Source organism: Lentimicrobiaceae bacterium (genome assembly GCA_020636745.1).
Lineage (GTDB): Bacteria > Bacteroidota > Bacteroidia > Bacteroidales > Lentimicrobiaceae > Lentimicrobium.
Genome location: JACJXH010000010.1, coordinates 1 through 57,671 on the forward strand (window position 1 = coordinate 1; position 57,671 = coordinate 57,671).

Annotated in this window: 50 protein-coding genes (1 of these 50 running past the window's edge); 8 read left to right on the forward strand and 42 right to left on the reverse strand. The window is 42.7% G+C overall.

The window, feature by feature from the left end:
- The 8 genes from H6541_13360 to H6541_13395 form a co-directional block, all read right to left on the reverse strand.
- On the reverse strand, positions 1-223 hold a 223-nt coding region (locus H6541_13360), incomplete at its 3' end, for a hypothetical protein (GenBank protein ID MCB9016770.1).
- 90 nt (positions 224-313) lie between these two features.
- The gene (locus H6541_13365; GenBank protein ID MCB9016771.1) at positions 314-928 is read right to left on the reverse strand and encodes a hypothetical protein; all 615 of its coding nucleotides are present in this window, start codon (positions 926-928) and stop codon (positions 314-316) included.
- 18 nt (positions 929-946) lie between these two features.
- Positions 947-1,603 carry a CRISPR-associated endoribonuclease Cas6 gene (gene cas6 / locus H6541_13370; protein MCB9016772.1) on the reverse strand — a complete coding sequence of 219 codons (657 nt, stop codon included), beginning with the start codon at positions 1,601-1,603 and terminating at the stop codon, positions 947-949.
- Positions 1,604-1,614: 11 nt separating this feature from the next.
- Positions 1,615-1,944, reverse strand: a complete 330-nt coding sequence (locus H6541_13375) for an HIRAN domain-containing protein (GenBank protein MCB9016773.1) — start codon at positions 1,942-1,944, stop codon at positions 1,615-1,617.
- Positions 1,945-2,174: 230 nt separating this feature from the next.
- Positions 2,175-3,116, reverse strand: coding sequence for a WYL domain-containing protein (locus tag H6541_13380; protein ID MCB9016774.1), 942 nt, complete (start codon positions 3,114-3,116; stop codon positions 2,175-2,177).
- Between the two features lie 35 nt (positions 3,117-3,151).
- Positions 3,152-3,967, reverse strand: coding sequence for a CRISPR-associated endoribonuclease Cas6 (cas6, locus tag H6541_13385; protein ID MCB9016775.1), 816 nt, complete (start codon positions 3,965-3,967; stop codon positions 3,152-3,154).
- 247 nt (positions 3,968-4,214) lie between these two features.
- Positions 4,215-5,369, reverse strand: a complete 1,155-nt coding sequence (locus H6541_13390; protein MCB9016776.1) for a hypothetical protein — start codon at positions 5,367-5,369, stop codon at positions 4,215-4,217.
- Between the two features lie 323 nt (positions 5,370-5,692).
- A complete protein-coding gene (locus H6541_13395; GenBank protein ID MCB9016777.1) occupies positions 5,693-6,646 on the reverse strand; it encodes a T9SS type A sorting domain-containing protein in 954 nt (317 codons plus the stop codon).
- A gap of 1,089 nt (positions 6,647-7,735) precedes the next feature.
- Here H6541_13395 and H6541_13400 point away from each other — a divergent pair.
- Positions 7,736-8,401, forward strand: a complete 666-nt coding sequence (locus H6541_13400) for a hypothetical protein (protein ID MCB9016778.1) — start codon at positions 7,736-7,738, stop codon at positions 8,399-8,401.
- Between the two features lie 660 nt (positions 8,402-9,061).
- Here the strand turns inward: H6541_13400 and H6541_13405 are convergent.
- The 14 genes from H6541_13405 to H6541_13470 all read right to left on the reverse strand — a co-directional run bounded on the left by H6541_13405 (position 9,062) and on the right by H6541_13470 (position 24,388).
- Positions 9,062-9,826 carry a class I SAM-dependent methyltransferase gene (locus tag H6541_13405; GenBank protein MCB9016779.1) on the reverse strand — a complete coding sequence of 255 codons (765 nt, stop codon included), beginning with the start codon at positions 9,824-9,826 and terminating at the stop codon, positions 9,062-9,064.
- 649 nt (positions 9,827-10,475) lie between these two features.
- Positions 10,476-10,913 (reverse strand): IS200/IS605 family transposase, encoded by a 438-nt coding sequence (gene tnpA, locus H6541_13410; protein ID MCB9016780.1) that lies wholly within the window; start codon positions 10,911-10,913, stop codon positions 10,476-10,478.
- Between the two features lie 472 nt (positions 10,914-11,385).
- Positions 11,386-13,560: a catalase/peroxidase HPI gene (gene katG, locus H6541_13415; protein MCB9016781.1), complete on the reverse strand. Its 2,175-nt coding sequence runs from the start codon at positions 13,558-13,560 to the stop codon at positions 11,386-11,388.
- 302 nt (positions 13,561-13,862) lie between these two features.
- The gene (locus tag H6541_13420) at positions 13,863-15,383 is read right to left on the reverse strand and encodes an AbgT family transporter (GenBank protein MCB9016782.1); all 1,521 of its coding nucleotides are present in this window, start codon (positions 15,381-15,383) and stop codon (positions 13,863-13,865) included.
- Between the two features lie 139 nt (positions 15,384-15,522).
- On the reverse strand, positions 15,523-15,783 hold the full coding sequence (locus H6541_13425; GenBank protein MCB9016783.1) for a DUF3781 domain-containing protein: 261 nt from the start codon (positions 15,781-15,783) through the stop codon (positions 15,523-15,525).
- Complete coding sequence (locus H6541_13430) at positions 15,780-16,361, reverse strand: hypothetical protein (GenBank protein ID MCB9016784.1); 582 nt, start codon at positions 16,359-16,361, stop codon at positions 15,780-15,782. The genes H6541_13425 and H6541_13430 overlap by 4 nt, the downstream gene beginning before the upstream one ends.
- 24 nt (positions 16,362-16,385) lie before the next feature.
- Complete coding sequence (locus H6541_13435; protein MCB9016785.1) at positions 16,386-17,153, reverse strand: response regulator transcription factor; 768 nt, start codon at positions 17,151-17,153, stop codon at positions 16,386-16,388.
- Positions 17,150-18,160, reverse strand: coding sequence for a histidine kinase (locus tag H6541_13440; GenBank protein MCB9016786.1), 1,011 nt, complete (start codon positions 18,158-18,160; stop codon positions 17,150-17,152). Before H6541_13440 ends, H6541_13435 begins: the two co-directional genes overlap by 4 nt.
- A gap of 46 nt (positions 18,161-18,206) precedes the next feature.
- Positions 18,207-19,139 carry an alpha/beta hydrolase gene (locus tag H6541_13445; GenBank protein ID MCB9016787.1) on the reverse strand — a complete coding sequence of 311 codons (933 nt, stop codon included), beginning with the start codon at positions 19,137-19,139 and terminating at the stop codon, positions 18,207-18,209.
- A gap of 278 nt (positions 19,140-19,417) precedes the next feature.
- Positions 19,418-20,389, reverse strand: a complete 972-nt coding sequence (locus tag H6541_13450; protein MCB9016788.1) for a DUF2059 domain-containing protein — start codon at positions 20,387-20,389, stop codon at positions 19,418-19,420.
- A 210-nt stretch (positions 20,390-20,599) separates the two neighbouring features.
- Positions 20,600-21,520, reverse strand: a complete 921-nt coding sequence (locus tag H6541_13455) for a T9SS type A sorting domain-containing protein (GenBank protein MCB9016789.1) — start codon at positions 21,518-21,520, stop codon at positions 20,600-20,602.
- A 144-nt stretch (positions 21,521-21,664) separates the two neighbouring features.
- The gene (locus tag H6541_13460) at positions 21,665-22,060 is read right to left on the reverse strand and encodes an STAS/SEC14 domain-containing protein (GenBank protein ID MCB9016790.1); all 396 of its coding nucleotides are present in this window, start codon (positions 22,058-22,060) and stop codon (positions 21,665-21,667) included.
- A gap of 406 nt (positions 22,061-22,466) precedes the next feature.
- Entirely contained in the window at positions 22,467-23,300 is an 834-nt protein-coding gene (locus H6541_13465; protein MCB9016791.1) for a hypothetical protein, read from the reverse strand.
- Between the two features lie 2 nt (positions 23,301-23,302).
- Positions 23,303-24,388, reverse strand: coding sequence for an OmpA family protein (locus H6541_13470; GenBank protein MCB9016792.1), 1,086 nt, complete (start codon positions 24,386-24,388; stop codon positions 23,303-23,305).
- Between the two features lie 620 nt (positions 24,389-25,008).
- On the opposite strand from H6541_13470, the gene H6541_13475 reads away from it, so the two are divergent.
- The 3 genes from H6541_13475 (at position 25,009) to H6541_13485 (ending at position 28,865) form a co-directional block, all read left to right on the forward strand.
- Positions 25,009-27,081: a response regulator gene (locus tag H6541_13475; GenBank protein MCB9016793.1), complete on the forward strand. Its 2,073-nt coding sequence runs from the start codon at positions 25,009-25,011 to the stop codon at positions 27,079-27,081.
- 406 nt (positions 27,082-27,487) lie between these two features.
- A complete protein-coding gene (locus tag H6541_13480; GenBank protein MCB9016794.1) occupies positions 27,488-28,093 on the forward strand; it encodes a hypothetical protein in 606 nt (201 codons plus the stop codon).
- 130 nt (positions 28,094-28,223) lie between these two features.
- Positions 28,224-28,865, forward strand: coding sequence for a lactate utilization protein (locus tag H6541_13485; protein ID MCB9016795.1), 642 nt, complete (start codon positions 28,224-28,226; stop codon positions 28,863-28,865).
- Positions 28,866-28,899: 34 nt separating this feature from the next.
- Here the strand turns inward: H6541_13485 and H6541_13490 are convergent, their stop codons facing one another.
- Together H6541_13490 and H6541_13495 are read right to left on the reverse strand one after the other, a co-directional pair.
- Positions 28,900-29,772 carry an NAD(P)-dependent oxidoreductase gene (locus H6541_13490; protein ID MCB9016796.1) on the reverse strand — a complete coding sequence of 291 codons (873 nt, stop codon included), beginning with the start codon at positions 29,770-29,772 and terminating at the stop codon, positions 28,900-28,902.
- Between the two features lie 345 nt (positions 29,773-30,117).
- On the reverse strand, positions 30,118-30,498 hold the full coding sequence (locus H6541_13495; GenBank protein MCB9016797.1) for a hypothetical protein: 381 nt from the start codon (positions 30,496-30,498) through the stop codon (positions 30,118-30,120).
- A gap of 443 nt (positions 30,499-30,941) precedes the next feature.
- Here H6541_13495 and H6541_13500 point away from each other — a divergent pair, with 443 nt between their 5' ends.
- Positions 30,942-32,948, forward strand: a complete 2,007-nt coding sequence (locus H6541_13500; protein ID MCB9016798.1) for a cation:proton antiporter — start codon at positions 30,942-30,944, stop codon at positions 32,946-32,948.
- A gap of 7 nt (positions 32,949-32,955) precedes the next feature.
- Here H6541_13500 and H6541_13505 read toward each other — a convergent pair whose 3' ends face one another.
- The 18 genes from H6541_13505 to H6541_13590 form a co-directional block, all read right to left on the reverse strand.
- Positions 32,956-33,093: a hypothetical protein gene (locus tag H6541_13505; GenBank protein MCB9016799.1), complete on the reverse strand. Its 138-nt coding sequence runs from the start codon at positions 33,091-33,093 to the stop codon at positions 32,956-32,958.
- Between the two features lie 30 nt (positions 33,094-33,123).
- The gene (locus tag H6541_13510) at positions 33,124-33,786 is read right to left on the reverse strand and encodes a DUF4159 domain-containing protein (GenBank protein MCB9016800.1); all 663 of its coding nucleotides are present in this window, start codon (positions 33,784-33,786) and stop codon (positions 33,124-33,126) included.
- Positions 33,787-33,827: 41 nt separating this feature from the next.
- On the reverse strand, positions 33,828-34,565 hold the full coding sequence (locus H6541_13515) for a 16S rRNA (uracil(1498)-N(3))-methyltransferase (protein MCB9016801.1): 738 nt from the start codon (positions 34,563-34,565) through the stop codon (positions 33,828-33,830).
- A gap of 76 nt (positions 34,566-34,641) precedes the next feature.
- Positions 34,642-38,316 (reverse strand): PKD domain-containing protein, encoded by a 3,675-nt coding sequence (locus tag H6541_13520; GenBank protein ID MCB9016802.1) that lies wholly within the window; start codon positions 38,314-38,316, stop codon positions 34,642-34,644.
- A 205-nt stretch (positions 38,317-38,521) separates the two neighbouring features.
- Positions 38,522-38,659, reverse strand: a complete 138-nt coding sequence (locus H6541_13525) for a hypothetical protein (GenBank protein ID MCB9016803.1) — start codon at positions 38,657-38,659, stop codon at positions 38,522-38,524.
- Between the two features lie 26 nt (positions 38,660-38,685).
- A complete protein-coding gene (cydB, locus tag H6541_13530) occupies positions 38,686-39,843 on the reverse strand; it encodes a cytochrome d ubiquinol oxidase subunit II (GenBank protein MCB9016804.1) in 1,158 nt (385 codons plus the stop codon).
- 1 nt (position 39,844) lies between these two features.
- Positions 39,845-41,395, reverse strand: a complete 1,551-nt coding sequence (locus tag H6541_13535) for a cytochrome ubiquinol oxidase subunit I (GenBank protein ID MCB9016805.1) — start codon at positions 41,393-41,395, stop codon at positions 39,845-39,847.
- A 7-nt stretch (positions 41,396-41,402) separates the two neighbouring features.
- Complete coding sequence (locus H6541_13540) at positions 41,403-41,624, reverse strand: DUF4492 domain-containing protein (GenBank protein ID MCB9016806.1); 222 nt, start codon at positions 41,622-41,624, stop codon at positions 41,403-41,405.
- A gap of 381 nt (positions 41,625-42,005) precedes the next feature.
- Positions 42,006-42,323 carry a heavy-metal-associated domain-containing protein gene (locus tag H6541_13545; GenBank protein MCB9016807.1) on the reverse strand — a complete coding sequence of 106 codons (318 nt, stop codon included), beginning with the start codon at positions 42,321-42,323 and terminating at the stop codon, positions 42,006-42,008.
- Between the two features lie 212 nt (positions 42,324-42,535).
- Positions 42,536-42,913 carry a monovalent cation/H(+) antiporter subunit G gene (locus tag H6541_13550; GenBank protein ID MCB9016808.1) on the reverse strand — a complete coding sequence of 126 codons (378 nt, stop codon included), beginning with the start codon at positions 42,911-42,913 and terminating at the stop codon, positions 42,536-42,538.
- Positions 42,906-43,190, reverse strand: a complete 285-nt coding sequence (locus H6541_13555; GenBank protein ID MCB9016809.1) for a hypothetical protein — start codon at positions 43,188-43,190, stop codon at positions 42,906-42,908. The genes H6541_13550 and H6541_13555 overlap by 8 nt, the downstream gene beginning before the upstream one ends.
- Positions 43,187-43,522: a Na+/H+ antiporter subunit E gene (locus tag H6541_13560; GenBank protein ID MCB9016810.1), complete on the reverse strand. Its 336-nt coding sequence runs from the start codon at positions 43,520-43,522 to the stop codon at positions 43,187-43,189. Before H6541_13560 ends, H6541_13555 begins: the two co-directional genes overlap by 4 nt.
- Before the next feature lie 13 nt (positions 43,523-43,535).
- Positions 43,536-45,044 carry a Na+/H+ antiporter subunit D gene (locus tag H6541_13565; protein MCB9016811.1) on the reverse strand — a complete coding sequence of 503 codons (1,509 nt, stop codon included), beginning with the start codon at positions 45,042-45,044 and terminating at the stop codon, positions 43,536-43,538.
- Positions 45,041-45,391, reverse strand: coding sequence for a Na+/H+ antiporter subunit C (locus tag H6541_13570; GenBank protein ID MCB9016812.1), 351 nt, complete (start codon positions 45,389-45,391; stop codon positions 45,041-45,043). Before H6541_13570 ends, H6541_13565 begins: the two co-directional genes overlap by 4 nt.
- A 3-nt stretch (positions 45,392-45,394) precedes the next feature.
- The gene (locus tag H6541_13575; protein MCB9016813.1) at positions 45,395-45,808 is read right to left on the reverse strand and encodes a Na+/H+ antiporter subunit B; all 414 of its coding nucleotides are present in this window, start codon (positions 45,806-45,808) and stop codon (positions 45,395-45,397) included.
- Positions 45,805-48,114, reverse strand: a complete 2,310-nt coding sequence (locus H6541_13580; GenBank protein MCB9016814.1) for a DUF4040 domain-containing protein — start codon at positions 48,112-48,114, stop codon at positions 45,805-45,807. Before H6541_13580 ends, H6541_13575 begins: the two co-directional genes overlap by 4 nt.
- Before the next feature lie 133 nt (positions 48,115-48,247).
- A complete protein-coding gene (gene acs / locus H6541_13585) occupies positions 48,248-50,149 on the reverse strand; it encodes an acetate--CoA ligase (protein MCB9016815.1) in 1,902 nt (633 codons plus the stop codon).
- 314 nt (positions 50,150-50,463) lie between these two features.
- Positions 50,464-53,958 (reverse strand): hypothetical protein, encoded by a 3,495-nt coding sequence (locus H6541_13590; GenBank protein ID MCB9016816.1) that lies wholly within the window; start codon positions 53,956-53,958, stop codon positions 50,464-50,466.
- Between the two features lie 331 nt (positions 53,959-54,289).
- Between H6541_13590 and H6541_13595 the strand changes: the two genes are divergently transcribed.
- The 3 genes in view from H6541_13595 to H6541_13605 are tightly spaced (at most 14 nt apart) and all read left to right on the forward strand, a layout consistent with a single transcriptional unit that may run on beyond the window.
- Complete coding sequence (locus H6541_13595; GenBank protein ID MCB9016817.1) at positions 54,290-55,171, forward strand: hypothetical protein; 882 nt, start codon at positions 54,290-54,292, stop codon at positions 55,169-55,171.
- A 3-nt stretch (positions 55,172-55,174) separates the two neighbouring features.
- The gene (locus tag H6541_13600; protein MCB9016818.1) at positions 55,175-56,116 is read left to right on the forward strand and encodes a hypothetical protein; all 942 of its coding nucleotides are present in this window, start codon (positions 55,175-55,177) and stop codon (positions 56,114-56,116) included.
- A 14-nt stretch (positions 56,117-56,130) separates the two neighbouring features.
- A protein-coding gene (locus H6541_13605) for a TonB-dependent receptor (GenBank protein ID MCB9016819.1) crosses the window boundary here: on the forward strand, positions 56,131-57,671 show its 5' portion. 802 nt of this gene lie beyond the right edge of the window; 1,541 of the gene's 2,343 nt are visible here — the first part of the coding sequence; the start codon lies at positions 56,131-56,133; its stop codon lies off the right edge, out of view.

Sequence of the window (57,671 nt, forward strand, 5' to 3'; positions counted from 1 at the left end):
AGGTACGTTCTTGCTGAACATCAATTCCGCAGTAATTAACCCTGTGCCTGAGAATTTTCTGAATCTTTCCTGGCTGTTCAAGCAATTCGGGGAATAGCTTTTTTTCAATACCTTCAACAATAGAAGGTGTCAGGAACTGCTGGCTGTATGTTTCGCTGTCCCTCACAGCTGTCCAGGGTTTGATAAACCCGAAGGGGCCTGCGTATTTTACGATGTATAACATGGTTTTATGTTTTGTTTTTCTACACCTGACAGGTTTTTAAAACCTGTCAGGTGTAGATGTGTAGTTTTGTTGTTTTATTTGATTTGAAATTTACATTTCCAACCAATTTTCTGTTTCTTTTATTTCCATTTTACTGCTATGCATGTATTTAAAATTTGCTTCATCGTCGAACCAGCCTATGACCTCTGTACGGCGCAAATTTGTTGGCTTAATTGAAATGCAAGTTAAATAACTGCTCCAGGGGTATTCTATTGGGTGTTCACAAAAACCATGGTGTACCGGGTTTTTATGGATGTAAAGGATTACCTTTTTCAAATAACTTTCATCGTTGATTATTTTCCGTTTAAATGGTCTTTCAAAAAGGGTGCCGTTGGTTTCGTAACGTTTGTTAAATGCTTTGGTGTAAGCGTTAAATAAATTTGAAAAGTACTGGTGTAGTGGTTTTATATTTTCTACACCTGACAGGTTTTTAAAACCTGTCAGGTGTAAACAATCTGTCATTTCTTCTTTGGCTTTCATCCTTACCAGCAAATGAAAATGATTCTTCATTAAAACCCATGCATACGTGTCGGCTATCGGTAAAATGTATTTGTCATACAATCCCAGAAAATACTGGTAATTGGCCGGCTCGTAAAACAAATCGCGGTTACCAACAGCATGATTGTATATGTGATAATAATTACCGTATTCCAGGGGTTCCATCAGATATTTTTATTGTCATTTTTACTTTATTGCACCAAATCCAATTCCGGTTGAATTTCCCAATCCGACATTCCATGCAAAAAGTTTTGTCTCTGCATTCCCTTCAATGATCGCCGGGCACCAACTTGCTCTGTTTTCAATGCCGTTGTAGGTAACCTTTTTTGTGCCTGCTTTTGCATAGGAGCTCTCAAAACGTATATTGAAAGTTTCGTCTTTTATACCTGCAATCTGCATTTTTGTTTCCATTGTTTCTTTAAGGAAGCTATTAGCTCTGGAATCTGTATACAGGATATGCTCAACATTGCCTTTAAATTGCCTCTTGATAAACACCGGACTTGCAACATAAAAAAGTGTTCTGTCTGAAAGATCAGGGTTTTGTTGAATGATTATTTCAGATACCTGGAGGTGATTAAACATTGTAGGTGAAGATTGTATACCGGTAATCATTCGCTTTATCAGTTCATCACTGTGTGAACTAAAGAAAAAGGATGAATCGTTTTCAAACTTTAACCCTGCTTTAACAGCTTTAGCGCCTTCAAGCCTTGAGAATGAGTATAATGATATCTCTCCATGCTCATTGTTCCAGCCAAGCCATTTATGAATACATCCTGTGAGCAAGGCCTGATGATCAAATGGTATGGTGCTTTTTTCTGTTTTGATTTTAATATGAAGTCTCATTTTATGATAAATTAAGTTCTCTTCTTTCCTTCCCTTATCCTTACCACAACGCCTATTTGTTTTTCGGGGTAGGTTTCGGGTGATATGCGGTTGATTCTTACTTCAAATAGCTCCGTATGTCCCAGGTTCAGAAACTGACTGATGTGCTTGTTCTCTTCGCGCGGGATGTATCCCAGTTTCCTGTCTTTGTAATAAAGCGCAACTGCATACGGGTCAAACTGATTGTCGGGTTCGGCTGTCATCTTCAGGCTGATGCCTATTTTTAATTCCTCAAAAACTTCTACGCCATCGTAATAGGTGAAGCCTGCCAGATTAAAATGTGCATAATGTTTGTCAATCATTTTGTATCCTGTTTTATGGTTAAACTTCTGTTCTCTTCATTTCAGCATACAAAAAAACATCCTGTTTGTGACAACTTTTGTCATAGTTGAAAAAAGTGAATTTTTATTTTTTAATTCTGCTATGTTGGTTTTAATTGTTTAAAGTGACAGGCAGCATACATTGATAGTAAACCGTTACTGCTTTAGATTAGTGGCTTTTGAGTGAAGACAGCTCCGCTTAATTAATTTATTTACATGGTTTTAATTTCAGCAGTATCGGTTTGGAATGAGGGTTCTTTGGCTTTGCAGGTATCCATCCGTTTGTTGATAAAGTCTATAAAGTCCTCCGATTCAATTATCTCAATTTCATTCAGCAATCCCATTACAAATCGTCCCACCCCTTCATAGCTGCACACATCGGTTTCGAGTATCCATTCATTGTCGTTTACCATATTCAGGTCTTTTTCCGAAAGCGGATATTCTTCCATCAGCAGGCGGGCGGCCCGTAATCCAAGTTTTAGTTTGACAGGCAGCAGCTGATAGCTGCTGATTCTGAAAATATCTATATGTCCGGCTTGATGATGTTCTTCGCATTCCCAGTCATGGTTGGTTATTTCCACATCGCTGATGCGCGAGAGCTTAAACAGTTTGTTTTTGCCGCTTTCAGGCTCGTACGCCCATATTTGTATATAGTTGGTGGTAAAGCCAAAAGGTTCAACAAAGCGGTCGCTCACCATTTTACTGTTGGCTGAGCTGTAATTTTTCAGCACCACTTTCTTTTTCTGTTCTATGGCTTCACCCAGGCGATCCACAATTTGCGCGTTTTTCCCCTTTACCACCGTTTCAGCCAGTATTTTGTAATTGTAAACCGTGTACAGTTTTTTCTTCAGGTTTTGCTTTATCAGGTTATTTTCATCAATGTTTTCGATGGCGCTTTTCAGAATCCAGGCTTCCTCTTCGGTAAAATGAATCAGGCTGCTGATGTCTTTAAAGTATTTCGATGATTTATCAATCCGGTGAATATTGCCTTCTCTCTTCATTACAAAACCGGCTGCTCTGAATGTGTCGATATAGCGATAAACGCTGCGGGTGGTCATATTAAGTTTGCCGGCAATGTCCTGAACGGTGTAGCGGCGATTGCCGGTAAGCATTAGCATCAGCCTTAGTAATCGCTCAATTTTGGGTTGGTCCATTGGTTTATATGATTAAGATATATGGTGACAGAAGGTTATTTTGCCCTGCTGCCGGTTATTTCTTCTACACAGCCCATTCCCAGTGCGTTTTTTTCGCCAAAGCCACATAAATATCCTGTTTTTATAAGCTCAGCAGGAGCGGTCAGGCTGAAATCGTAGGTGTATCCTATGATTTTTGTTTGGGCAGGCGTGTGGGCCTTAATGATTATTCCCCACTTGCGGGGCGTGTTCAATATTTCGGTTTTTACTGTTGGAATGCTGCTGACCAGTTCAGGCCTCGATGAAATAAGACCCGCCTGCAGCAGGGTGGTATATTTTCTGATAAGGTTATCGGTTAAAATCTGGCAATAATCCGGGTGATCCGGTGCCAAATATTCGGCAGTGGGGCAATGCTCAACCTGCTTGCCTATAACTAAGGGTGAAACCAGCCTGAGTTTTATATGTTCGCAAAATTCAGGTTCGGGGAGCACTTCAACAGCACTCACCTGAAATGGAGTTTGACTGATGTGATCGCCTAATGTAAAGTGTTGATGGGTAAATATACCGGCAACAAAATGTTCAATGGCAGCAGGGACCATAAATGAAATAACAAAACTGCACTGCTGACTGATTATCCGCAGCCGATCCTGTTCAACCTTAAAACCCCGTGATGGAAAGCTAAGTTGCGAAAATGTAAACAACTTGTATTTTTTGGTTCCATTAATAAAGCCGGTGTCGTGCAAAAAACGGGCAAAGGCATGGTTTCCTTCACCAATGGTGTGATATATCCAGGCCGAGAGCGGGTACTGATAATTAACAGGGATTGTTCTGTGGATGGGATCGGTAGCTGTTAGTGTAATGCTTAATCTCATTTTGATGGACTTAAAGATAAATATAGGTTTAAGTAAATATGATGCTAATAATAGCAAACTTATAAAATAAATATTCAGCTTTAGATGTTATGGTAAAATAAATTCTAATTTTATTTTATCGGCGCTATTTTTGGTAAAAACTGTAGAAAGTGCATTTATTTATGGCATTGGTTTTAAGGTATTTTATTGAAAATCCCAAAGCAGGCAGTGTGCATGAGGTGTAATGTTTGTTCCGGCAAGGTGTTCTTTACCATCCGTTTTTGTTTTTCTCAAGGTTGATGGCCTGCAGTAACTCCTGCTGTTCGGGCAAATCTGTTTCCAAAGTTGTGAGCAGCTCATCCGCTTTGTTTAAATGTGCTCTTGCCTTTTCGCTGCTGATGGGAAGGTAAAGCTCATATAAAGCCAGGTGAAACTCGTAATAGGAGGGGAAATACTGGATGCCTTTTTCGTAAACAGCAATGGCATAGTCATTTAATCCGCTGCCGGCATAGCGCGATGCCAGCCCGTTGATTTCCGGAATTTCGGGTGGAAAGAAGTAGTGCCCCAACCGCGATGCCTCTTCTGTTTTTTGCAACTCATCGTCTACAGTGATAGGTAATGTTTTGAGCTTGTATTCACTGTTTACTTCGGCAATTGGGGTATAGCGGCAGCTGAAATCAGCGAATATTTGTGTGAGCAGATAAGGAGTGGCCACTATCGGTACGGCTGTGTGACCGGCATAGTCGGCCTCAAATGTATGAACTGATGTGAAAAAGGCCGGATATTTTGATTTTAGCCGTTCATATTCGCTGCGGTGGTAAAAGTCCTTATCCTGTGCTTTTCCGCCTGTTGAGATGGATATCCGGCTGTAATCAACAGCTTCGGTGCTTTCCATGCGAAGTATCAGCTTTTCAAAAGCATCAAGTGGGGTGTGTGCTATAACGGCTGAGTAATAATCAGGGGCCAGAAGGCAGGAATAGAGGGCAAATGAAGCCGAAAATGAATGTCCAATCAGAGTCTTAAATCTGTTCGGATGGTAAGGCTTTATCTGTTCATCCACTTCAGTGGTGATAAACCGGTGCAGGGGAGTGGGCTCCCGGGTTTCGCTGTTGAAGCTGCATTCAGCATTGCGGTTGCGCAGCGGAATAATTACCACGATTGACTGTGGTATCTGGTGGGTGTACTGCAGGTATTTTATGGTGCTGCTCAACGGGTTGACCAGCCATTCATGCTGCCCGTCAAGCAGATAGATAACCGGTAAGCGTACTTCCTCCGACTGGTATTTGTAAAACTCAGGCTTGATAACATAAACAGTGCGAGGCTCGTTGAATGCCTTTGAAAAGAAGGAAAGGGTATCGGCGGTTTGTGCCCAAAGTTCAGTTGCGCCCAGCAGGGCAAGCATGAGAGTCAGCGTTTTTTTCATGTCCGGGATGATGCTCGTTGGTTTGATAAGGGTATCAACACCTGCTTTCACCAGAATGTTGCATGTGGCCTTTAATTTTACACCGCTTGCGCTGCCTGCTGAATTGGTTAAAGGCCTCAGAATTTCACACTTACTTAGCTTTCACTGGCCTGTTTGTTTGTTGGCTTGAATGATCGTTTATGGATGATGACCGAAACAGGTGGCCGGTGTGGTGTTAAACAGGGTAGTAAAATCATTTGTTATCATTCCGATGGAGGCTAAAAAGCAACTCCCCGCCGGTATATTGCCGGCAGGGAGTGATGTCCGGTGAAAGAAAACTTTCACTATTCTGTAATCACGATCTTTTTGGTGGCGATTGTCCGGTTGTTTTCGCTCAGCATCAGGTAATAAATGCCTGATGGCAAATTGTTTTTATGCAGCATAAATGACTGGCCTTCCAGGTTTGATTGCTGATAAACAACTTCGCCCATCAGATTGTATAATTTAACAACGGCCTTGTTGAGGGGGAAACTTGTTTTGATGGTCGTTTCCGATGAAAAGGGATTGGGGTAAACCGCAAAGTTTTTATCGGCAGATAAATCATCTACTCCGCTGCAAAGCTGCCACTGCGCCGAAGAGGTCAAAATGTCGTCAATCATCCAGCCTTCTCTGTTGGTTTCAACGGCATCCGACATAAATGTAAATTTAATCATCAGGCTGTCAACCGGATAAATAATGGTGTCGGCTTTAACCGGAATCCACCATTCCCAGTTGAATCGTGACAATACCCAACCGTCAGATTTCCCGGTTGTAGTTAACGGATGATTGGTATATGTGCCATTTGTCGCATGAAAGTCATCGTCCCACCAGAAATTGGACCCCCACAGGATACCGTTGGTGTCACTTACCATAACCCAGGAGTTGCCCCCGTCATACGAGGCTGTTATGATTCCTTTGTCGGTCAAGGTATCCATATCATACTTATGCCAAAATTGCATGCTGGTGTAACAGGTGACGGTATATGGATTTCTGATAACATAAATAAACGATGAGGTGTTATTGGCCGGGTAGCTGTTGGTGGTATCAGTTAGCATGGCCCTGTTTCCTTCATGTGCCGCATCAAAAAAGGTCTTGCCGGGTGTACCTGTTTGCCAGATATTGTTCTCGGTGGGTTCAATAATAATCTTTGAAGTGGGCGTTTCAAAAGTGACAGAATCATATGTGTATTGCGGGTAAGCTTTGCCTGCCATCATCAATAAGAAAAACAGCATCATCAGATTTGTAAATTTCTTTTTCATGTTATCTTCGGTTGGGTTATTATTATTGTCCTTGCTTAACAGGTGGCATGATAAAAAGTTGCCACTAAAGCACTTTTTATGCAGGATTCCAATGCGAAGCCCCTGTTTGTTATCTAAACAATTTGTAAAGATAAGGATTTGAGGATAATATTTAATAATGAGGGTCATTTGTGAATACTTGAGAGGTTGGGGGTTTACACCGGATAAATCTAAAGGCGTGATATTGCTCCCTGGCTTGCGCGTGTCCCCGGCTTGTGTGCGTCCCCCGACGCGTGCCCCGGCACCTGAAAAGCTTTTCTCAAAGTTGCTCGAATGTTTGTTAGCGCGCTGACGGTTTAGGGTGACGCGCTGACGGTTTGGGGTGACGCGCTGACACATTCGGGTAACGCGCTGATAACCAGCTTGCGCTCGTCCCCGACGCATGCCACGCCATCTCAAAAGGCGTCCCGCAAAGCTAAACGTACGTCTGCAAACGTGAATCGAGCCTCTGCAAACGTGAATCGAACGTCTGCAAACGTGAATCAGACTCATGCAAAACTGAACGAACGTCTGCATGCTTGAATGTAATCAGACCATAGCTTGCCCGGCTTGCGCGCGTCCCCCGACGCGTGCCCCGGTATCTGAAAAGCTTTTCTCAAAGCTGCACAAATGTTTGCTGAGTACCTGGCTTTGTTAATGGTAACAACTTCAAAAGAAACAGGCTTCACCTGCGTTACATCCAAATGTTGATGGGGTATTCAGGCAATATAACAACAGAAAAAATTATCCATGACACAATAAAAGTTTTAATAACATTAAAAATCCGATGGATAATTTGGATATTTAATAAAATATTATATTTGTAATGAAAGGCCGATTTGAATAAGTGATTTTGATGGTTGTGGACAAGTCGGATATAGGCGCAATGCTTCGGGTATACACTCGTTATGGGCTATTATAAGAACGACATGCTGGTCATTACTGGGCTGACCACCCAAAGTCGAAAATGTGAAAGCGAAAAACGACATTAAAAATAAAGTAGCCGAGCCCATAAAAAGCTGAAAATCGAAAGAGTAAGCATTATTTAAAAACATTCTAAATTTTGAAATCATGGAAAAAAAATTGTTTATTATTGTTGGCCTTTTAATAATTGCAACAATAGCATCAATTGTTTTATTTTCAGGCGGTTGTTCGAAAGAGAACAAATCATCCACTGAAGCAGAAGTTGTTCAGGATATTTCGTCCTTAAAAGCAGCAAATGCAAATTCCGCCACGATTCATATAGAATGTGCTGGTACATGTGAAAACAATGAAAATTGTGGGGCTCGCTGGAATATCCCCTCAGGCATAATTGAATGTACTTGTAGTGGTTGTGTGATGTCAATTACCAAAGACAATCCTTCTGATCGAAGTACTGCATCCAGATCAGATATGGGAAAAATTGCAGCACACTTTGTTGACTATCTTTATAGAGAACATGGCACTCAAAATTACTTAATCACAAACTACAAACAGACATTCTATGATCTGGCGGAGTACATTGAGATTAATTATATTTTGAATGACGATCCGTCAGAAACTTTCAGCTTAACTTTTCTATCAAAATTTGAATCAACTGATTTAAAGGCACCTCCTCATACAGTCTTGGTTGATTGCCATGGCTCATGTGATACATCGGCTGAAAAATGTGTCGAAGTTTATAACACTAACACTGGTGAAGTTTATTGTAAATGTCAAAGTGATAATTGCAAAATGAAAATTGAAGAAGTGAAGTAAACTACTGATATTTAACAAATAACAGCCCATAACAAAAGCAAAATGCAAGCGGGCAGATAGTGCTGATTTAAAGCTAATTACATTTATTAAACATCTTGGTTTATTGGATGTTTATTGCTTTGAACTGCCCGCCTGAACTTAGCTTTACCCGTTACACACTCAATCTTTCCGGGATTAAACATATTTCATTGCTGAAAAGAATTACCCCGGAGGGGTGAAATGTTTATAGAAAATGTGATGTCAATCCAGGAATCCGACCCCGTTTGGGGTCGTACCTTTTTATCGAAAGATGCATGCTATAAATATGCAATTCCTGCAGAATTCGGTTCGGGTCGAACATCCTTGTTTATGTTCTTTTCTTTACACACTCAATCTTTCCGGGATTAAACATATTTCATTGCCGAAAAGAATTACCCAGGAGGGGTGAAATGTTTATAGAAAATGGGATGACAATCCAGGAATCCGACCCCGTTTGGGGTCGTACCTTTTTATCGAAAGATGCATGCTATAAATATGCAATTCCTGCAGAATTCATCCAGGCGGTAAGTTGTAGCAATATACGCGGTTATTTATTTCGATTTTACCTTAAAAATACGCAAGCTATAGCCCCAACACCGTTATAAAATATTGAGGTGATAGAAGTGCTTCTCAGCTCAGCTGTTACTTTCCCTGTTTTTTGCTGTAGCTAAGTGTAATAAACGATTTGTTGGGGGTGAGTTCTATTTCTTCCCGGTGGGTGCGGCGCATCGCTTCTGATTGTATATATGCATCAATTTCTTCTTCTTTTACCTGGTGCGAGATGGCGGCCAGCTTTTCGAGCGACTTGTATTTTGTTTTTGTAACAAAGGAGGTTTGCTGGTTTCGCTGAATCACAATGAACAATGTGCCTTTTTCGCTTAATGTTCTAATAATTTTTTTTAACGCCATGATGGGTTGCGTGTATTCAAGCACAAGCCCGATAAAAAACAGGTCAACATTGCCGATGTTTAATTCGTCGTGCAGTATATCAGCTTTTATAATTTCAAGACCTTTCATTTGGTTTCCAAATTTTTCATGGGTCTTTTTCAGGTATTCAGGGTTGATGTCGATGGCATAAACACGTTGGGTCAGGTCAGATTTTACATGTTCCAGCCCGTTGCCGGTTGAACAGCCCAGCAATGCAAAGCTTCGGGGCAAATACCTGTCAAGGGCATCGTGTATCAGTTTATTTAATACCTGGGCCTGTCCAATTTCAGTCATATGGTTTTCATAATCGTCGGGCAATATTTCTAACCAGGGATTGTCCATTATTTTTAGTTGGGTTTTATTATAACTGATAAGTGCACCACAGATACGGGTAAGGCTGGTGACCGGGTCAGCAAAGTTAAATGATAAGTTTATACTTTTACATGGTTTCATATAATTCGCCATAGGCCTGGAAGTCATGGGCTTTGTTAAAATTTATTATGTTGAGTTTGTTCTTCAGGAAAAGTATCCGGTACAGCTGCTCAATGCGGTGTGCATCGTTTCTCAGTCCGGCGTCTTGCCCGTTTATTTGTAGAATGTTTTTAAATGCCTCCTGTGTTGCTCGTTTTTTGTATTTGTTTGGCTAAAGCCACTGTGTGTTACTTTTATTTAATAAATGGGCTGAAGCCCATTCCAAATCATTTGAATTTAATTTATGGAATGGACTCCTCCCACTTTTAATCATTTGAACATTATCGGGTAGTGGCATCCGATTCTTTGTGCTCCACACAAAATGAATATACACTTTTACAAAAGACATGTTATCTGTTTTTTTGGCTAAAGCCACTGTGTGCTAATTTTATTTAATAAATGGGCTGAAGCCCATTCCAAATCATTTGAATTGATTTTATTGAATGGGGAAACCCAATTTTTAATCATTTGATATTTATTTATTGAATTCGAATCGCCCATTTCCAAATCATTTGAATTGATTTTATGGAACAGGGAATCTCCCTTTTTTAATTATTTGAATTGATTTATGGAAGGGGGCATTTTTATTCAATGAAATGCCTCCAGCTTTAGCTGGAGGACTATTAATTTCAAAAAGAATCTGGCTTTAGCCAAACCCTTAATCTTTGAATTTCTGAAAATTATATTTGTTTATAAAATCATCATATTCTTGCTGAAATGTTTTTTGTTTGTGGTGCTCTTCCTGATTTTTAATATAATTCCTTACCTTATCCAACACTGATTCCGAAACCGAAATAGCAAAATATTCATCCTGCCATTCAAATTTCTGTTTCGTTAAGTTATGTTTGTTAATCCAAAAAGAAGACTCACCCTTAATTAATTGCATGATTTTTTGAATAGTCTGGTCTGCACCGAGAGAAACAAGACAATGGCAATGGTTGTTGTGTCCGTTAATGAAATCAATATAAATGCCCTTTTCTTTTGCATTTTCCCTGATATGTTTCCAAACATTAATACGCAAGTCAACATTATCGAGTAATGGCACCCGATTCTTTGTGCTCCACACAAAATGAATATACACTTTTACAAAAGACATGTTATCTGTTTTTTTGGGCTAAAGCCACTGTGTGCTACTTTTATTTAATAAATGGGCTGAAGCCCATTCCAAATCATTTGAATTGATTTTATGCAATGGGAGCCTCTCATTTCCAATTCATTTGAATTGATTTCATGGAATGGGGAAACCCAATTTTTAATCATTTGAACATTATCGGGTAATGGCACCCGATTCTTTGTGCTCCACACAAAATGAATATACACTTTTACAAAAGACATGTTATCTGTTTTGTTTGGCTAAAGCCACTGTGTGTTACTTTTATTTAATAAATGGGCTGAAGCCCATTCCAAATCATTTGAATTTTAATTTATGGAATGGACTCCTCCCACTTTTAATCATTTGAACATTATCGGGTAACGGCACCCGATTCTTTGTGTTCCACACAAAATGAATATACTCTTTTACAATAGCTCCCAGCCCCGTCTTTACCTGTATTCTTATCAAGTGGTTATTAGTGCAAATCAAACCGGTCGGCATTCATCACTTTTACCCAGGCTTTTACGAAGTCGTGCACGAATTTTTCCTGATTGTCGTCCTGTGCATAAACCTCGGTATACGATCGCAGAATGGAATTGGAGCCCAAAACCAGGTCAACCCTGGTGGCTGTCCATCTGGTTTTTCCGGTTTTTCTTTCCACAATATGGTAAAGATTTTCGGAAACCGGTTTCCATGCGTAATTCATATCGGTAAGGTTTACAAAAAAGTCGTTGCTTAAAATGCCTTCTCTGTCGGTAAAAACGCCATGTTTGCTGCCGCCGTGGTTTGTGCCCAAAACGCGCATTCCGCCAATCAGAACCACCATTTCAGGTGCTGTAAGCCCCATTAGCTGGGTTCTGTCGAGGAGCATTTCTTCAGGGCTAACGGCATAATGTTTCTTTTGCCAGTTTCTGTATCCGTCGTGCAAAGGTTCAAGTACATCAAATGATTCGGCGTCGGTCATGCCGGCAGTGGCATCTCCTCTGCCCGGGGTGAAAGGTACCTCGATATGAAAGCCAGCATCATGAGCCGCTTCTTCGATGGCGGCGCTTCCGCCTAAAACAATTAAATCGGCGAGGCTGACTTTTTTGGGCAGTTTCGCCTGAATTTCAGAAAGTTTGTCAAGAACCCTGTCCAGACGTTGAGGTTCATTGCCTTCCCAGTCTTTTTGCGGAGTCAGCCGTATTCTGGCGCCATTGGCCCCGCCTCTGAAATCGGAGCATCTGAAAGTGCGGGCACTGTCCCAGGCTGTATTGATTAGTTCGGCCCGAGTAAGGCCGCAATTGAGCAGCTGAACTTTTAAATCTTTTATTTCCTTGTCGGAAAGGATGTAGTTGACAGAAGGCACAGGGTCTTGCCAGATTAAATCCACGTCAGGGACATCAGCTCCGAGATAACGGCTTTTGGGGCCTAAATCGCGATGGGTGAGTTTGAACCAGGCTTTGGCAAAAACCTCAGAGAACAGGGCAGGGTCATGATAAAAGCGTTCAGATATTTTTCTGTATGCAGGGTCTGTCTTCAAGGCCATATCTGCATCGGTCATGATGGGGTTTCTGCGCACACCCGGCACGTGAGCGTCAAAAGGCATGTCTTCTTCCCTGATGTTGATGGGTTCCCATTGCCATGCTCCTGCGGGGCTCTTTTTCAATTCCCAGTCGTAAGTGAACAATAGATAAAAATAAGAATGATCCCATTTGTCGGGGTGGGTAGTCCAGGCACCTTCAATGCCACTGGTGACTGTGTCTTCGGCATTGCCTTTCCCTTTTGGATTTTTCCAGCCGAATCCCTGTTCATGCGGTTCAGCAGCTTCGGGGTTTGGCCCCAGTAGCGAAGCATCGCCGTTACCGTGGGTTTTGCCCACAGTGTGGCCGCCGGCAGTGAGGGCAACGGTTTCTTCGTCGTTCATGGCCATTCTTTTGAAAGTAACCCGCATGGCCCGGGCTGTTTTCAGGGGGTCGGGCTGACCGTCAACTCCTTCAGGATTTACATAAATCAGTCCCATCTGAACAGCGGCCAAAGGGCTTTCAAGGGATTCTTCATCTGCTGAATCGGCATACCTGTCTTTGCCGAGCCATTCTTTTTCGGCACCCCAGAAAATGTCTTTTTCAGGATGCCAGATATCTTCGCGTCCACCGCCAAATCCAAATGTTTTAAACCCCATGGATTCATAAGCCATATTTCCGGCAAGAATCATCAAATCGGCCCACGAAATGCTTTTGCCGTATTTCTTCTTAATGGGCCATAACAGGCGGCGGGCCTTGTCGAGGTTTACATTGTCGGGCCAGCTGTTGAGCGGGGCAAAGCGCTGATTGCCGGTGTTGCTGCCACCGCGGCCATCTGCTATGCGGTATGTGCCGGCGCTGTGCCAGGCCATTCTGATCATTAATCCGCCATAATGGCCACTGTCTGCCGGCCACCATTCCTGACTGTCCGTCATTAATTTTTTGAGATCATTTTTTAATGCTTCCAAATCCAGCTTTTTAAATGCTTCGCGATAATTAAAATCTTCGCCATATGGATTTGTTTTGTTGTCGTGCTGATGCAGGATGTCAGTATTGAGCGCATGGGGCCACCAGCTCATCACGGAGCTGTTGAGGTTGGTATGGGCGCCGTGCATCACCGGGCATTTGCCTTTTTCTGAAGGGTTCATTTTGTTTGCTTTTACAAGGTGAACGCTAAAGTTAGTGTTTTTTTTGACATAATCCTTATTGCTAAGGGTTTCAGATTCAATGAGGTGGCAGACTTGCCGGTGCAGCTGTAGGGTAGTGGTTGTAAGCTGCTGATAGCCCTGCGCTTTGGGCCATATGGCAAAGGCAGGCCGTAGCCATTTGTGCTGTAAATGATATTTGTGTAAGCAACATCCTGCGGAAACAAGGCCGCTTGTTCAATGTCTTTGCGCTGGGTTTGCCTCAGGAGGTGTTGCGGAATACACCGGGCGGTATTTCAGACTTTTTATTTTACATAATAAAGACCGGCATCGGGGCCTAAGGGCAATCCTGCTAAAATCCACCCAATCAATAATATGGTCCACGCTATAAAAAACATAACGGAATACGGCAACATGGTTGCGATTAAGGTACCGAGCCCTGCTTTGGCATCGTATTTTTGGTAATACACAATGATGAGGGCGAAGAAACTCATCATGGGCGAAATAACATTGGTTATGCTGTCGCCGATGCGGAAAACAGCCTGCGACAATTCGGGAGAATAGCCCAGCAACATAAACATCGGAATAAAAACAGGGCCCATAATTGCCCATTTGGCTGAGGCACTTCCCATAAACAGGTTGATGATGCCGCTGAAAACCACAAAAAGAATAACCAGTGGAATAAGCCCTATATCAGTGGTTTGAAGGAAACCGGCTCCTTTTATAGCTAAAATAAGCCCCAGGTTGCTCCATTTGAACCAGGCTACAAACTGTGCGGCAAAGAAAACCAGCACCAGGAATGAAACCAGACTTTTAAAACTGCTGCTCATTCCGTTAATTACATCCTCATGTTTTTGGAAGGTTTTGGTGATGTAGCCAAAAACAATACCACAACTGGCTGCCACTATAAAAAGCACGGCAATAAAACCTTTGAGCAGGGGAGAGTGCAATACCGAATTGTCTGCGCCCCTTAAGAAACCGTGGTCAGGAATTAAACCTGCCGCAAATATGGCCATCCAGCCCAAAAAAACAACCAATACCCAACGCAGGCCTTTTTTCTCAACCGGTGATATTGGGTTAACAGGCTCTGATACAACGTTTCCGCTGTACTTTCCCAGGTGGGGCTCAACCCATGCATGGGTAACCCACGTGCCTGCAATGGTCACAACAAAGGTAGAGACTGCCATAAAATAGTAGTTGGAGGTTGGCATGACATAATACTCCGGATCAATAATCCGCGCAGCCTCGGTTGAAAGACCTGCCAGCAATGGATCGATGGTGCCGATGATCAGATTGGCACTGAATCCGCCGCTAACACCGGCAAAGGCAGCTGACATGCCCGCAACAGGATGACGGCCCAACGAATGAAAAATAACCCCTGCCATTGGAATGATGAGCAGATAACCGAGGTCGGATGCCGCGTTAGACATAATGCCTGCGAACACCACAATAAATGTTACCCACTTTCCGGGAGCCTTCAGCAGTAAGGCATTGATGGCTGTTTTGATTAATCCGCTGCTCTCCGAAATGCCAATTCCCAACAATGCCACCATCACAATGCCGAGTGGCGCAAAACCGGTGTAATTGTCAACCATTTCGAGCAGGATGCGGTGCAAGCCTTCAACCGACAGGAGATTGATTACCCTGATGGTTTCTCCCGTGGCAGGATTTGCTCCCTGCCAACCCAGCCAATGGCCGATAGCTGAAACCACCAGCGTGATGATGGCGAAAATGCCAAATAATGCGGCCGGATGCGGAAGTGCATTGCCCCCTTTTTCAACAATGGTGATAAATCTGTTTAGTGCCTTTTTAAAAAATTGTTTCATTAATGAGAAATGCTGTTTAGTTACATGTTAGTGAACAGCATTCAGGCCTGTTTTGTTTTCATTTTCTATGAGGCAGCCATATATTTCATGTTTTCACCACAGCCATTGCCATGGTCTTTATTGTCGTTTACAGCCGGTGTTATTTTTTCAGTTTGTCAGCTGTGATTACCCTAAAGGTGTTTGAATTGATGGTTAATCTGATGTTACGCTCTGCATTCGAAATGTAATAATTCTTGCCTTTTCTGAGAATGAGCTTTTCGTCGGTCTCTTTCAAAATATCAGCAATCAGGTTTTCTATCTGTTCATTCGAGCCATGTAAGCCCAGCTTTTTGTTTATCCTGTTATAAACAAGCGCAGTGTAACACACCCGTGCTGTCATGATTTGTTTAAGTGTGGTCATCGCTGATCTTTTCCTGAATATGTATGGTTGCCCGGCTCCGATTTTTTGATTTTCCAGCATCGGATGGCTTCAGCCAAAGTGCTGTTGCGATTGTCTTTCATAAAGTCGCGGATAAAAGTGTTGTACTCAAACTGTGGGGCAATCTCGCGGGGCGATGTGTCTGAACGCCTTTCTGCTTCCATCTCTTTCCATTTTTCAAAAGCCTCACCCAGCGTTTTTCCCTGTGCTGATTTCATCCAGTTCATAAACCTTACATGAAATTTGAATTTGCGGGCTGTTTTTTGCTGAAAAAAACTCCTCACATTTTCAGTGTTTCGGTAATTGTCAGTAATAATGGTGTTGTCGCTCAGGGGGGCAAGGTTCCAGTTAAACCGCGAGGTTGTCTGATATTCAGGCTGATGTGTCTCTTTTTGACCGGTTGTGAGGTATGTTTCAATGCGGGAGGCAAGCGCGGTTTTCCCTCCTCTTTTGTCGAGATTTTCAAGCCGGCAAAATTCAACCAAATCCTTTTTATACCAGTAAGAGTTCCTGAAATCGTGGATGTTTATCTGCCTGTCTAATATGGGTTTGTGTTCCATAGGATGGATGGGTTGCTGTGGCGCTTATTCCTGAAGCCAGTCTTTGAACGATTTGGCATTGTCTTTACTTATAAGTATTTCAGGGTGATCGACGGTTAAAATGAGTTTCAAACGTCCGCCAAAATAATTCTCAATTTCTTTAAGATACTTTTTGTGAATGATAAACTGCCGGTTGGCCCTGAAAAAATGCCTGGCTGGAAGCTTTTCCTGAATCTGATTTAAACTTTCGTTCAGCAGCCACCTGTTGCGGTCGTCATGTGCAAAAACCGACTGGTAATCAAGGCTGAAATAGGCGATATCCTCGCTTTTTATTAGGCGAATCTTCTCTTTAAAGTAAGTTAAAAAGGTGGGAAAACTTACCTGTTGGTGGAGATTTTGTATGATTTGAGCATAAATATTCGGGGGCATTGACAATGCGCTGTTTTGAAAAATCTGTTTGTATTTGCGCACTGCATTTTCTAAATCCTGTAAAGCAAAAGGTTTTAAAATGTAATCAATGCCATAACTTTTAAAAGCTTTCATTAAATATTCATCAAAAGCCGTTATAAAAATTACAGGTTTTTGAGGCTCTGTTTGCTCAAATATTTCGAAAGCGATGCCGTCAAGTAACTGGATATCTGAAAATATCAAATCGTAGGCCGATGAAGAATTCGATGAAAACCAGTCTGTGGCTTGTTTTACGCTGTTTAATTCTGATATCACCTCAACAGAATCAGTCAATTCGCTCAAAAGACGTTTCAACCGTTTAATGGCCAGAGGCTCATCTTCAATAATTACGACTTTCAGTATCATGCCTGGTCCGATTTGCTTAAAGGTATGGCTACTTCAAAAACGGTGTCACTTTGGTTAACCGTGATGCTTTTCTGAAGCAGAAGTTCACACTTTTTATTGATATTTTCCAGCCCGTAGCCGAGTTTGTTTACTTCAAAACTTTTCTTCCTGTTTATTTTGTTGCTGAATTTCAGGTAATTGTCATCATCAGTAACCGAAACATTGATTTCCATTTCGCTGATGTTGTTATGCTTTACGATGTTTTCCAAAACAATAAGTGAGCAAAGCGAAGGAACTAAAAAAGGAAGGTTGCGGTCAAAATGATAGGTGATGGTGATGGCATTTTCAAACCTGATTTTCAACAGATAGATGTATGTATTGATAAACTGAATTTCATCCTTGAGCGACACAAAATGATTTTGCTGGTTTGAAAGCACATATCTAAAAAATTGTGACAACTGCTGGATGTATTCATCACTTTTTTTGAGGTCTGATTGAATGAGCTCAGATAATACATTCAGACTATTAAAGAAAAAATGAGGCTGAAGTTGTGCCGTTAATCCTTTCAACTGCAATTGCAGACTTTCGTTTTCAAGATCCTTTATTTTTAAAATATTGTTGTAATGGAGCTTGTTTTTTGCCAGAAACGCTACAATGAAATAGGTTGCAATGATGATAATGAGGCTGCGGACTATATCAATGGACAATTTGATGAAAATGGGGGGGCCGTCAGGCTGAATATAGGTCCAGAAAGGGATTCTTATCAATAAATTTAACCCAAACAAAAGCAGGTTCATAAGAATTACATAACAGGCAAACTTGAGTGATGAAAACGATTTTTCGTGAAATTGGTTCTGAAACTTAAGATTGACAGATGTAATGATAAATGTGGTGAAGATCAGTAAGCATTTATCCACAATATCAGGCCATTGATGGTGGTCTATCAATAGCAAAACAGGAGACAGGGACAACAGAAATGTGATGACTCCTGAGAAAATGAGGTTGTATGTAAGGTTTTGCCTGGACATAAAAAAAACTGCAAGATAATGAAATCTTGCAGTTATGTTAAGGTGATTACTTTAAATTTGAGTTGAAGAAAGCAATGGCTTTATTCAGGTTTTCAGTTGTGCTGAACTGGGCGCCTCCGTGGCCTGCACCGTTCAAAAGTTCGTAGCTTACTTTGCTGTCGCCCAGCACACTTCTCAGAGAATTGTAAAAATTGAGGCTTTGCGTGTAAGGGATTAGCGGATCGGCGCTGCCAACCTGAATCCAGAATGGAGGGTCGTTTTCATCAATATATGTGGCCGGATTGGCTTTGCTCACAATGGCAATATTGGCGGGGTCGTTGGCATCAACGCCCACATACTGCGATTCATTATCGACATTGTAAGTAGACGAAAAACCAAGGGCTAAGCCTTCTGAAACCATAGATGCAAAGTTAATGGGGCCAAACCAGTCAATGGTTGCCTGTACCCTTGATGAGGTGCTTAAATAATCACCCTGGGTTCCTTCCAGGTAGGTGTCGTCGCCCGAAGTGCCAAGCATTGCTGACAGATTTCCGCCTGAAGATGCGCCCCACGAACCAATTTTGTCGGGGTTAATACGGTAGGTGGCTGCATTGGCACGTACAAACCTTACAGCAGCTTTACAATCATGAACAGCCGCCGGAAAAATGGCTTCGCCGCTCAAACGGTAGTTGATGGTGATGGCCACATAGCCATTGGCTGTTAACAACGCTGCATTGGCCGCATCCATGGCTTTGTCGCCCGCTCTGAATGCTCCGCCGTGAATCAAAACAACAGCAGGAAAGGGGCCTTCACCGGCTGGAATATAAATGTCCATTTTTTGTGCGCTGGAAGTAGTGGCATAAGCAACATCCTTGAGGGTTTGTGCTTCGGTAGTGGAGGGCGTTGCTGGTGTATCATCACTATTGTCATCATTTGAGCAAGACACTAAACTCATAAGAGTTAATGTAACCAACAAAGTTGCAAATCTTAGTTTTTTCATTTTTAGTAAAACTGTTTGTTAATAATGCAGCAAAGGTATAGCCGCCACACAGGAGCTGTTGTGTAAAAATGAACGAAACGGAATTTTAGGCCATAAAGCCGAATGGTGCGGATTAAAAGTACAGGATGCTTGCTGACTTATGGCTGCATCAGCGGGATACATCTGTCGGCAGTGCCTTTTCAGCTCGCTAAGCTTCTGTGCGTCAGAAAATCAATGAAGAATCAAAAGGGCTTTACGGGTTGTGGAAGGCGTTTTCAACAGGTTTATCAGAAACAGTATTATTCCACAAATATTCCTGATAATAAATCCTCCATGTCCTTCAGGTTGTTGTCGTAGTTTTCAGGGGTGGTCATGACAATGAATTGCAAAATACCCCAATCGCCCGCATAGTAGTAGTTATAATACTTATATGTATCTCCGTCTATTTTGCAGGAAATTTTCATGCATAGCATTTCTTTCCCGTTTACATTTCTTAATCCGGTTGATTCTGTTCTTGTTTCTTTAGACGCTTTAGACATATTGTAAATGGCGGCTGCTTTTAATTGCTGAATAGTAAAAATTTCGGTTTCAGCTATCAGCACGGCATAAACCTCCTGGTTTTTACTCGAAAATGTCAGGTCAGCTATCGGATTTACAGTTTCATTCGGTACGATATCCCATTTTTGGGCATCGTAATGAACCGAGTATTTGTATTCAGGGCTTCCCTGGGTCATGGTTCTGTTTGATTTTGCGCACAAAATTTTCTTTTTCGTGTCGTAATCGTATTTTTCGTCAGGGTTGTAAAAGTCGTCGTATGTTAATTCCTTTCCGGAGTATTTTTCAATCAGGGGGGCTATTCTTGCCTGTATTTTTTCAATATTCCCCGTGGCCCAGTTTTGCCCGGCTTTCATGCTTAATTCAGTCAACACCGGCATGGTTTCAATTATTTTCTTTCCTGCAGGAGACTGGTAAATTTCAATGATGGATTTTATCTCTTCATGGGTGTATAATTTGTCATAAATATGCGCAATGCTATCGATTAAATCGCCCATGCCTTCATTGATAACAACTTGCAGTGTATCCCATACCCCCGGAATATCATCGCTATTGTCAGCTTTATAAATGGAGATGATTTGGCTGGCGATCTGATTTCCGGTCTTGTCTGCTCCGGTCAAATCCAGTAACATCCTGATGTCATCCATTTTTGAATTCTGTCCATTTGAAATGGAAATCAGCGCAAATGCGAATAATAAAAGGGCAATTTTTTTCATTTTTTGGGTATAAGTTAATTAAAGTAAGAGGCTGATGTTTTATTTTATGATTGTGTGTTATATCAGGTAAATCAACGGGGGCAAGGTTTATAAATGACAGATGCTTTTTAAAATATCATGACTATCCGGGCAATTACTTATGAAATGTCCCATGATTCTTCAGGCAACCTTAGGCTCTCGCAGTGTTCAGGTATTGCTGGCAAATATAAATCATTGTTTTATAAATTTTCTGTATAGTTTTTTATCTGCAAAGGCAATTTCAACCATATAAATGCCGGCAATAAGTTTTTCGATATTAAATTCAGTTTCGGGATGGAGAAATTCTCTTCTGAGAACTGCTTGTCCTTGTGAGTTATATATAGTTACCAGGCCATTATGAGCTTGAGTATTTGTTTTTAATTGAATGGTTGTTGAAGCAGGATTGGGAAACAAGCTAAAATCGTTTCCCAAAGTTTCGTTAAGTCCGACCGGGAGCATATAATGACAAGAGTCTTCACCATTGGGTGAGTTTATAAAGCAGGTAAGGGTGTCGGTAAAACAGAGGGTATAGTATGTCCATTCAAATTCGTAAGTATACGGAATAAATAAATCCTTGATACTTCCAATTCCCTCAATCCAATAATCGTAAGAAAACAATCCACTTTGCTCAATCTGGTATCTTTTACGATAATGATTTCCCAATAGAACAGAGTCAATCCCTGTGACAGTTATTTGGTTAAAGTCAGGATTAATGGGAAGCTGCATGCCAACAGTGAGGTTATGAAAGGTGTAAAGTAAATGTTCTGAAGTGTCATTCGGAAAACTAACCGGTCCCGGCAAATTCAGGGATGTGGCCACAGGGAAAAAATAAATTTCCTTGTTGTCGTTTTCTCTTAGTCCGCCTAAATATTCAGGCTGATAACCCGGGAAGTCCACATTGTTAAAATAAACTTTTTTGTATGATATCCCTTTTAAGGTGGTGTCGCCTTCGAGCATGTAACTGGAGTTAAACAGGTAAAAGTCATTGGCTGACCATTGATGCCAGAACAGGCAATTCCATTCAGCGGTATCCGTTGGAAAGGGAGCATAGGTCTGACTGTTCAGGTGGCTCATCATGAAAAGTGCCAGTATAAAAGTCAATGTCTTTTTCATGGGATAGGGATGAAAGTGTAACTTTTAAACTTATAAAGATATAAAAAGATGATTGATAAGTAAATGCCGAATAGCTGTAATGTTATTGCTTTCGACAACTTTCTGTATAAAAGCAGGTAAAATGTTTATTTTAAACCTTATTCGCTACCCGATAAGCCACCGAATGGCTGCATGTTCTGTGGAAAAAGCTTTGATTTCAAAGCCTGTTTGGGCATACAATTTATCCTCAAACAGGATGGCCACAACAGTTGTAAAGGGATTGTCAACAATCAGTGCTTCTTTTTTGCCCTTCAACAATGCTTTGTGCGCAATCAGAAATTGGTCAATGGCCTTTGTTTCATCAATGCTGAAGTTAAACGTTGCACCCCGGTAATCGGCAAGCAGGTGGAATTCCTGTTGAGTAAATTCGTCAATGTTTAATATTTCTGTCCATGCTTCTCCCAGTTCTTTTCTGGGGATATTGCCGGTGTGCCGGTAACGGATAATTTTAAGTTTGTCGTCGACACTTATTGTGTAGTTTTTCATGCCATCCTGCGCCATAAACTCTTTTTATTGAAAAATGCACACTATGTATTCTGTAAAATGATATTTACTGTTCCAAGGTTAAAGGAAAAATATTTTTTAGCGAATGTAATTAGTTTAGGCTATCGAAAAGCAGATATGAAAAAAAATTTATGATAGTGTCGCAGAGTGGAAAAATATTTTACTTGCAATTGAAATGGGCACATGATTCAAATCAGCTGATGAGTTCAGCCTTTCACAGGGGAATTGTTTTTAATAGCAGGCATCTATCCGCCAGATAATCACTGATGGCTTCGGCGCTTTAACTGATAAATTCTGAAAAGATGGCAATTTTGCTTTTTTTTGGGGGAAGGATGTTTGTATGGTAAAATTTCAAAGTGTCAGACACTGAATCAATCAGAGTACATGCCCTGGCATCGGTTATTTAATTGTCGGCTTCTCCGGGCAAAACATCGTATAACTCCAGATAGTCAGTTAAAAATTCACTGAGTATTACCAGCCCGGATTGATAAATCAAGGGAGCATTTTGTTGACAAATCTCCTCTTTGGAAAGAAGTGAGCTTTCCATTAGCTCAAAAACGGTAAGCCTTTCATGGATAAAGACGATATCTCTCAGATTGTTGTATTGAAATGTGAGTTTTTGAAGCATTGCAGAAGAAACTACTTCACAGTATTCACGCTTGATTTTTTCAAGCTGTTGGCGGCCTTCATCTGTAAGGTTGTGATTGCTGTTACAGCAGGTGATATAAACATCCTGACGCTTGTCAGACTTTATTTTCAGCGCTTTATACTTTACCTCGCTGAATTTTTCTGTCAGTTCAAGCAGTTGTTGGTGGTAACTGTCAAGCTGTAGCGAAAGCCTGAGCTTTTCATCTTTTATTCTTAAGTGGTTTTGTGCAATAGCATGGTCTGTTTGCGATTGCCTGGCCTCTACATCAGCCCAAAAGGCTTGCTGTTCGGCATCTGTAAGCTTTTCTGTTTTTTTGAGTTCGTCATCAGAAGGAAAGGTGGCCTGTAACTTCAGGTATGCTTTTTCACGGACCAACTTCCCTTCTTCTTTCGATGTGTTTATCTCTTCTGCCAGCTTATCAAGCATGGCATGGATGATGTTTCTGCTATCTGCAAAAGCTTCAGGCTGATTACACAGCAAGACTTCAGGAAGCACAGGTATTTGCCCGTACATGGAATCAGTCAGGCTTTGCTGAGCAAAAAGCGCAGGTGCCGCCATCAGCAGCACAGGAAGCAGAGCATGTTTCATTATCAGAGTTTTATAAACTCAACTCTTCTGTTTTTGGCTTTGTTTTCAACTGAGTTATTGGCTGCCACAGGTTCGGTTTCGCCTTTGCCATTGGTTTCAATTCTACCGGCATCAATATTAAACTCTTTTACCAGGTATTGTTTCACACTGGCAGCTCTTCTTTTCGACAGGTCGAGGTTTGAATCGTCGTTTCCGTCGCTATCGGTGTGGCCGGTAATTTGAATACGCACAGTGGGATTTTCGTTGAGCACAGTGGCAATGTCTTTGATGGTGGCATAGGATTCCGGTTTAACTATGTCTTTGCCGGAATCGAAATAAATGCCATAAGAAACCAGTTTGCCTTCGGTGAGCAGTTTGCTGCGGGTGTCTGGGGCTGCTGAGGTAATTCTAATATTGCTGATGTAAGGCAGGCTGGCCCTGTCCCAGCCCGAAAAGCGGAAGCGGTTGAATTTTGTATCCTTGTGAATATTGGTATTCATATCCAAAACTTTCTGGCCCATATGATAGATGCGTAACCTGCGGTTTTGAACCCAGAAAATAACATGATTGACTTTTTCAAGTTGAACAGTGGCTTTGGAAGCCTGTCCGGTAAGGCTATTCGCGTCTTCGGTAATATTGTCGTAACCATTGGTTTCCCACATTTCGGGGCCGAGGGTAATGTGAATTCCTTTTTCACCGGGATAAAGGTCGTCAGTAAGTTCCAGGTTCTCAGAGTCCTGATATAATGTTAGGATAATTCCACTGTAATAGTCAGCATCAGGAATGATGTCAAACTCCATGATGAAGTTGGTTGGTAATTGAATGGGTTGGGTGTAGCAGTACACGGCGTTGTCACCATTCAGATGCAGCCATTTGCCCCCGGCAATGCTAACGGTTTTGATTTCACCGCTGCCATTGCTGGTCCATAAAGCCGGAAAATCGCCAATGTTATCCTGCGAAAAATCTTCAAAAAACAGCAGTTGATCGCCTGGTATAAAATCATAATTGGTAAAAGACTCAAACCTGGCATTGTTACTATCTTGAGCGAAAACAGGGACTGATAGCCATAGAATGCCAATCAATGCCAGGTTTAGAAATCTGATTTTCATAAGGACCTCCGTTTTTTTTGATGATGAGTGTTTGTTTGAATGAAGACTGCCGCAATGATTATAGCATGCTGATTTTTGTCTATCAATTGAATAAATATGCTAAATCCGGCTTTTGGATGTGCTAATATAAGAATAATCTAAATATTCATATGGTAAGGTAATGTTAAAATAATCAAAAGTATGTGATTTTAATATCGCTCCGATATTTATAAATATATATATTAATGCATGTGATAATGGGGGGATTATGAATGGCCTGCCCGTGTTAGTACATGTAAAAGTGCTGTTTTCCCCTTGAACATTTGATTATCGGGGGTGATTGAGTAGTCGTTATAATATGGCGATATACGCATATAATTGATAAGATTTGATTTACTGTTGATAATAAAATTTTTTATTTGCGATAATTGTAAATACTTTTACAGTTTGGTTCAGTTATCTGGTTATTGAACAGCTTATTGATTTTAAGTTTGAATGAGGTCTAATGATGGCTGATTCCCGTGGAAACGGAAGGAAGTATATTGCACACACAACAGGTTGTAACTGACAGATGTTGTTTTTTGGCTTAACAATTTAAATTTATTGTACTCTCTCTTCAGGGTATAAAAAGGCAGAACAAAATGACCCGGACACAGAATTCTGAGAATCCATCACTGGCTGAAAATATGATTTTCTCAGGCAAATTAAAGTTGTACAGAATTTTAATGGTTTTTTGTGCCATACTCTTTGTTGTATCAGGTATATTTATCAACAAGTTTGCTACAGAGGTTAATGACCCGCTTATTTTAAGATTAATTATCGCTTCCTTGTTTATGGGCTTGTATATAGCCACCTATGTACATGCATTTTTCAGCAAAAATTTTCATTTATTTTTCAGTGCTTTGCTGATTCTGATGCTGGTATGGTCGGTATACATTGCCTATGCAAATGATTATGCTTTTTATGCCACTGTTATTTACCTGGTCATGGTTTCGTCCATTTCTTGGGCATTTAAGTCTCACAAAACCATTGCCATTTATGGTGTAAGTGCCGTGCTGTTTAATATGGTTTTTATGTATTTTTCTGATATTCCGCCCATTAATCAGATGGTTATCAGTTTGGCTGTTGTGGTGCTTTTGTTCCTTTCATTTATCATCATAAAATCGAAAAATCAATCTTATATGGCCCTTTATGAAAGTGAGCGTAAATTCAGGCTGTTGTTGCAATCACTTGGCGAAGGGGTGGTAATTTTCGATTATCAGTACAATTTCTTATATAGCAATCCGGCTGCCGCACTCATATTTGAAATGGAAACCAGTCAGCTGACAGGGAAGTCGCTGAACAGTTTCCTGGTTAGTGCCGGTTTTATAAGTCTGAAAGATGAACATGAAATGCAAAAACCCGACTTTACTGTTCATCACGAAATTGAAGTTGTTACCGCAAAAAAGAGTAAAAAGCATTTGCTGATTACCGAAACGCCTTACCACTACGGACAGGAAAATTTCAAAGGGATACTCGGGGTTATCAGGGATGTAACCAGCAGGAACATGGTGCAGGCTGAGTTGCGGCAAGCCAAAGAAAAAGCAGAAGAGAATGACCGCCTCAAATCGGCATTTCTGGCCAACATGAGTCACGAAATCCGTACACCGATGAATGGCATACTGGGCTTTGCCGATTTGCTGAAAAACCCCGATCTTACCGGGCAACAGCAGGCGCAGTTTATTTCCATTATTGAACAAAGCGGGCATCGTATGCTCAACATCATCAACGACCTGATTTCTATCTCTAAGATTGAGTCGGGGCAGATGGAAGTTACCAATTCAGAAACCAATCTGAATGAAAGAATTGAGTTTCTGTATCACTTCTTTTATGCTGAAGCTTCTAAAAAAGGGCTTTCACTCTATTTTACCTGTGCCTTTCCTCCCTTGGAAGCCTATGTCATTACTGATAAGGAAAAGCTGGATTCAGTGTTGATAAACCTTATCAAAAATGCTATCAAATATACCGATCATGGCAGCATTACCTTTGGTTACAGGGTTTGGGAAAAGGAAATTGAGTTTTTTGTCAGAGATACAGGCAAAGGTATTCCTCCTGACAAACTGGATATGGTTTTTGAGCGCTTTATGCAGGTTGATTCAAGCGTAAACAGCGGGTATGAGGGAGCCGGCCTCGGACTGTCTATCTCCAAAGGATTGGTTGAGCTGATGGGAGGCCAGATTAAAGTGAAATCAGAAGATGCCGCTGGCTCTGAATTTAGTTTTACTATCCCCAGGAAGTTCGCACCTAAACGTCATCATGTGGCTGCTGATAAACCGGTAGCCGGTAAGAAAATGCTGGACGAAGACCGGAATATATTTGTACTGGTGGCTGAAGATGATGATACTTCTGCCAACTACCTGAAAACTATTCTGAGAATGAATAATTGCCGCTTTGTTTTGGTCAGAACCGGGAAAGAGGCAGTTGAAATGTGCCGACAGCAGAAATTTGATCTTGTACTGATGGATATTAAAATGCCTGAAATGGATGGATATTCGGCAGCCCGGATTATCAGGGAATTTTGTCCCGATATGCTGATTGTAGCGCAAACGGCTTACGCTCTGGAAACTGAAAAACTTAAATATAGCGATGTTTTTGACGAATATCTGACCAAGCCGGTAAAAGCCGAAGAATTAATAGCCATTCTTGATAAGCAGTTCAAGAATGAGAACTATTGATGGTTTTACAGTTTTAAACAAATCTGTTTCCTAAAGCTGCTTTTTATATTCCCATACTGCCTCCAAATCTCCTCAGGCCTGCTATTGCCATTCAAAATGTAAAATCCTTTATTCCTCTAAAGAAGGCCTGCTCATCCTGACTGGCTGATTTTGTTCCCGGGGCTGTTTTTTTGCTTTGTTTTTTACTGCCTGTTTCTGCTAACCAGGCTTTTTGCGACTAATATTTGTGCTATTTTGCATAGAAACAAACTTAATTTTTTTGGTTGAATGGAAGTCGTTTGTTTGTAATGCACAGATATATAATGTGTAATGGCATTATAAATGCGGATAATGATTCTTTTTTGGAGAAAAATATTTTCTGGTTATTTTAGCAGAATTATAATTGAATAATCATTAACTAATGACAATGAAACAAACCCGTATTTTAGCTTTTCTTGCATGCATGGCTTTTTTGGCAGCATGTGGTACTCACAACAAAGCATTGAAACATGCATCCACACCGCCCGAAGGGATAACATTTACCAGGATTGAAAATTTTAAGGGATTTTCAGTGATTCAACTTCCATATGCAGGTTTTGGATTTGATAAAAATATGGATGTGAATGTGCGTAAAAACCAAACAGATGCAGGTGTTTTTGTTCCGGGTGTCAGGTTTTACAACAATACCCTTATTCTGAAGTCGGATGTGGGCAAGGCCGAAAGTAGTCTGGATGATTATTGTGAATTGGTAAAAAAAATGTATCTCAACCATTTGATAAAGAGCACCTCTGAGCTTGAAGTGCAAAAAATACAACTGGATGGCCTTGAGGTGGCTCAAATTAGACTCGTTACACCGGTTAACAAAGATTTGGTTAAGTATTCTTTCGGGTATATTCTGCCTCACCACAACAAGGCTGCTCTGTTTTTTATCAATGACGCCCTGGTTTCACCTTTAGAGGTTGCTGATTATAATACACGTCTTGAACAGGCTTTCAGGTATATGATACATACGGCTGACTTCCAGGATATCTGATTTTATTTTTCTGATAAGATCTTTCATTTCCCTGTGTTTCCTCTCATTTATGTGCCTTTTCAGGTATTGAGTTGCCGGCAATTGGTTAATTTTGTCATCGGACAAATTATAATTTTTAAAGCCTGGTGTTATGGAAACAGCCAATGAAGCATTACTGAAAGTTAAAAAGCAGCTTGAGCTGAATAATTTTGAAGTTTTTATAGCTGCTGACGCTGCTGAAGCCAGGGAAGTGTTTGAAAATAAAATACTTTCGAATCTGGAAATCTCAAGTGCATCATTTGCCGATTCAATGACCATGCTCTCCACCGGAGCACTGGAAGTGTTAAAGCACAAGGCCCCGGTAGAGTTTATTGATCCATTTGATGCAAACGAAGGGATGGAGGGCAAAATCCGACAGCGGAAAAGGGCGCTCACAGTAGATTTGTTTCTTACAGGCACCAACGCCATCACCGAAAAAGGGCAGTTGGTCAATCTTGACATGATTGGAAACAGGGTAGGAGCCATTACATTCGGGCCAACTTATGTAGTGTTGTTTGTTGGTAAAAATAAGCTGGTAAAAGATCTCGATGCAGCATTTCATCGCATCAGAACTGTGGCAGCTCCGCTCAATGTAAAACGTCATGATAAATTTAAAACACCGTGTCAGATAACCGGCATTTGCGATGATTGCCGGAGCCCGCACCGGATATGCAACACATGGACCATTACAGAAAAATCCTATCCACCCAAAAGAATTAAGATTATTCTGATTGATCAGGAAATGGGATTGTAAGCCGAAGGTGCCAGCGAGATCTGTGCTTTGCTGGTTATTTCTTCTGTTCCAGTTGGCTTATAATAGCCATTACATCCTGTTCGCCCAGTCCGTTGCTATATGCCAGGTTGTACTGGTCGAACAATGGCTGCATCAGCGGCGCATTGAGTCCGGCTTCGCGGGCCAGTCTTAAATCCTTAACCAGATGTTTCAGTGCAAAAGCGGCCGGATAGGATTTGGCGAGAATAGCAGGCGTTTTAATCTTGGTGATGCCATTTCCACAGGCACCTTCATTCACAATGGTGAGCATATCTTCTGTACGAACGCCATTCTTTTCGGCAAACAAAACCGTCTCGGCCAGTCCCTGTAAGTTAAGTCCCAGTAAGTAGTTAATGGCCAGTTTGGCCGAGCTGCCAACCCCGACAGGGCCCAGGAGCAAGGCGAGTTTGCCCAGTACATCAAAAAAAGGCAGGGCTTTGTTGTAATCCTCAGCAGTGCCACCAACTAAAATAATGAGGGCTCCGTCCTGGGCAGGCTTTACACTGCCCGAAACAGGCGCTTCAAGAAAATGTAACTGATGCCGGCTGCAGGCAGCTGACAAATAGCGGGAAGTGTCAGGCGAAACCGTACTCATGTTCACAATCAGTTTCCCTTCGCCTTGAGCAGAAAGCAGGCCATTTTCATATTCAAAAATATGCTTCACTGCCGCATCATCAGATAACATGGTAAAGATAATATCGCAGGTCTCCATCAATTGGCGGGGACTTGAAGCTGAAGTAGCTCCCAAAGCCAGCAACTCATCTTCTTTTGAGCGGTTGCGATTAAATACAGAAACTTCAAATCCTGCCTTCAACAGGTTTTTTACCATAGGATTTCCCATATTTCCCAGGCCAATCCATCCTGCTTTTAATTTATTGATTGCAGTCATATTTAAAACGTTGTTTGGTTTTTAATGCATGTTTAAATCATGTTTAAATCATGTTTAAACACCATTTAAACTGTTTAAATTCAGAGTTAAGCGCTTTAATTTCCGATGAGGCGCCCATCAGCTTGCAAATATCTGCACTTTTATTCAAACGAACCAGGTTGATTTTTCAAACCCTGGGGTCTGGTAAAATGAACCGTAACGTTTACAGCCTCCTTGAATGATTAAAAGGGCAGGTAATCAATGCTTAATCAGGCTGAGGAAGGATGTATGGTAGCCTTTTGTACTGCAATCCGAATGATCATTGTACGAAGATGATACTGGTTTGCGATGGTTCATGAGCGGGATTTACTGAATGGAATCAAAATAAGCTTTGGCATCTTCTCCAAACAGTTCGATATTTTTGCCAATAATTTTATAGGTTGCGTGCTGGCCCGATACCCGCGAAAAATGTATTTCATAATCTACACCATCTTCACACATCAGGATTTTTGCCAGATTCACATTTCTTTCTGATGTCAGTTGCTTATTGCAATATATACAACTAAATTCAAGTATCTGCCCTTTCAGTACTTCAAAATCGGGGTGTTTGATGACTTTGTAATTGCCCAAACCCGGATGTAATAAAATAATCCCTTCCTTGTTCCAAAGGTTGCGGGTTGAGAATACGATGTTTTCACCCACATTGAGCAGGTTTAAGCAATGCGGACATTTAAAATCTGCAGCCATGACTTTTTGTTTCTGTTGACTAAAGTTACAAAAAAACCGGCTCAGATACAAGTTTTCCAGCTTTTACAGAGGTGTGCTTTGCCGAAAGAACTTGGTTGCTATGAATTTAACAGGTAATTATGGGAAAAGTACGTGCCATAGAACGATTTTGTATACAGGCTGTATGAACCAAAGGCAAGCCATTTACTGTGACCATTTAATTCTGTATCCCATATTAAATTGAAGAAACTTAGCCGGCATAAAGTTTATGGTTCTGACATTTATTCATGCAAACTCATTTATCCCGGAATTAAATCAATGATTGAATGGCTTGCAAACGGCATCGGGCAGGCTTCGGGTAAAAGGAGTGGCATAAGTTTGCGCTTAACTGAATATTTATGCTTAATTTTGAAGGAAGCCGTAAGCAGGCGGCAGTATATCACTGGTGAGGCAAATGTAATTTTATGGAAATACCTATACTTAAAGAAGTTGTAATTATTCTCGGGCTATCAGTTCTTATCATTCTGGCGTTTCAGCGGCTAAAAATGCCCTCTATTCTGGGTTTTCTTATTACCGGAATGATTGCCGGACCCAATGGCTTGAGTCTAATAAGCGCGTCGCATGAGGTGGAGATTCTCTCCGAAACGGGTGTTATTTTCCTTCTGTTTATTATTGGAATTGAGTTTTCGATTAAAGGGCTTGCCCGGGTAAAGCATACTGTATTGCTGGGTGGTTTGCTTCAGGTGGGTGGTACTATTTTGCTTACATTTCTTTTGGCATATTTGTTGGGTCTTACTGCGCCTCAGGCTGTTTTTATGGGATTTCTTATCTCGTTAAGCAGTACCGCTATTGTGTTGAAAATGCTGGCCGAAAAAGGGCAGATGACCTCTCCCCAGGGGCGTATTGCATTGGCTATCCTTATCTTTCAGGATATTATTGTAGTGCCGATGATTCTGGTAACTCCCTTACTTGCAGGCAATGGGGGTAATTTGTGGATAACCGTATTGGGGCTGATAGCCAAATTTGCGCTGGTAGTGGGTTTGCTGATTGTACTTGCCCGGTATGTGGTGCCTGAGCTGCTGCACCGGGTAGTGAAAACACGAAGCCGTGAGCTATTTATACTCACCATTGTTGTGCTGTGTTTTGCCACAGCCTGGCTCACCTCCTCAGTCGGACTTTCACTGGCGCTGGGCGCTTTCTTTGCCGGTCTTATTATTTCTGAGTCGGATTACAGCCACCAGGCCACAGCCAATATTCTCCCTTTTCGCGAAATATTTATCAGTTTCTTTTTCGTGTCTATTGGCATGTTGCTCGATCTGCGGTATTTTCTTGACCACTTCCTTATTCTGATTCTTTTTACCATTGGTGTTGTTTTGCTAAAAATGGTGGTGGTGGCACTCACGGTCTTGCTTATGCGCTTTCCGCTGCGTACGGCATTGATTTCAGCCTTTACCCTGTTTCAGGTAGGAGAGTTTGCCTTTTTGCTTTCTACCATCGGTATTCGCAATAACCTGCTGACAGAAGATGTTTACCAGAACTTTCTGGCCATTTCAATCCTCACAATGGGATTGACCCCCTTTATTGCAGCTTATGCTGACCAAATGGCTGATTGGCTTATCAGGGCATGGCTTCCGGGGAATGTACGTCAGCGATTGATCAAATACCATAATCGCAAGAAATCCCATGAAGAAGAAATGACCTCTCAGTTGCATGATCATCTGATTATTATCGGATTTGGGATTAATGGACATAATGTGGCGCGTACTGCCAATAAAGCAAATATTCCTTATGTTGCCGTTGAGCTTGATCCTGATATTTTCAGGGAAGCCAGAGCCGAAGGATATCCTGTTATTTATGGCGATGCTGCCGATGAGTTGATTTTGCATCATATGCATGCCCACGAAGCAAGGGTTGTGGTGATTGCCATTTCTGATCCTGAAGCCACCAAAAAGATTATTACTATCCTTCGTCAGATTACTGAAACGGCTCATGTGATTGTGCGTACCCGCCACGTGAATGAAATTGATGAAATTCTGAAACTGGGCGCCGATGAGGTGATTCCTGAGGAATTTGAAACTTCTATTCAGATATTTACGCGGGTACTGAACCGCTACCTGATTCCTTACGACAAAATTCAATCATTTGTGAGTCATGTCAGAGCGCATAATTACGAGCTTCTCAGCGCTTCAGGCACCGATGAGCAAAATCCGCCTCATATGCAGTTGCATATTCCTGATATGGTGATTGCTACTCTTCCGGTGCAGGGAGGCGTCAATAAAATTGTGGGAAAAACGATTGTCGAAAGTGGACTTAAGAGTCAGTTCAATGTGACAGTTCTTGCTATTCGCAGACAAAACCGCTACCTGACCAAAATTTCGCCACAAATGACCATCGAAACTGACGATATGCTCTACCTGTTTGGAAGTCCCGAAAAAATTGCAGAGGTCAACAGGTTTTTAGTTTTAAGATAAAAGGAGTTTATTCTTTATCTGAAAATGTGCCATATGCCTGATTGTTGCAGGGTTTTGCGCGTTTTTCATTCTTCAGGCTAAGGGCAATACCTGTTTTCAGCGGATTATTAGGAAAAATGACTATGCTGTCTGGTTGACTTAGCAAAAAAGTATGGTTTACTATACTGTCGCCGGCTTATTTTGAAAAAACATATTGTATCATGTTGGCTCCCATTCGCAGGGCTTTTTGCCTGTTTTCCTCGGGGTCGTTATGTACAGCCCGGTCTTCCCAGCCGTCACCCAAATCGCACTCGTAGGAGTAAAAGCAAACCAGCCTTCCTTCCCAGATTAGACCAAAGCCCTGTGCGGGTTTATTGTCGTGTTCATGAATTTTGGGGAGCCCGTTGGGAAACTGAAATTTCTGATGGTAAATAGGGTGATTAAAGGGCAGCTCAATAAAATCAAGTTCAGGAAACACCTTTTTCATCATGGGCCTGATGTATTGATCAAGCCCGTAATTGTCATCAATATGCAGAAATCCTCCGGCCATCAGGTAATTACGCAAATTTCCGGCCTCCTGCTCGTCAAATACAACATTGCCATGCCCGGTCATATGCACAAAAGGATAATTGAAAATGTCGGTGCTGCCGGCATCAACAGTAGCGTAATCCTTGTCAATATTGGTTTTTAGATTGCGATTGCAGAAGTCAATCAGGTTGGTAAGCGAGGTAGGATTGGCGTACCAGTCGCCTCCTCCTCTGTATTTTAGCAAGGCAATCTGATATGAAGCCGGTGGAGCCCATGCAACAATGCCGGTCAACACAAAAAGAAAGATGATGGCTTTTATTTTCAGTTTCATAAGATGATGCTTGTTAAATAAACAGGTGCAATGGGGCGTTGTTACAGGTCAGTAGAAGGTTCGTTGAGCAAATTTACAATAAAACAGGATGCCAGTGCTGCAGTTTCGGTACGCAACCTGGCTTTGCCCAGACTTACAGGCTTAAATTCATGGTCGAGCGCCAGTTTTATTTCGCGTTGACTAAAGTCACCTTCAGGGCCAATCAAAACAAGGACATCCGTACCGGGCTTACAGGCGTCTTTCAGGTGCGGACGTGGTAAGTCGTCAACCCAGGCAATAAAACGCTTGCTGATGGCCGGGCCGGTAATGACTTTATCGAGTGCCACGGGCTCATTCAGTTTCGGAAGCCGGCTTTTCAGCGATTGTTTCATGGCCGATACCAAAACCTTCATCAGGCGGTCAGTCCGCAGTTTCTCACGCTCTGAATGGTCGCAGTAAACAGGTGTAATTTCTGCCAGTCCGAACTCTGTTGCTTTTTCAAGAAACCACTCAAAACGAGCTATATTTTTAGTAGGAGCAACTGCCAGGTGCAGCCTGAATTTCGGTTCTTCGCTAAATTCAGCTTCAATCAGCCTGATGGTACACGATTTTGGGTTGTTGTCTTCCAGCAGAGCTTTGGCTATACTTCCGATACCATCGGTAAGTGTAAGGGTATCACCTGGCTTTAGTCGCAACACTTTTGCTGCATGAATGGCTTCATCTGCCGGTAACTGGTGATATACATCGCCGCTTTTAAAGGCATTAAACAAATTCTTTCCGGGTAAATAAAATAATTGCATGAAGGAGTGGTTGATGTAGTGCAAAATTAAAAAAAAAGGCCGGTTAGAGCCGGCCTTAGTTGTGGTTTAATTTGTCTTACTCAACAATCAGTTTAAGTTGTTTCGACTGATTGTTGGTATTTATCCTGAGGATATAAATACCGCGTGCAAGGTCTGATTTGTTGACAGTCCATTGTTTTCCGGCAGAAAGCCTGCTTTCGAGCATTAGCCGGCCATCAGCTGCAAGGAGTTGAATGTGTGCTCCGGAAAGCCATTCATTCGAAGCAATTACAAACGTTCCGTTACCCGGGTTTGGATAAATGCGGATTCCATTTTCAGAAACTGGCTGCAAATCTGCGCCAACCAGGCTGTTTTCTGTAACCGCAATATTGTCGAGAAAGAGACTGTTGCCCCTGCGGTGAACCGATTCAAACATAATTTTTACATCGCTCTTGTTAACCCAGTCAGAAATATCAATCGAGATACAATCAGGATTTCCGGGAGCACCGCACCAGTCATCAGCTGAAGCCGGGGTAAAACTGGTGATGGAAACCGGGTGGGTTTCAAAGTTTCCGCTGCCATCTTCACCCGTTGCAAATACTCTGGTCCAACTGGCGCCACAATCATCTGATAAAAGTACTATCAATGAGTCGGTTATCTGTTCGTAGCGTCTGGTGTATGAGTGCTGGAATGAAAGAAATGCCGAATTGTATCCGATAAGATTAAATGGCGGGCTAATGAGCTGGTCGCGTGGGCCCGGGGCTACGTTATAATTGAAAAAGTCCATTTTAATGGCCGTGTTGCCCGGTGCAGTTCCCTGAACAGGACTAAGTTCCCATGTTTTTTTATTGTCAGGATTTACTACTTCCCATCCGTTGGCCGACAAGGATGCACTTTCCCAGTCTTCGCCGAAAGGCAATAAGGCTCCGCTCAGTTGAATGTAATTCTCAAGCGTGAGACTCGACGAGCCATTGACATTGGAGGCCATCAGGGTGACATCATAATTACCGGAGCCATTGAAGCTGACTACAGGGTTTTGCGAAGTGGCCGAAGTGCCATCGAGATAAGTGACATCATCAGGTGAAAAAGACCAGAGCCAGCTGTTCGGGCAAAAATCTGAATTGTCAGTAAACTGAACTGTAGCTTCGCCGGTGCAGAAGATTCGTTTGTCTGTTTCAAAGGCTACTTCAGGAAGCAGGGTACTGCTTACAACGATGTAGGCTGATTTGGTTTCAGTATCATTTCCTGCCGGATTAATGGCCGTAAGTGAAACTGAATATTCGCCGGGCGCATTCCACACAATGCCGCCGGGGTTTTGTAAGTTTGAGGTAGCAGTTTCAGCTCCTTCAAATGTCCATTCCCAACTGTAAGGGATGCCGGTTGATTTGTCGGTAAAATTAACCGGACACCCAATGGGCACAATGGTTTTGTCGGCTATAAAATCAGCAGCAGGAGTGGTGAAATGTAAAGGAGATTCCCAGAGGCCACGTCCATAAGTTCCGGCTCTGATTACGTCGCCTTGCTGCCCTGCAGGGTCATAATATATTTCAAGCTCAGTAACTTTTGAGGATGCCGGCAGGCCGTTTGAAAATAACATCCAGTCGTCCATTGAGCTGTCGCGGTAAAATACACCGATATCAGTTCCCAAATAAAGTCCTTCGGGGCTGAATTTGTAATAGGCGAGTGTATTCATCTGTACATCAGGTAAGTTGCCTGTCATGTTTGTCCATGAAAACCCTTTGTCCTCCGATTTAAAAACTTTGTTCTGTTGAACAATAAATACGGTGTTTTCGTCAAACGGACTTGTTTCAATGGCAGTAATGGCATTACCTGAAGGTAAGTTTGAGGTCAGTACAATCCAGTTTACATCAGCTTCTTTTACATTGTCGGCGCGATATAGTTTGTTTCCGGCAGATGCATATAAGATGTCTGTATTGGCCCGTGACTGAGCCAGAACGCTTAAATTACTGGTGTTGATGGATGAAATTTTAGTCCAGCTTACCGAAGAAGTGTTATTGGCTTTGATGTTGGTACTGCGCCAGATGTTCTTATAGCCAATAAACATGATGTTGCCATCGTTGTGATCAATAAGAAATGGGGTAACCCAGGCGCCGCTTTCGGTGATACCGTTTGAGCCTTCGCCGGCAATCTGCCCCTGCGACGAGTGGTTGAATATACGGTTGATGGCTCCATAGTAAACAGTGGAATAGCTGTAACGGTCGTCGGTGGGATCAAATGCACACTCCATTCCATCGCCGCCACCCACAGCAATCCAATCGGTTCCCGTCCAGGTTGATGTGCCGTTGTCCTGATACCCATTGATTACGTAATTGCGGTTTGTGGCACTTTGTCCGATTTTATAAGCCTGACTGATGACCAGTCCGTTGCTGATTTCGGTCCAGTTTTCGCCACCGTTGCCCGACCAGTAAACTCCACCGTCATTTCCGGCAAAGAGTCTGCCTGTTAAAGGTGAATATTCCAGTATGTGAAGGTCGGCATGTACTGATTGAACATTGCATCCTCCGTACCAATGCGAGCGGATATACCATGAAAGTCCTCCGTTGTCCGATTTAAAGCAGTTAACACCGCCTCCATAAATGATATCGGCATTGGCAGGGTCAACGGCCATGTCCAGATCGTACCATGCCTGGCCACCATCTCCGCCATTGCAGTCCCAACTCATAATGTTGGGCGACGTTGAGCGTTCGGTAAATGAATTTCCGCTGTCTTCGGAACGATAAAGTCCTTTAAAAGAGTCGCTGTTTGTAAGGAAAACATAAACAATTTCCGGATTGGCAGGCGATACGGCTACCACGGCTCTGTTGCCTGAAGGCAATCCGGCAGCACCCTGGACAAAACTTTCGCCAGCATCTGTTGATTTAAAGAAGTTGCCACCCGATATGGCATAAATAACATCAGTATTACCTGGTTTGAATACTATATCCTTAAAATTCCCATTGACCTTCTTGGTCCATGTATTGCCGTTGTCGGTTGTTTTGTAAACACCGCCCGAGGTGGCAGCATATATCAGATTGTGGTCAGTTGGGTGCATGATCAATCTGCCAATGGTGCTGTTTTCCAGACCGGTGTTGGATGGTTGCCAGGTGAGACCGTTATCAGTGCTTTTCCAAACACCTAAACCTGCAGCATCGCCGGCATCCCTGTCGCCGGTGCCCATAAAAATAACATCAGGGTTTTCGTGATCAACCACGATTGACGATACGCCCAGTGTAGGCAGAACATCAGTGGTGCTTGTCCATGTGAGCCCATGGTCGTCAGATTTCCACAATCCGCCGGCAGGCGCGCCTATGTAAATTTTGTTGGGATCGGTCGGGTGAAAAGCAATGGCGCTGATTCGTCCTATTCCGCGGTAACCGTTATAACCTGAAGGTACATTGAAAGGTCCCAGTGGTGTCCAGTCGCCTTCAGCTGAGCGGTTGGGATTGGCGGCAATGGCAGCCTCAAGAGCCCGTAAATCGCGATCGGCGGCAGGCCTTGTTCCATCAGGCTTTACCCGTTGACTCATGATGTATTCCCAGCGTTTAAAGGGCTTATAGCCACTTCCCCTGGTTATTTCACGACCTTCCCAGTATGTGTTGAAGGCTTTTTGAGTGGCATAAAAGTTGGCATTCTGGTCTTGCATCATCTCAATCCAGTAAGGGAATGAGGCTGTGTCGGCTTTCGTTGCTGACTGATCAGTAACCTGTGCTTTTAACAGAAAAGATGACACAACAAAAGAAAGTACCAGCGATAGTTTGGTGAACTTGTTCATCGGATTTGATTGAATTTTTATGGAATTTGAATACAAATGTAATAGATTATGTTTATAACTACTTATTTTGATGCTGGTTTTCAGGGTGTTTATTGTGGCAATAAAAAAGCCGGAATGACCGGCTTTTTTGTTTTAAAATTGTGATGAATGTAAAAAGCTTGTTTAGCAGGTTATTTGCTCAAGAGGCTTTTTAACATTTAAAAACTCAGGGATTGGTGTCTTCTCCAAGGGGATCGCTTTTTATCTGTTTTTCAAGTTTTTTTAATCCAAAAACCACCAGATAATAGGAGAGGGCAATCATTCCGGGCCAGGCCAGAAGCCACATTATTTTGTCGAGATACATCTTGTCAGTGTTTGGGTGAATAAATTTTAATATACATGGGTTTCGTTGTCGTTCAGGTCTTTTTCTTCAATCTGCTTATTGTCAATGGATTTCCATGCCCAGTATATGTATGCGATTACAACAGGAACAAATAAGGAAACATAGCTCATGGCAGTAAGCGTGTAGTGACTGGATGAGCTGTTTTCAATGGTAAGAGAGTGTTGCAGATTAAATGTCGACGGATAGAACGCGGTGTTGTTGAATCCGGCAATCAGGAAAAGTGCGAAAACCGTGAGTACAGTGCCCGGGCCAGCAAACCAGATGCCCTTATTGCTTTTCAGAAACAGGAATTTGACAATTCCGAAAAGTACCAGCACAACGCCAGCCAGAAAAAGAACAAGAACCAATGGCATCGCAAGCAGGTTGTGAAGATATTTGAATGGTTCCATAAATACTTCACCGGTAGACTGGCTGTATGCAAAGCCATCTTTTACCAGCAGGTAAATTACAAAGTACAGAAAGAAAACAAGGAACGGGATAGCATTGTACCACATTTGTTTCAGGCTGCGGGTATGAATGTGTTCATTGTTTACATTATTCACAATGTAAAGTATACCCAGTATTCTGGCAAGGAAGAAAACGGCCAGGCCGAGTGCTACATTGTGCGGGTTAAGTACAGCCTCCAGCCCGTGAAAAGGGGTTTCCCAGCGCGAAATGGCTGAATCGTAAATTTGGGTTAGATTTAGTTTTTCAACCGAAAACATACTGCCGTTGAAAAATGTACCAACTGCAGTGCCTATCAGGATGGTTGCCAGTGCACCATTGGCAAACAGAAATCCTTCATAGGTGCGTTTTCCCAGAAAATTATTGGGTTTGCTACGGTATTCATAGGCGATGGCCTGAACAATAAAGGCGAAAAGTATAGCCATCCATACCCAGTAAGCACCTCCGAAACTGGTTGAATAAAAAAGAGGGAATGATGCAAAAAAAGCGCCACCGAAAGTAACCAGGGTGGTGTAGGTAAGCTCCCACTTGCGACCAAGCGAATTAACAATAAGTGAACGCTCTGAGTCGGTTTTTCCAAGTGTGTAAATAAGGGTCTGGCCACCCTGAACAAACATCAGGAATACCAGCAGACTGGCAAGAAGCGATATGATGATCCACCAGTATTGTTGAAGTGTGAGTATCGAAAAAGTTTCAAACATCTTATTTTCCTCCTTGTTTTGGTCCGTTTTTAATCTGTCTGAACATAATTTTAAGTTCAGCAATCAGCAGGGTGGTGAATATTAAAGCAAAAAGTATGAAAGTGACCACCACTGCATTTGAGTCAAGCTTTGAAACAGCGGCCATGGTTGGCATTAAATCCTGAATAACCCAGGGCTGACGACCCATTTCGGCTGTAATCCATCCTGATTGAGATGCAATATAAGCCAATGGAATGTTGATAATGGCCATTTTCAGCCAGAATTTTGAGGTCGACAGTTTGTTTTTATAGGCAAGTAGTAAAACAATGCCAAAGAATACCATAAACCAGAATCCTAAAGCAACCATCAGGTGGAAACTATAGAAAGTAAGCGGGAGGTTGGGAACAATGCCCGACGGATTGTTTTCGAAGTAGCCATAGCCGAAATACTGGAAGTTTTCATCCAGCACTTTCTGGGCTTCGGCGAGTTTTACTGCGTCGTTAGATTTTTTGGCAGCCTTAAATTCAGCAAGTGCATCAATGGCCAGGCGTCCTCTGGTAATTTTTTCGGCAACAGACATCAGTCCGTGCTCTTCATTGCCTTCCATCAGGTCTTTTACCCCGGGAATAAAGGCGTTGAAGTCCTGGAATGCCATGTATGAAAGAAAGTTGGGGATTTCAATTTTAAAAGCGAAATCTTTGATGTTCTCATTGTTTGGGTCTTCCGGCGATGAAGATACAATCCCTAATGCTACCAGGGGAGCACCGCGCATTCCAACCGAGAGACCTTCAAAAGCTGCAAATTTCATGGGCTGGTGGCGGGCAATTACTTTGGCGCTATAATCACCGGTAAGAATGGTGAACAAGGAGGTAACCAAGCCAAAAATGGCTGCCAGCACTATGCTGCGTTTGGCAAATACCAGATGCCTTTTTTTAAGTAAAAACCATGAGCTGATGCCAATAACCACCAATGCTGCAAGCAAATAAGATGAAGAAATGGTGTGTGTGAATTTGCTTACTGCCATTGGGCTGAAAAGTACATCCCAAAAGTTCTCCATTTCGTTGCGGGCTGTTTCAGGATTGAACTTCATGCCTACCGGCATCTGCATCCATGCGTTGGCAACCAAAATCCACAAGGCAGACAAACTGGCTCCAAATGCAACCAGCCAGGTGGAAAGCAGGTGGAATTTTTTAGAAACTTTGTCCCACCCGAAAAACATCACAGCAATAAAGGTTGACTCAAGGAAAAATGCCATAATTCCTTCAATGGCCAAAGGCGCACCAAATATGTCGCCCACAAACCATGAGTAATTTGACCAGTTGGTGCCAAACTCAAACTCAAGAATGATACCTGTGGCAACTCCAATGGCAAAGTTTATTCCGAATATGGTCATCCAGAATTTGGTAATCCTTTTCCATTCCGGGTCACCGGTTTTTACAAAAATGGATTCCATAATGGCCACGATAAATCCCAGGCCCAGGGTCAGCGGTACGAATATCCAGTGATACATGGCTGTGAGCGCAAATTGGGCTCTCGACCAATCGATCAGTGAATAGTCAAATGTTTCAGTCATAGTGATTTTATTTAGGTTGTGTTAATTGTTCAATCACATAGTTGCCCCGCTCTTCGTCGTTGCTGAAATTAGACTTTAGAAAGTTGGGAAAGAAAAATATTTTGAGGATAGCAAACATGACAAACAGTTTTATCAGAATGATAGCCCACAGGGTTTTTCCGACCGTCATATTTTTGAAACCTTCATAATAAAAGCGGAAAATCCGGGAAAATATATTTGTTTTCATCATAAACAGCTGCTTTTAAGATGTGCTCAAATATAACAAGAAACCTGAGGAAAGTTTTCTGATTTTGGTAATTTAGAAAATATCTAAATTGTTTAACATCTGAGAATGTAGGGTTTGAAAATTAAATGTTGGTAAAAACTTGAAAAATAGATGTATAAATGACTATATTGGTATTTTGGTAAATTCAATAAGTTAAACAAAGTGAGGTGATATAGGTGGTAAATGAAATAATAGAGCTGTGTGCATAGGCTAATGGCCTTTGAAAGTTAAACAAAAAAATCCGGAAACAGTCCTGATTGCTTCCGGATTTTCAATTTTTGAGAAAATAATAACTGAAATTGTTCGCCTGAAAAAGCAGGCATTTTTCAAAAAAAGCAGCATGTTTTATTTGGCTTCCTCCGCCTGCATGAGACCTTCTACTTTATATCCAAGGTCGTCAATGGTTTTGGTGATGGTTGCCAGATTGGTCATGGTGGTGTCAAAACTTACGATGGCTGCTTCCTTTTGAAAGGATGCATTTGATTCAGTAACGCCGCCAATTTTATTAACAGCCTCTTTTACTGTGTTTTCGCACCCTTCACACGTCATGCCGGTTACATGCAGTTCAATGGTTTTAATGGCAGCAACATTCACTGTTTGCGCTGCAGGTGTTTGTTCCTGAACAGGTGTCGTCTGGTTGCAGGCGGCAAAAAATGCCCCCATCAGGAGAACGCTGAAAATTTTTTTCATGCTATTAATGATTAGGTTTGTATTTGTGTGTTTGTTCAATAAGAGGTTCTTACAAATATACATAAATAGCCCGACATATGTTTGAAATCTCCAAAATGCAAGGGGCTTTTTATTCATGTAACAATTTAATTTAGTTTTAGATTTCTGAATTGAAAAAAGTCAGGTTGAATAAGTGAACTCGCATTTCAGTCTTTTGGGGTGGTTGTATCATCAGTTGAAGATTTGCCTTTGCCATAGTTTTGATGACTGGCAAGTTCGTCCATACTGGTTTTGTCCCAAATTTCAATTTTGAGCAGGTGAGCTACCCTGCTAATGGCATGTGAGGATACCGGAGCAGTAAGGAAGATGAAAACAATGACCATAAGACTGATGCCAATGGCATAAATACTCGCAAAATGGATAGCGGCTCCTGTTTGCAGAAGCAAAATGCCGAATGCAGGAGCTTTTGTGGCTGCATGCATGCGGGTGTAAAAGTCAGGAAAGCGGACGATGCCGATAGCCGCAAGCAGTGAGAAAAACGCTCCGCCCAGCAAAAGCGCTGCGATGATAATTGTATTAATCATAGTATTTCTTTTTCAGATAAGTAGCAAAGGCAACGGTGCCAATAAAAATGACCAGTGCAACAATGGCTGTAATATCCAGATAGCGTTCCTGGTTGGTGTCAACCGCGTAGATAATGGCGAACCCCATGCAAAGAGCGGCTGTCAAATCGAGCGCCACAATACGATCGGGCATGGTGGGGCCTTTTATAAGCCTGAAAAGTGAGAGCAACAAAGCCAGGGCAAGCATAACCATGCAGGCAAGCGTTACCCATTCAGGAATATTGACTATTGCATTCATTCAAATACCTCCAGCATCTTTTTTTCAATTCCCTCAATTATTTCTTTCTCAAATTCATCATGACTTTTTACATAAAGCCCGTGAATAAAAATGCATGAATGGTCATCATTCACATCGAGGCAGAGGCTGCCGGGGGTCATGGTGACTAAGTTGAACAAGGCCAGTATCTGCCGGCTGTTTTTTGCATTTGTATGAACTTTAACAATGCCCGGCTGCAATCGCATGGTTGGACTGAGGATGTCGCGGGCAAGCTGGAGGTTGGCCTTTACCATTTCTTTCAGGTAAAAAAGCAGGAAGACGAAAAATAGCCAGGCTTTTCTTATGTATTTCATGATGATGTCGCGTTTATGGATGTTTGAAATTTGCTGTTTCAAGCACGGCATGAATGTAAGCCGATGGATCAATCAGTTGGGCCGAGGCTTCCATGGCAAAGTGGAGAATAGGCTTAACCGCAAATCCCATGGTAAGGGTAAGCAGGCCGAGAATAACCACAGGAAGAACCATTGTAAACGGCAATTTTTCCTTTTCCCCTGAATATATTGGTAACTCTTCGGGCCTTGGTTTCCAGAAGGCTTCGTTCCAAATCTTGACCATCGAAAAAAGCGTAAATAAACCAACTGCCAATGCTACAAATGAGATTAAATATTCACCCGCACTAAAACCGGCAGAGATAAGGATAAGTTTTCCGAAGAAACCTGAAAGAGGAGGAATACCAGCCAGTCCGAAGGCTGGAATAATAAAAAGAATGGCCAGCCAGGGCCTGATTTTATAGAGTCCGCCAATGGTTTTCAGATTGTAACTTCCCGTAACGCGGTTGATAAGTCCGGCAACCAGAAAAGTGTTGGTTTTGGCAATGATATTATGAGCCATATAGAAAATAGCTCCTGCAATACCCGCCACCGTAAAGATGCCAAGTCCCATAATCATATAGCCAATCTGGCTGATGATATGAAATGAAAGAATCTTTCGCATGTCGTACTGCGAAGCGGCAGTCAACACCCCAACAACCATAGTGAAACCGCCAATCCAGAGGAAAAGTGGGTGCCAGAAAAGTTTGTCCTGTACAAAAAACAAGGTGTAGATGCGAATCATGGAATAAACACCAACTTTTGTAAGCAGTCCGGCAAAAAGAGCTGTTATGGCAACAGGAGGGGTGTGGTAGGAGGCCGGCAGCCAGAAGAAAAAAGGGAATACTGCTGCTTTAATCGAAAATGCGATAAAGAACAATACGGCCGAACTGTTCATCAGGATACTGTTTTCGGCCATCGAAAGCTTTAGTGCCAGGTCTGCCATGTTAAGTGTACCGGTTTTGCCATACAGGAGGCCGATTCCGGCAAGGAAAAACAGCGAAGAAACAAGGTTTAGTGTCACATATTTGATGGCACCACTGAGTTGTTTTTTTTCGCCCCCGAGGGTGATAAGCACAAATGAAGCAGTAAGCATGACCTCGAACCAGACATACAGATTAAAAATATCGCCGGTAATAAAGGCTCCGTTTACTCCCATCAGCAGGCCCTGCACCATAGGAAAGTAAAAGTAAGACTGACGCTGGCGGTCAATGGCATCAACCGAATACAGGCTGATACTTACAGCGATGATGCCAGCCAGCACAAGCATAATGGCACTGAAAGCATCAACAACCAGTGTAATGCCAAATGGTGCCTGCCAGTTGCCCGCATGCAATACCAGTATACCCTGATTTTTTACATAAATCAAAAGATATATTGCCAATGCCAGTTGCAACAGGCTGCCTCCAAGTCCAATCCAGGGTTGCCATTGCCGCCTGTTAAAAGCAAATAGCAGCAGAATGAGGGTAATAAGCGGGAGAAGTATGGGTAAGGCGGCTATAATCATTTGGATTCTCCTTCTTTAAGTTCATCAAGATCTTCGGTGCCGGTAGTCTGGTAAAATTTGTACATCAGTACCAGGAAGAAGGCAGTTATCCCGAATCCAATAACAATCGCTGTAAGAATAAGGGCTTGTGGCAATGGGTCGGTAGGATTGGCAACCACTGCGTTTATACCATCTTTAACAAACGGTGGTTGACCTTTATGCAAACCGCCGGCTACAAAAATAAGCAGGTTGGTTGCATGGCTCATCAACATGATGCCAAGAATAAGTTTTACGATACTTCGCCGCAGCATAAGGTAAACACCTGCGGCATAAAGCAATCCAATAACAAAAGCGAGCAGTGTTTCCATTGTTTATTCGTCTAGGATATTGAAAATAATCATCAGTAAAATCCCCCATACAGTAAGATAAACCCCGAGGTCGAAAAGAAGTGGTGTTCCAAGTTTGAGTGTTCCGGCGAAAGCCAGATTGATTGAAATCCATTCGCCGGTAAAAAACGGGTTGCCGGCCAGCAATGCAGGAAGGGTGCTAAGGGTGGCCATTGACAGTCCCATAGCAATCAGCCAAAGCGGACTTACCCGTAGTTTTTTTTGTGCTTGCCGGGTGCCAAAGGCCATGGCGTAAAAAATAAATCCTGAAGCGGCCATCAGCCCGCCAATAAATCCTCCGCCTGGATTGTTGTGCCCCCTGTAAAAAACCAGTAGGGAAAGTACAATAGTAACAGGCAGTATACGCGAAGCCGCCTGCTGAATGATATAGGATTTCATGTTGCGCTTCCTTTCTTTGTCCTGAGTTTTAGCAGAGCCATTACACCAATAGCTGCAATGGCAAGCACGGTGATTTCACCCAGTGTGTCGAGTGCCCTGAAATCAACCAGGATTACGTTTACCACATTTTTTCCATGAGCAAGAGAGAGGGCATTTTCAGTATAATAATCAGATATATTCGTGTTCAGGCTTAATTGTCCGGCCTTGAGTACCAGGCCAGTCATAAACCCTCCAACCAGCAGTGCAATGGCTGCATCGCGCATGCGTGAAGCCTTTGATGAGAAGTTGGTAAACTTTGGCAGGTGATACACTACAACCATAAACAATACCAATACCAGAGTTTCTGCAAGCATCATGGTAATGGCCAAATCAATAGCACCATAAAACATAAACAGAAGGGCTATACAATAACCTACGACGCCAAGTGAGAGTATGGCCGCAAGTCTTGATTTTACAACAACAGCATAAACTGTGGCTGCCATGAGCACCGTCAGCAACAGGATTTCAAAAATCCCCGGGACTGTAAAGGAGCTAAAGCCCGGCCAGGTGTAAGCCAATTGATACCATGCCAGCAATGAGGTCATAACAAAAATGGCCATAAGGTAATAGCGCTGATAGCCACTTTGTATAATGGCAGTTTTTCTTTTGGTAAGGTTCAGAAACAGATCGAGGCCCTGATTAAATGCAGTTGCAAACCTGAAGGTGATAATTTCATTATTGAAGCGTGTGAGCCAGGGGTTAACCTTGCGGTAAAGCAAAAACAGGGCTACTCCGGAAGCCACGGTAATGAAACTTACCAGCAATACCTCGTTGAACCCATGCCACAAAGCCAGTTTAAGTGTACTGGTAGCCGGGTGGATGGCCATAATGGCCGGCTTGAGCAGTAATCTGGCAACATCAGCCGGGAAAAGTCCGAAAATAAGGCTGATTGCTGCAAGTAATAATGGTCCAATTCTGAGTGCAAGAGCCGGAGGTTTGGGCTTTTCGCCGGGATATTTCAGCGGGCCGAGAAACAGATTGAAGATTAGCGCCAGGCTTATGGCAACCATCATTACATTGGTTGCTACACCTACTATAAGCAGGAAGTTTCCGATATCGGGAAGCGCAAATTTGGCTTCATAAATCAGTTCTTTGCCTATAAATCCTATCATTGGCGGAAGACCGGCCATACTGAGCAGCGACACAATAGCCGCGATGGCAGTTGATGGCATGGCCTTATATAGTCCACCGAGTTGTCGCAAATCGCGCGTGCCGGTGGATTTGTCGATGAGTCCTGCTACCATAAACAGCGCTCCTTTATAAAGCGCATGCACGAGTAAAAAGATAATGGCCGCTTTAACCGATATGTCGGTGTCAATGCCAAGCATCAGTACCAGTGTGCCCAAAGCGCTGATGGTGGTGTAGGCCAGCACCTTTTTGAAGTCGGTTTGCGAAAAGGCGAAATAAGCGCCTAAAAGCATGGTAATTGCACCGGTAATGGTAAGTATATAGCGCCATTCAGGAGTGCCTCCCATTATCGGACTGAGCCTGGCAAGTAAATAGATGCCTGCCTTTACCATGGTGGCGGAATGCAAAAAAGCGCTTACCGGAGATGGAGCCTGCATGGCCCCCGGCAGCCAGAAATGGAAAGGGAATTGCGCCGACTTGGTAAACGCTCCGGCTAAAATCAGCAGCAATGCTGGCAGGTATTGCGGATGATTGCGGATTAAATCGCCTGATTTGAGCAACTGGTTGATTTCCAGGGTTCCGGCCATCTGCCCCAGCATGATGAACCCGGCCATCATGGCAAGACCACCTGAAACAGTGATAAGTAATGCCTGAAGGGCAGCGTTGCGGGCTTCGGGCTTCTCATGATTAAAACCTACTAAAAGGAAGGAACTCACACTGGTTAACTCCCAAAAAATGAACATGGTGAACAGGTTGCCCGACAAAATCAGCGCCAGCATGGCAAACTCAAACAGTACTATCAGAAAGAAAAAACGGTGTTTGAGAGCATATGGCTGCATGTATTTTCCAGCAAAAACCAATACCAACGCTCCCATACCTGTTACAAGCAGGCCAAAGAAGAGGGATAAACCATCAAGATATAGCGAAAAATTAAGGTGAAGTTCAGGCAACCACTCAACTGACCATGTCAGGGAGTTTCCTTCAGCAATAAAACCCGCATAGCTCAGCAGATAGCCAAACCCTGCTGCTGATAGCAGCCCCAGTAGCCAGGGGGCTGCTTTACCTCCCTTCCTGATAAAATAAGGTGAAAGAAAAGCAGCCACAAGAAGTAAAATAAGGTAGTTAAGCAGTCCACTCATGGTAATAGGAAATGCATTTGAATATGAAGAAAAATGATTAGTTTACGAATTTAGAAAAAATCCTGATAACAAAAAATGCCTGAAACCTGGTAAGCCAAGTTTAGGGTTAAGAAATGAGAAGAATTTGTATTGCTTACTCTTCTAATGTGCTTATATCGCCGGTTTCCTGTCCTAATGCTTTGGCTTTCAGAAGTCTTCGCATAATTTTGCCACTTCTGGTTTTAGGCAAAGCGTCGGCAAACACAATAAAGGCAGGTCGTGCTATGGGGCCAATTTCTTTTTCAACATGATTTTTTAACTCTTCGGCCAGCTTGTCACCTGCTTCAAACCCTTGTCGTAAAATGACGGTTCCGTGAATTACATTGCCGCGCAGTTCATCGGGTAATCCGATGGCAGCAGCTTCAGTTACTGCAGGATGACTTACCAGTGCGCTTTCAATTTCAGCGGATCCAAGACGGTATCCACTCACTTTAATCACATCGTCAATGCGGCCTATAATCCAGTAATAGCCATCTTCGTCTTTGCGGGCTGAGTCACCTGCCAGATACCATTTTTGCTTGTTAAACTTTTCCCAGTATTTTTCTACGTACCTGTCGGGGTCGCCCAGGATGGTACGTGCCATTCCCGGCCATGGGTTTTTAATAACCAGTGTGCCTTCTTCTCCTGCTTTCACCTCATTTCCGGCCTCGTCAACCACTGCCAGTTCGTTACCAAAGAACGGTTTTGCTGCTGAGCCCGGTTTAAGTGGCATGGATGGAACGGGTGTAATCATATGGCCTCCGGTTTCGGTTTGCCACCAGGTATCCATAATGGGGCAGCGCCCTTTGCCAATCACCTCGTAATACCATTTCCATGCTTCGGGGTTGATGGGTTCACCCACTGAGCCCAGCAAGCGTAACGAGCTCAGGTTGTGGCGATCGGCCCATGATGAACCAAAACGCATCAATCCGCGCAAAGCGGTTGGTGAAGTGTAAAGTATGTTTATGCCGTAGCGTTCAATCATTTGCCACCATCGGTTGGGGTAAGGATGATTGGGTGCTCCTTCGTACATCATGATGGTTGCTCCGTTGATTAACGGCCCATATACCATATAGCTGTGACCGGTAATCCATCCCGGATCGGCGGCACACCAGAAACGATCTTCAGGTTTAATATCAAACACATATTGAAAAGTTGTGGCAGTATAAACGCTGTAGCCTCCATGGGTATGAACCAGCCCTTTGGGTTTGCCGGTGGTTCCTGAGGTATAAAGGATAAAAAGAGGGTCTTCGGCATCGGTTTGTTCGGTATAGCAATTGTCGCAGGCCAGTGGCATCGACATTAAATCGTGATACCAGAAATCGCGGTCATTTTCCATATAGCATTCTTCCCCGGTTCGTTTCACCGTGATGCATACCTCAATGGTTGGCGAGCGCTTCATGGCTTCATTGGCTATTGTTTTCAATCCGGTAGCTTTACCGCGCCGGTATCCTCCGTCAGCCGTTACCAATATGCGGCTGTTGGCATCTTCAATGCGTTCGGCCAAAGCCTCTACACTAAAACCGCCATATACCACGCTGTGAATGGCTCCAATTTTGGCGCAGGCAAGCATGGCAATCACTGTTTCCGGAATTTGCGGCATATAAATCGTTACTACCTCGCCGGGTCGGGCACCCATTGATCTGAGCACATTGGCAAACTTTGAAACTTCACGGTTAAGCGCGTGATACGAAAACGTACGCACATCCCCGGGCTCGCCTTCCCAAATGATGGCCAGTTTGTTGCGTGTTGCATTTTTTTGGTGGCGGTCGAGGGCATTGTGCACGATGTTAATTTTTCCACCGGTAAACCACTCATAAAAAGGATGGTTGGAAGCGTCCAATACCTGATCCCACTTTTTGTACCATTCCAGCTTTTTGGCTTCCGTTGCCCAAAAGGCTTCGCGGTTTTCTACAGAAGTCTGGTAAACTTTATCATAATCTTTTATAGTGGCACGTTTTTTTACCTCCCTGGAGGGCTCGTAGATTTTTTTCAGTTGATTGACTGGCTTTTCCATACGTTTTGGGTTTTTATCATAAACGTATGAAGGGATGGAGTTGTTCGCAAGCGCAGATTGAACCCGGAGGTATTATCTGTTTTTTTTCAGATATTACAGAAGGGTGGAAGATTATTGTCAGGTATCGGTAAGCCCACTTTGCTGGCATCCCATGTCAGCTTCTTATCAACTTTGATTATCCTGTATATGCACGGATTTATGCAGAAGCTCCGATGCAGACTCAATACGGACTTAATACGGACTTAATGCGAAGTTAATTACAGGCGCTGAAATGACATTGACTGCCATTTCAACGCCTGTTAAAGTTGTTTTCTTCAGGCTTTGGTAAACAATATATCAGCGCCGATGGTACCTTCCAGAAATTCAAGATAGTCGTCAGATTTTGCATACTCCAGTTCAGCTAAAATATTGTTTTTGCGCTGGTTGAGGTCTAACTGTTCAGTATATTCCCGATTGATGTCTAATTTCATAAAATCATCCATATACTTCAGGCTTCTTTCAAGATACTGAATCTCAATTTCCTGTTTGTGCAATAATCTTTCCTTGTACCAATCGGCCTGGATGACTTCATCGCGTTCAAACATTTTTCTGATATCGGGGTGCGATACCGTTTTTCCCTGGTAATTGCCATATGCCATGATGTGAAGCAGGGCTTTCAACGGAGGAATGGCAGCGTCAACGCTTCCATCAGCAAAGTAATCAAGTGCAACGCGGGTTTGTGCCTCCACAATATTGTTTACGCCATCAACAAAAGCATCCATATCCTGTTTTTCAGGGCGCAACATTTTGTCGGTGAAAACAGCCTGCGGTTCGTCGAAAATACTGTTGAGGTAACTGAAAGTGAAATTCTCGGTAATTCTGTATCCTAACCTGGAGGCCATTACCTGTTTTCCGTTGTATTCAAAATCTTCCACTTTTTCGAGAGATCCTTCGGCAATCAGTTTTTTCGGGTCGCGGTCTTTTACATCCATGCGGCTCCAGAGTTCGGGTATCAGCAGAGAAATATCGTGATCAAACCGTGCTTCAGTTCCCACATGGCCTGCCGCTGACGAAAAGGCGTTGTAACCTGAGAGAATGTACGACAGCAAAGCATTGTTCAGGTCGGTAACCGGACTCAGCATGTTGAAAGGCCCTTTGGTAAGTGCGCCTTCTGAACCGGCGCCTGTGGTTGAAGGCGATTTTCCGGTGAGGCTGCAGATGAAATCCATAAACAGTTCAGGAAGCTCCTGATAATGAATAGGGCCGTAAACACTTAATCCCCTGATGCCATTTTCTTTTTCGGGCGGATTATTGCGCCTGCCCGGCAAAACAGCATTGATGGGATGATGAACAGCTTCAGATAAAGGAATGCGGCCTGAAAAACGCAGGCCTATTTCTGCCAGATAGTCGTCAACCGGGTTAACCAAATCTGGCCTGATTTGCAGGTATCGGGGATTTTTCGATGGGGCACCATCTACCATGCGAGGATGTGACGGAGTAATAAAATAATATCCTGATTCATCTTTACTTCCTTCTAAAATAAGCTTCCGGATGGGTTTGGTGTAAAGATCGAAATTTATAGCATCTTCAACCAGTCGTTTTCCATCTTCGGTTGATAGTGGTTCGTAGTTTGAGCAGAAGTTATTGCGCTGCGAAAGATCCGCTTCCGTCTCCTTGTCATATCCGCGATGTATAGCTTCATCGGGGCGCTGAAAGAACTTCTCTTCACAATTCTCCGTTAGCTTTACGCTTTTATTGCTGTATTCCGGATTCAGGTATTTCAGGTTTTTTACCGGAAGGGTAATGGAAGCCGTGATGTCATCTTCCATCTGAATTTTGGCTGCGGCAACAAAGTCAGAGCGAAGCTTGTGCAGATACCATGAATTATCGTCGGCAAAACCTACCCTCAGGTAACTGGCGCTGAGTTTGCGATTGTTAAACAGCAGTTCATGTCCTTTACGGCCATTGATAACGTCGGTCGAGAAGTAGTCTTTCCAGTTGTCGCTGTGCCTTTCGGGACGATAAAAGCGTTTGACATAAAATACAAGCGCTTTTACATGTGCCGGAATCGATTTTACAAACTGGTTGTATTCCTCAGTGTATTGTGATGAAGGGGTCAGCAGTTTAATGACCGAGCCCAGTGTGCGCATGGGCGAAAGTAACGGGCGGGCAACCGGCTTGTGCTCTTCAGGATTTTTCCAGCGGTTGGAATAGTCGCGGTTGATAATTTCATCGGTTGCCTGAATGTCCTTGTCAAAATCGTCAACGAAGAATGAGCCATAAATAATGGCATTGAGCAGCGATTTGGAAATTTCCGATTTTCCACCTCCCGAAACGGTGCTTGGTTTATGGCAAAAAGTGCCTTGAGCATGGGTACTTACCAGCCTCCATGAAGGAGCCGACGGGTGTTTTTCCATGTGTATTTTATGGCCCGACGGGAAGATGTAAAAATGTTCAGGTCGCAAAGTGATGCTCTGTTTTTTGCCCTGATGCATCCATTGAACGCTTCCCTGATATAGGTCTATCTCAGTATCTTCGGGAATGTAGATGATTTTATCAAACTTTTTGTCGATTCCATACCCCTCAGGCTGAAGGTTCATGATTTCGCCAAATTTCTGCACCACATCACTGAAATAATAGGCTTTTTTGAGCCTGTTTTTCATAAAGAGCGCACCGTTGAAGTTTGACCCTATGTTTTTGCGTCTGAAAGCAATGGCTCCTCCCGAATGTTCTTCTTCAACAAGGCCGTGCAGGTTGGCCGAATAACTGATTTGTGTTTTGATTTCCTTTTTTGAGTAACCAAAATAGTTGTCGGCTATCAGCGTGATAACAACCCCCCGTTCATCGCGGCAGGTAATTTTAAATGAATTACCCCCGTTGTACAACTCATCTTCTGTTTTCCAGCAAACGCCGTCTTTTCGTTGCCTTTCAGTTGCTTTGTCGTAGTGCGGCAGTCCCAGCTCCTTTTTGGTCAATTGCGTGAGCTGAGGCGCCAATACAATACATCCGGTGTGACCGGTCCAGTGTTCGGGATCAAGCGCTGCATCGCATTCAGGATTGGCCGGATTGCCTGCGTTGCCAAATATGGATTCCACAAAGTCAATGTTGCTGACCAGGCTTCCGGGGGCGAAAAACCTGACTTCCATTGTTTTGCGTTTTAAAACGCCTTTTACTTCAGGACTCACTACCGGTCTGAGCAACAAGGATACAAAAACGCCGGCTTTCTTTTCCTGAAAGGAGGTGAAAGGCAGCTGGTTAAGCTCATCTCCGGGATTGAAGGCCGACTGCAGAAATTTTACCCAGGCTTGTTTGGGGACTTCAATTTTATCAACAGGAACGGGCAATCCGCCTTCAACAATGTGGAATGAACCTTTGGTGGTGCGGCGATCGTTTTTAGGATTGTGCAAAACGCCCTGTTTGATACGGTACGACTGGATATAGTCGTTTTTATAATGGTTGTGATGGGGCGGAAGGCTTAAAACGCGTGCCAGTCCTGGTTTATCGCTGATAAAGGTGTTGTTGGGAAGTTGTGGAATTTCTGTCAGATTCAAATCCTTGACATAAGCATTGATGAAATCCTGTATTCTTTGGTCGGCCGGTGCAAATATGCTGCTTACCAGTCGTGTGCGGCTTCTGTAATTCGAAATCAGATTTTCGGTAAGCTCAAGAAAGGCAGGGTCTGATAAAATCTCATCGCCTTGCTGCTCAGCAAAATCATCAAAAACAGGCTGGCCTATGGTGGCCAGTTTCAAATTGATATAGCGGATAAGGTCGCGGGTCGATTGGGTTGATTCAGTACTTTCTGCCTGAATTGGTTTATTATTTTTCATCAGAGAGTTCGTTTTGAGTTATTTTACTTAGGTGGGTGCAAAGGTAATGTATTTGAAAATGACTGATAAACAAACTTTTAGCGCAAACGTTTGCGCTTGTAATTATTTTTTTTAGCACGTTTGTATTAACCTGCAAATCAGGTCATGGATGCATGTGTCTGTGGTTAAATTTTGTTGATTCATCAATTAAAAGCTTTTAATACCCGGTATTTCAAAACAAATGACGATAAAAACCATGATCCGGCGTCTATTCTTTGCAATTGTCTTACCTTTTCATACATTTGCCTGCGATATGAATATTAAATCTAAACGAATCTTTAAAAAGAAAACAATGAAAAAATTATTTGCTTTTTGCGGAATGATCTTGTTTGCAGGGCTTTTGTTTACCAGCTGTACCAAGAACGAAGAAGAAATCGTACTTCCAACCATTACCTTCAGCCAGAATGCAGGCTATGTTTTTGAAAATACTACTGCAGCTTATGGCGATACACTTAATTTTGGAGTTGCAGCCAACAGCAATGGAAAAGATAATCTTGTAAAGTTTCAGATTTTATCCAACGGGCAGTCAGTGATGGACTCAACCATCAATACTGCAGCGTTTAATATTAATTTCTATACTATCAAAAGTATTCTTGACAGTGAAGAATGGTCAGTTATTGTAACAGATATGGCTGGCAATAGTTTTACAAAGACCATTACCATTACAGGCAACTTCGGTGCGTTGGATTCATATACAACCATTCTTTTCGGAGCACAGGACAATGTTAGTACTGAAAGTTTTCTTTCACTGAGCAATAATGCCTCAACTCTATATTTTCAGGCTCAGGCGTTTGAACATCAGGCTGATATTGATATGTTTTGTTTCTTCGAAAATACACCTGAACATCCTAACATGATGTCGTTGGCTTCACCCGGAGCTAATATTACCGGAATATTCTCGGGGGCCACTTCACCTGATAACTACACAACCAAAAACCTTACCTGGTTTGTTAAAACGGGTCTTTCTGCCGCAGCGTTTGATGCTGTTCAGAATGATGCTGTTGTAATAGATGCATATGATGCTGATAATGATTATAAGAAAGCTAAAGTTTTGACAGCCGGCGATGTTTATTCTTTTAAACTGCAGAATGGTAAATTTGGCCTGCTAAAAGTGATTGCAGTGAATGGCGAAGTTACCGGAACACTTGAGATTGCTGTTAAAGTACAGAAATAGAAAATGGTTTTAATTAATTGGTTTTCAACTCAAAAGCTATTCTGCCACTTGCGTGCAGGATGGCTTTTGATTTTATGTGTATGTTTTTCGTTCGTTTCCTGCACTAAAGACGACAGTTTGCATCGCACATCGCTGATTCTGAAAACAGGAGCAGCCTATACGGCCCAGCATGCCAGCATTCCTGTTGGTGGAACCATTCGGATAGGTGTTCTGGCCTCAGGTGCAGGGGCGCCGCTTTCGTATATCAGAATCGAAAAAATTACTGCAGGCGATACTGTTACGCAACTTGACCGCGGAATTTTTTACGGAAATGAAGGCCTTGATGCTGACTATACTTTTGCCAAAGATACAGCTGCTGTGGAATTGTGGCGGATTATTGTGATGAATGCCGACCGCGATACAGCTGTGAAAACGCTGCGCATATTCAGGGGCGAAGGTTATGACTATGGCGATATTCATTATTTCCCTTCGGTTACCATCGGGCTTCAGCAGAATCTGACATCCGGCCAGTTTCTTGATGCTGACAATGGAATGGTGTATGATGCTGTTTCGGTGTCAGGCAAAGAATCTGATATCGATATTCTGGCGTATTATTACATCACCTCAGGTTTGTCGTCGCCTACTTTAACCTGCCCGGGTTATACTGCTGCCATCGGCTATTATCCACAACTGGCAGGCTGGTCTGTGAAAAATAATACGCTCTACGATTATAAATCTACGGATGATGACCTGATAAGCACTGCTGACTTCGACTCAGCTGTAAATGACAGCCTGCTGATTACGGCTTATAAGCCCGATAAAGTAAGTGGAAACTGCAAATATTGCTATACCGGTAAGGTCATTCCTTTTAAAACGCAGCAGGGGAAATATGGCTTGCTGAAGGTTATCAGTGCAGATGAAACAGAAACAGGGCGTATTGAGTTTGCCATAAAAATTCAGAAATAGAACCTCTTCAGCTTATGTCGGATTTTTACAAAATAAGTTTAATTTTCTTTTTCGGCCTTTGGTTTTTCAGGCCGGTTGCACATTCTCAATCTTGTTTAACCGGCCGTATTGTTGCCTTGCCTGATTACAAAGCAGTGGCCGAAGCCAATGTAAGCCTGGGAGCTGGCAAAGGAAGCATAACGGATAGCAAAGGATATTTCAGGATTTGCAATCTCAATAGCGGAAAGGTACTGATTACTGTCAGTCATTTGGGCTTTGAATCTTTTCAAATGCAGGTTGAGTTGAAGCAAGGTGAAAATACGCTTCCTGAAATTCAGCTGAAACCTGTTTCGGTCAATATGGACGAAGTGGTTGTTACTGCCACACGCACTGATAATTACATCCTGAATACCCCTGTCAGGCTAAATCTTATCAATGCCCGGCAGCTAAATTCTGTACCTGTTCAAAATATTGATGAAGTGTTAAAATATGCTCCCGGAGTCAATTATAACCGGGCTTTTGGTATTTATAGCACAAAAGCGAATGTTACCATGCGCGGACTTAGTGGCAAAGAGCAGGGCAGAGTGCTGGTGTTGCTCGACGGCGTTCCTTTGAATAAATCGGATGGCGGAACAGTTGACTGGAATCTGGTGGACATTAACTCTGTTCAGAAAATTGAAATCATGAAAGGAGCTGGCTCTGCCTTGTACGGCGGCAATGCAATGGGGGGCATCATCAATATATTGTCGAAGAAGCCTCAGGAAAAGCTTTTTATCAGAGCATCTGCCGAATATGGTACATACAATACCAGGGGTGCCCGGCTTAATACAGGCGGAATGGCTGATTTTAAGGCAAAGCCGGGTGGTTTTTACTGGCTTTTCAATAGTTTTTATAAGAAGAGCGATGGCTATATCACGCAGAGTGAGGCAGATGTGCGTGCCAACCCTTACATTACCAAATCCAATATGGAGGAGATGGGAGCAAATTTAAAAACAGGCGTGACATTAGGCAAAAACCATAGCATTGAAGCCGGTATCAACTATTACAATGATCAACGTGGAACAGGCGAAAAAGTGCATCAACCCGAAGGCAATACCACCGATCATGATTCTTATGGCATAACCCTCAGCTACAAGGGCAGGGCAGGGGCTGTTCATATCAGTTCGACCTTGTATAACCTTAATGAAGATTATAAGAAGGTGAATGAATACCTGAAAGATGATTATACCTGGTACGAAGTGCTTTCAACCCGCCGCGATTATGGCTGGCTCAATTCAATGAGTATGCCGCTGGGCCGGTTTCAGATTTTAACTGCCGGATTTGACTATAAAAACGGAAGTGTGGATGCCTATGATAAATATTTTACTTCTACAGATATAGTTTACAATCAGGGAAGTATGAATACTTATGCCGTGTTTGCTCAAAATGAGATACGCCTGGCAAATGATAAATTCCGGATTATAGCCGGACTGCGTTTCGACATGGCTTCGTTTTATAACGGATCGTTCAGAATTGAAGCCCCCTCACCCGAAACGGAATTTATGTTTGGCTATCAGGTGCCCGGTATGCCCGAACA

Bases quoted from the DNA above. Each gene is read 5' to 3' on its own strand.
- H6541_13570 (MCB9016812.1), bottom strand. From the start codon at position 45,391: ATGGAAACACTGCTCGCTTTTGTTATTGGATTGCTTTATGCCGCAGGT.
- H6541_13475 (MCB9016793.1), top strand. From the start codon at position 25,009: ATGACCCGGACACAGAATTCTGAGAATCCATCACTGGCTGAAAATATG.
- H6541_13375 (MCB9016773.1), bottom strand. From the start codon at position 1,944: ATGATTGACAAACATTATGCACATTTTAATCTGGCAGGCTTCACCTAT.
- H6541_13490 (MCB9016796.1), bottom strand. From the start codon at position 29,772: ATGACTGCAATCAATAAATTAAAAGCAGGATGGATTGGCCTGGGAAAT.
- H6541_13575 (MCB9016813.1), bottom strand. From the start codon at position 45,808: ATGAAATCCTATATCATTCAGCAGGCGGCTTCGCGTATACTGCCTGTT.
- H6541_13565 (MCB9016811.1), bottom strand. From the start codon at position 45,044: ATGATTATAGCCGCCTTACCCATACTTCTCCCGCTTATTACCCTCATT.
- H6541_13390 (MCB9016776.1), bottom strand. From the start codon at position 5,369: ATGAAAAAAACGCTGACTCTCATGCTTGCCCTGCTGGGCGCAACTGAA.
- H6541_13465 (MCB9016791.1), bottom strand. From the start codon at position 23,300: ATGAAACATGCTCTGCTTCCTGTGCTGCTGATGGCGGCACCTGCGCTT.
- cydB (MCB9016804.1), bottom strand. From the start codon at position 39,843: ATGTTTGAAACTTTTTCGATACTCACACTTCAACAATACTGGTGGATC.
- H6541_13400 (MCB9016778.1), top strand. From the start codon at position 7,736: ATGGAAAAAAAATTGTTTATTATTGTTGGCCTTTTAATAATTGCAACA.
- H6541_13555 (MCB9016809.1), bottom strand. From the start codon at position 43,190: ATGAATGCAATAGTCAATATTCCTGAATGGGTAACGCTTGCCTGCATG.
- H6541_13470 (MCB9016792.1), bottom strand. From the start codon at position 24,388: ATGAAAATCAGATTTCTAAACCTGGCATTGATTGGCATTCTATGGCTA.
- katG (MCB9016781.1), bottom strand. From the start codon at position 13,560: ATGAACCCTTCAGAAAAAGGCAAATGCCCGGTGATGCACGGCGCCCAT.
- H6541_13545 (MCB9016807.1), bottom strand. From the start codon at position 42,323: ATGGGGGCATTTTTTGCCGCCTGCAACCAGACGACACCTGTTCAGGAA.
- H6541_13525 (MCB9016803.1), bottom strand. From the start codon at position 38,659: ATGTATCTCGACAAAATAATGTGGCTTCTGGCCTGGCCCGGAATGATT.
- H6541_13495 (MCB9016797.1), bottom strand. From the start codon at position 30,498: ATGGCTGCAGATTTTAAATGTCCGCATTGCTTAAACCTGCTCAATGTG.
- H6541_13425 (MCB9016783.1), bottom strand. From the start codon at position 15,783: ATGACCACACTTAAACAAATCATGACAGCACGGGTGTGTTACACTGCG.
- H6541_13405 (MCB9016779.1), bottom strand. From the start codon at position 9,826: ATGACTTCCAGGCCTATGGCGAATTATATGAAACCATGTAAAAGTATA.
- H6541_13430 (MCB9016784.1), bottom strand. From the start codon at position 16,361: ATGGAACACAAACCCATATTAGACAGGCAGATAAACATCCACGATTTC.
- H6541_13440 (MCB9016786.1), bottom strand. From the start codon at position 18,160: ATGTCCAGGCAAAACCTTACATACAACCTCATTTTCTCAGGAGTCATC.
- H6541_13595 (MCB9016817.1), top strand. From the start codon at position 54,290: ATGAAAAAATTATTTGCTTTTTGCGGAATGATCTTGTTTGCAGGGCTT.
- cas6 (MCB9016775.1), bottom strand. From the start codon at position 3,967: ATGAGATTAAGCATTACACTAACAGCTACCGATCCCATCCACAGAACA.
- H6541_13515 (MCB9016801.1), bottom strand. From the start codon at position 34,565: ATGCAATTATTTTATTTACCCGGAAAGAATTTGTTTAATGCCTTTAAA.
- H6541_13550 (MCB9016808.1), bottom strand. From the start codon at position 42,913: ATGATTAATACAATTATCATCGCAGCGCTTTTGCTGGGCGGAGCGTTT.
- H6541_13600 (MCB9016818.1), top strand. From the start codon at position 55,175: ATGGTTTTAATTAATTGGTTTTCAACTCAAAAGCTATTCTGCCACTTG.
- H6541_13540 (MCB9016806.1), bottom strand. From the start codon at position 41,624: ATGATGAAAACAAATATATTTTCCCGGATTTTCCGCTTTTATTATGAA.
- H6541_13450 (MCB9016788.1), bottom strand. From the start codon at position 20,389: ATGAAAAAAATTGCCCTTTTATTATTCGCATTTGCGCTGATTTCCATT.
- H6541_13520 (MCB9016802.1), bottom strand. From the start codon at position 38,316: ATGAACAAGTTCACCAAACTATCGCTGGTACTTTCTTTTGTTGTGTCA.
- H6541_13380 (MCB9016774.1), bottom strand. From the start codon at position 3,116: ATGGACCAACCCAAAATTGAGCGATTACTAAGGCTGATGCTAATGCTT.
- H6541_13560 (MCB9016810.1), bottom strand. From the start codon at position 43,522: ATGAAATACATAAGAAAAGCCTGGCTATTTTTCGTCTTCCTGCTTTTT.
- H6541_13535 (MCB9016805.1), bottom strand. From the start codon at position 41,395: ATGACTGAAACATTTGACTATTCACTGATCGATTGGTCGAGAGCCCAA.
- acs (MCB9016815.1), bottom strand. From the start codon at position 50,149: ATGGAAAAGCCAGTCAATCAACTGAAAAAAATCTACGAGCCCTCCAGG.
- H6541_13420 (MCB9016782.1), bottom strand. From the start codon at position 15,383: ATGAAACAATTTTTTAAAAAGGCACTAAACAGATTTATCACCATTGTT.
- H6541_13480 (MCB9016794.1), top strand. From the start codon at position 27,488: ATGAAACAAACCCGTATTTTAGCTTTTCTTGCATGCATGGCTTTTTTG.
- H6541_13485 (MCB9016795.1), top strand. From the start codon at position 28,224: ATGGAAACAGCCAATGAAGCATTACTGAAAGTTAAAAAGCAGCTTGAG.
- H6541_13455 (MCB9016789.1), bottom strand. From the start codon at position 21,520: ATGAAAAAGACATTGACTTTTATACTGGCACTTTTCATGATGAGCCAC.
- H6541_13590 (MCB9016816.1), bottom strand. From the start codon at position 53,958: ATGAAAAATAATAAACCAATTCAGGCAGAAAGTACTGAATCAACCCAA.
- H6541_13500 (MCB9016798.1), top strand. From the start codon at position 30,942: ATGGAAATACCTATACTTAAAGAAGTTGTAATTATTCTCGGGCTATCA.
- H6541_13445 (MCB9016787.1), bottom strand. From the start codon at position 19,139: ATGAAAAAACTAAGATTTGCAACTTTGTTGGTTACATTAACTCTTATG.
- H6541_13435 (MCB9016785.1), bottom strand. From the start codon at position 17,153: ATGATACTGAAAGTCGTAATTATTGAAGATGAGCCTCTGGCCATTAAA.
- H6541_13510 (MCB9016800.1), bottom strand. From the start codon at position 33,786: ATGAAACTGAAAATAAAAGCCATCATCTTTCTTTTTGTGTTGACCGGC.
- tnpA (MCB9016780.1), bottom strand. From the start codon at position 10,913: ATGTCTTTTGTAAAAGTGTATATTCATTTTGTGTGGAGCACAAAGAAT.
- H6541_13395 (MCB9016777.1), bottom strand. From the start codon at position 6,646: ATGAAAAAGAAATTTACAAATCTGATGATGCTGTTTTTCTTATTGATG.
- H6541_13460 (MCB9016790.1), bottom strand. From the start codon at position 22,060: ATGGCGCAGGATGGCATGAAAAACTACACAATAAGTGTCGACGACAAA.
- cas6 (MCB9016772.1), bottom strand. From the start codon at position 1,603: ATGAGACTTCATATTAAAATCAAAACAGAAAAAAGCACCATACCATTT.
- H6541_13580 (MCB9016814.1), bottom strand. From the start codon at position 48,114: ATGAGTGGACTGCTTAACTACCTTATTTTACTTCTTGTGGCTGCTTTT.